Genomic DNA, 41,195 nt, shown 5'->3' on the forward strand with positions numbered 1-41,195 from the left:
CGCCGCCCGTGCCGGCGCCCTCGACCACGTACTTCTCGACGAGCTTGCCTTCGGCCGCGTACACCTGCTTCACGTCGGACAGGAAACGCGTGCCGATGTCCTTCGCGAGCGCCGGTTCGCCGTATCGGCGCAGCCCGTCGATCGCGATCCACTGCAGCGGCGCCCAGCCGTTCGGCGCATCCCACTGCTGGCCCGTGTTCTCGGTCGTCGTCGCGAGGCCGCCCGGCTGCAGCAGCGTCTTGCGCACTTCGCGCGCGGTCGCCTTCGCACGCTCCGGCCACGCGACGCCCGCGAACAGCGGATACAGCGCGGCCGCCGTCACGCCGTCGCGCGGCTTGCGCAACTGCCAGTCATAGTCGCCGTAATAGCCGCGACGGTTCCACAGGTAGTGATTGATCGCGGCCGCACGCCGTCCAGCCCGCGCCGAGAAATCGGCGACGCAGGCGATGTCGCGCGTGACCGCGCAGCCCTTCACGATCGTCGTCTCGAGATGGAACATCAGGCTGTTCAGGTCGACCGGCACGATCGAGGTCGTGCGGATCGTCGCGAGCGTCTTGCCGTCGCCGAACCAGCGCGAGCTGTAGTCCCAGCCGCTTTCGGCGCCCGCGCGCAGATCGCGGTACACCTCGTTCGCCGGACGGGACGGCACCGATTTCGCGGTCGTCACGTCCTCGAGATACGACTCGTCGCGCGGCGTGTCGCGCGCATCCCAGTAGCGGTTCAGCACGGCGCCGTCGGGCATCGCGACCACGTTGCGCGCCGCCTGCCCGCGCGGCGTCGTGGTTTCGCCCTGCATCCAGTACGCGTACTCCTTGCGCAGCGCCGGCAGGTATTTCTGGTAGACCTTGTCGCCTTCGACCTGCGCGGCGAGCGTGACCATGTACGCGAAGAACGGCGGCTGCGAACGGCTCACGTAGTACGTGCGGTTGCCGTTCGGGATGTGCCCGACCGTATCGATCAGGTATGCGAAGTTGTCGAGCATGTCGTCGACGAGATCCTCGCGCCCCGACACCTGCAGCCCGAGCATCGTGAAATAGGTGTCCCAGTAGTAGCCTTCGCGGAAGCGGCCTCCCGGCACGACGTACGGCTTCGGCAGCGGAATCAGCGAACTGTACGGGGGCGCCGTGGTGCTCGTGCGCGTGAGCTGCGGCCACAGCCAGTCGATGTGCTGGCGCAGCGTCTGATTCGGCGGCGGCGTCACGCCGCCTTCCGGGGGCGGCGTGAAATGCTGGTCGACGAACGCCTTCAGCGAGAAGCCCGGCTGCGATTTCTGTTGCTGATACAACTGCACGATCGTCGCGGGATCGGTATCGGGCGTGGCGTCGACGAAGGTCTTCTGGTCGGGATAGAGCTGCGCGGTCTGCACCGCGACGAACAGGTCGCCGTAGAGCTGGCTCGGCGGCGGCAGCAGCGTGCCGGATGCGGGAGCGGGCACGGCTGCGGATGTGGCCGGCAACGCGGACTGGCTGGCCGCTTGCGCGGCGCCCTGGTGCGCATTGTCGGCCTGCGCGGCGCAGCCGGCGACGGCGAGATAGGCGATGGCCAGTGCGGCGGCCCAGCGCGGACGCGGCGCGGGCGGTGACTGACGCGACGGGAAGCGAGATGCAAGCGGTGCGGCACGACGTGACGTCATGGCGTGTCCCCTCCTTTCGAATGGTGAGTGGATCGGCACGAGGTCTCGTTCGCGCGCGCGTTCGTCTCGATGGCCTTCGATCGATACGCGTCATGTGTTGTGGTGCGAATGGGCCTGACTGTCGCACGAAACATGCATGTCAAGCAAGTTTCGATTCGCGCGACTCCCGGAGATAACCGCGTACCGCCCGCCACGCACGCGCTTCGAGCGCATCCGCATCGGTCTCGCCGCGCGCGCCCGCCGCATCGACGATGCCTTTCACGATCGCGAGCAGATCGTGCGCGACGACGTCGGGCGCGGCGACGCGCGGCGCATCGCGCAGCTCCAGCGCATGCAGCAAGGTCGCGTGGATGCGGTCCGCGACGCGTGCGGCGCGCGCGCCGAGCGGCAACCGCGCCTCCTCGAAATCGATCAGCCGCGCGAGCACCGGCCGGCGCATCTGGTGCGCGACGGCGCCGCGCACCAGCGTGCGCAGCACGTCGTCGCAAGACGACAGCGCGGCCGCCCGGTCGACGTCGTCGAGCAGATGCGCGCTCTCGCGCTCGACGAGCGCGACCGTCAGCGCATCGCGGTTCGGGAAGTATTGATAGAGCGAGCCGATGCTCACGCCGGCCAGCGCGGCGACCGCGTTCGTCGTGTAACCGTCGAAACCGTCGCGCTCCAGAATGCGCGCGGCGGCCTCGACGATCGCATCGACCGTGGCCACCGAGCGGCGCTGGCGCGGCGCCTTGCGCGGCGAAAGCGGAATGCGCGACGACGATTCGGACATGGCGGGAAGGCAGCCTTGGAATGTGAGCAAGCGCTCATATTCTAGAAACGCACGGCCACGCCGTCAAAAGAAATCGACATGACCGGGCCAACGTCGATCCTTCTGCGCGCATTCCAGCTCGAACGCGCGGTCGACCTGCCGCGCGACACGCGGTTCGGAGATCGCCGCGTCGCCCTCCTGCCTCGCGTCGAAAACGCGTGCGCATCGCTACGACGATGCTGCGTTGTTCATCGCCCAGGCAGCGCATCGCTCGCACGTGCGCGGTCGTCCTTTCCGCGCCATCCGCCGGAAAAGACGACTGTTGCAACATGCGGAACAACTGTTGTCGTACGTGACGCAGCGGTCACATTGTGGGCATAATGGCGTCTTTACCGCGCGCCCTGCCCATGTCGCCCGTCTTTCTAGCACCGCTCATCGTTGCCTGTGCGTTGTTCATGGAAAGCGTCGACGCGAACATCATCGTCACCGCGCTGCCCGCGATGGCGAGGGACTTCGGGCACAACCCCGTCACGCTGAACATCGCGATCACGGCCTACGTGGTCGGTCTGGGCGTGTTCATCCCGATCTGCGGCTGGCTCGCCGACCGCTTCAGCGCGCGCGCCGTGTTCCGCACCGCGATCGGCATCTTCGTCGTCGGCTCGCTGATGTGCGCGGCGTCCAACTCCCTCGGCGTGCTCACGTTCGCGCGCTTCATCCAGGGCGTCGGCGGCGCGATGATGGTGCCGGTCGGCCGCATCATCATCTTCCGCGCGGTGCCGCGCGCCGATCTCGTGCGCGCGATGAACTACCTCGCGATCCCCGCGCTGTTCGGGCCCACGGTCGGGCCGCTTGTCGGCGGCTTCATCACGACCTATCTGCACTGGCGGATGATCTTCTTCATCAACGTGCCGATCGGCCTCTACGGGATCTACCTCGCGAGCAAGCACATCGCGAACACGCACGAGCCCGATCCCGGCCCGCTCGACTGGTTCGGCTTCCTGCTGTCGGCCAGCGGCGCCGCGCTGCTGCTGATGGGTCTCACACTGATCGACGGTTCGCTCACGTCGCGCTCGAACGCCGTCATCATGTGCGCGGCGGGCGCCGCGATGCTCGCGCTGTACGTGCCGTACGCACGCCGCAAGGAGCGGCCGGTGCTCGACCTCAGTTTCCTGAAGATCCCGACCTACCACGCGAGCGTCGTCGGCGGCTCGCTGTTCCGCATCGGGCTCGGCGCAGTGCCGTTCCTGCTGCCGCTCGCGCTGCAGGAAGGGCTCGGCATGAGCGCGTTCCACTCGGGGCTCATCACGTGCGCGTCCGCGCTCGGCGGCGCGGTGAGCCGCTCGACCGCCACGCATACGCTGCGCCGCTTCGGCTTTCGCACGGTGCTGATCTACAACGCGGCATTCGCGGGCCTCGCGATCGCCGCGTACGGCGTGTTCCATCCCGGCATGGCGACCTGGGCGATCTGGCTGATCGTGCTCGTCGGCGGCATCTTCCCCGCGCTGCAGTTCACGAGCCTGAATTCGATGATCTACGCGGACATCTCGCCGCGCGACGCAGGCCGCGCGACGAGCCTCGGCAGCGTCGTCCAGCAGATGTCGCTCGGCCTCGGCGTGACGGTGGCCGGCCTCGTGCTGCACGTGTCGCACTGGCTCCAGGGCCACCAGACGATGATGTGGTCGGATTTCTGGCCGGCGTTCCTCGTGGTCGGGCTGTGCTCGTTCGCGTCGATTCCGATCACACGGCGGCTGCCGCCCGGCGCCGGCGACGAAGTCGCGCGCGGCAAGCGGGCATAAGCGGCCGGCGCGGCGGCGTGGCCTGTCGTGCGGCAATGGACGAAACCGGAAAAACAAAAAAAATCAGCGGACATCCACACGGGGCCGGTGCACAGCCGCATGGATGTCCGCTCAGGGCTCCGGGTCTCCCGATGGGGGTTGGGAATCCCGGATTCGCTTCCTGCGTGCCATGGACATATGTGCGTCGGAAGCGGAATCGTTGCGCGCATTTGTCGTCGCGCCATGAACTGCACTATAGGGAAACTTGCAAAACGCATCTGTCAACCATTGTCAGACGCGTTGCAGTCGCACGTCGCACGCGCGCGCCGCTTTCGCGCTAAAGTAGTTCCCGATCGCCATCCTCGACCGTCCCGCCGATGCTCACGCTCTCGCCTGCCGCCGCCCGCGCCCTCCATCTCGCCGCACAGGGCCTGCTCACACCGCCGCGCCGCAAGGCGACCAAGTCCGACGTGCTCGACACGATCCGCCGGATGGCGCAGTTGCAGATCGACACCATCCACGTCGTCGCGCGCAGCCCGTATCTCGTGCTGTTCAGCCGCCTCGGCGATTTCCCGCCGCACTGGCTCGACGAACATCTCGCCGAGGCGCGCCTGTTCGAATACTGGTCGCACGAAGCGTGTTTCCTGCCGATCGAGCAGTTCGGGCTGATGCGCTACAAGATGCTCGATCCGTCGGGGATGGGCTGGAAATATGCGGCCGAATGGCACGAGCAGAATCGTCCGGAGATCGAACGGTTGCTCGCGCGGATTCGCGAGGAAGGCCCGGTGCGGTCGGCCGATTTCGCGCGCGAGGATGGCGTGAAAGGAAACGGCTGGTGGGATCGCAAGCCCGAGAAGCGCCACCTGGAAGTGCTGTTCACGACGGGCGACCTGATGGTGTCGGAGCGCCGCAATTTCCAGCGCGTGTACGACGTGCGCGAGCGCGTGCTGCCCGACTGGGACGATGTGCGCGACCTGCCGCCGCGCGATGCGGTGCTGCCGGCGCTGCTCGACTACACGTGCCGCGCGCTCGGCGTCGTGCGCGCGGACTGGGTGGCCGACTACTATCGGCTGCCGCGCCGTTCGTACCGCGCGGAGCTGGAGCGGCTCGCCGAGGCCGGCGACCTGATACCGGTGCAGATCGACGACTGGAAGGAGCCGGCCTACGTGCACCGCTCGCTCGACACGTTGCTGCCTGCCGCCGCGGCCGACACGCTGCGCTCGACGGTCACGACGCTGCTGTCGCCGTTCGACCCGGTCGTGTGGGACCGGCGGCGCGCGTCGACGCTGTTCGGTTTCGACTACACGATCGAGTGCTATACGCCCGAGCACAAGCGACGCTACGGCTATTTCTGCCTGCCCGTGCTGCATCGTGGCCGGCTGGTCGGCCGCGTCGATGCGAAAGCGCATCGCACGCTCGGCACGTTCGAACTGAAGGCCGTGCACGTCGAGCCCGGCGTGCGGTTCGGCACCGGGCTCGCGGCCGACGTCGCGAAGGCCGTGAAGAAACTCGCGGCGTGGCACGGCACGCCGGAGGTCACGGTCGGCCACGCGCCACCGGCCCTCGTGCAGGCATTCGCGCGGCCCTGAACACCGCGTGCCGCGGGCGCGTCAGAGCATGTGCATGCCGGCGTCGACATAGTGCGTGCCGCCCGTGATCGCCCGTGCGCCGTCGCTGGCGAGAAACGCGCAGAACGCGCCAACGTCGTCGATGTCGAGCGCGTGATGCAGCGGCGCCCGGCGCGCGGTGTCGTCGAGCAGCCGGCCGAAGTCCGGCAGGCCCGACGCCGCGCGCGTGGGCAGCACGCCCGGCGAAATCGCGTTGACGCGAATGCCCGCGCCGCCGAGTTCGGCCGCCAGATACCGCACGCTCGCCTCGAGCGCGGCCTTCACCGGTCCCATCACCCCGTAGTTCGCGACGACCTGCTCCGCGCCGAGATAGCTCATCGCCATCAGGCTGCCGCCGCGCGTCATCAGCGGCTCGGCGAGCCTCGCCATCCGGATGAACGAATGGCACGAGGTATCCATCGCCAGCGAGAAGCCCTCCGGCGAACTGTCGACCACGCGGCCCTGCAGATCGGCCTTCGGTGCATACGCAACCGAATGCAGCACGAAGTCGATCTCGCCCCACTGCGCCGCGATCGCGTCGAACACCGCCGCCATCTGGTCGGGCTGCCCGACGTCGAGCGGCATCCGGATCGGCGCGTCGAGTTGCGCGAACAGCGGCTCGACGTGCGGCAAGGTCTTGTCCGACTGCCAGGTCACCGCGAGCGTGGCGCCCGCCCGGCAAAACGCGCGCGCGCATCCCCACGCGATGCTCTGTGCGTTCGCGATGCCGACGACGAGCCCACGCTTGTGTCGCAACGTCATGTCGCCCCCGTGTCGATCTAGCGCTGCGCCGCGATCCACCGCGCGATGTCGGGCCACACCGTCGTCAGCGTGCGCGACCCCATGAACAGGCCGATATGGCCGCCGGGCACGAGCCGGCTCTCGATCCGCGACGCGGGCGTCCCGAGAAGATCGCGCGCGCCGAACACCTGCTCCGGCGTCGTGATGTCGTCGGCCTCGCCGGCGAGCAGATAGACCGGGCACGCGACGTCCTTCAGGTCGAGCGTGCGCCCGAGCGCGACGAACGTGCCCTTCGCGAGCCGGTTCTCCTTGAAGATCTGCACGATCGCCTGCAGGTACCAGCGCCCCGGCAGGTCGATCGGGCTTTCGTACCAGTTCGCGAACACCTCGCGCTTGCGCAGGTAGTCGGGATCGTCGAGATGCTCGTACAGGTCGACGTGCTCGACGAGATAGTGCTGGTCGGGATGCATGTTCTTCCAGCCGCGCAGCATGAAGCGCCCGCGCATCAGCCCGCCGCCCATCGTGACGAGTTCTTCGTAGAACGACGTCGGATACGTGTGCACCATCCGCTTGATCGGGCCGTCGCCCGCGTCGGCGTCGATCGGCGAGCCCGCCAGCACGAGGCTCGCGACCTTGTGCGGGAAACGCGCCGCATACATCGCCGACATCCAGCCGCCCTGACACAGGCCGACGAGATTCACGCGGCCGCCGAGCTCGTCGACGCACACGTTCAGCTCGGCCAGATACTGGTCGATCTCGAGGTCCTTCATGTCCTCGGTGGCCGAGCGCCAGTCGGTCAGGTACGGACGCGTCACGCCGTGCTCGCGCAGCGTCTGCATCAGGCTCTGCCCCGGCTGGTAGTCGGCGATCATCGCGCTGTGCCCCGCGTACGGCGCATCGACGATCGTCGGCAGCCCGTGCGCCGGCGCGGCCGAATAATCGCGAAACGTCATCGTCCGCAGCGCCAGCAACGGCCGGTTCGCCGACGCCAGCGCCGGATGCGCTTCGAAATGGAGCTTCTCCTCTTCCGCGAGGAAGCGGAGATTGCGCGCCGTGATCTCGGAGCCGGCCGCAAACAACGCCGTGGCGGCGGCCATCGGCCAGAAAATCGGCAGCGCGGGGGCGCTGACGGCAGGGGAAGGCGTGTCGCGTGCTGTCATCGGAGGTCTCAGCGGGTCGGATACGGCGTGGAAGGGATCGCGTCGTCCAGCACGCGGCGCGTGTGCCGCGCGATCATCAGGTTCTCGTCGGTCGGGATCACGCGCACCGTCACGCGCGACGCGTCGCTCGAAATCACCGGCAGGCCGGCGGCGTTCGCCGCGTCGTCGAGCACGATGCCGAGCCACGCGGCGCGGCGGCAGATCCGTTCGCGCACTTGCGGCGCGTGCTCGCCGATGCCCGCCGTGAACACGAGCGTATCGAGACCACCCAGCACGCCGGCCAACGCGGCAAGCTCGCGGGCCGCGCGATAGGCGAACAGCTCGACCGCATGCGCGGCCGACGGTGCGTCGCTCGCGAGCAGCGTGCGCATGTCGCTCGACACGCCGGACACGCCGAGCAAGCCCGATTCGGCATAGATCAGATGCTCGACCTCGTCGAGCGACCGGCCTGCGTGACGCTGCAGATACAGGATCACGCCCGGGTCCAGCGCGCCCGTGCGCGTGCCCATCGGCAGCCCGTCGACGGCCGTGAAGCCCATCGTCGTCGCGACGCTGCGGCCGTTCTCGAGCGCACACAGGCTCGCGCCGTTGCCGAGGTGCGCGACGACCGTGCGTTGCCGCCCCCACGACGGATCGAGGGCCGCGAGCGCCGTCGCGATGTACTCGTACGACAGCCCGTGAAACCCGTAGCGGACGATGCCCTGTTCGGTCAGCGCGCGCGGCAACGCGAACTCCCGTTCGAGCGCCGGCACTGTCGCATGGAACGCGGTGTCGAAACACGCGACCTGCGGCAGGTTCGGCGCAACCGCGGCAACCGCGCGAATCGCGTCGACGTGATGCGGCTGGTGCAGCGGCGCGAGCGGCGAAAGCGACGCGATCGCATCGAGCACGCGCGCGTCGATCCGCACCGGCGCGGTGAAATACGGGCCGCCATGCACGACCCGGTGCCCGACGCCGTCGAACGCGGCCTCCCGCCCGACGTGCGCGGCGAACCACGCGTGCAGCGCCTCGATCGCGCCTTGATGCCCCGGTCGCGCGACGGGGCTGTCGACGAGCGTCGCGCCGTGCGCGTCGGCCACGAACAGATGCGGCGTGTCATGCAGGTTCTCGACCTGCCCGTGCAGGCCCGCATCGAGCGAACGATCGTCGCGCGTGTCGTAGACCGAGAACTTGAGGCTCGACGAGCCGGCGTTGAGCACCAGGACGGGATGTCGCATCGCGGCCTCGTCAGTGTGCGTCGGCCGCAACCGCCGGCGCATCCACGGGCGTCGCCGTCTCGCGCGCCGCCGCCGCGACGAGCGCCGCGACCGCGCAGCTCGCGAGGCGCGTGCGTTCGCTGTCGGCGCGACTCGTCAGGATCACCGGCACGCGCGCGCCGAGCACGATGCCGGCCGCATCGGCATTCGCGAGGAACGTCAGCTCCTTCGCGAGCATGTTGCCGGCCTCGAGGTCCGGCACAAGCAGGATGTCCGCATCGCCCGCGACCGCGGAGCCGAGATGCTTGAGCCGCGCGGCCTCCGGGCTGATCGCGTTGTCGAACGCGAGCGGCCCGTCGAGCAGCGCGCCGGTGATCTGGCCGCGCTCGGCCATCTTGCACAGCGCGGCCGCGTCGAGCGTCGACGGCAGCTTCGAGCTGACCGTCTCGACCGCCGACAGGATCGCCACCTTCGGCCGGGCGATGCCGAGCGCATGCGCGAGATCGATCGCGTTCTGCGCGATGTCGGCCTTCTGCTCGAGCGTCGGACGGATATTGACGGCCGCGTCGGTGATGAACAGCGGCTTCGGGTAAGTCGGCACGTCCATGATGAACACGTGGCTCAGGCGCCGCCCGGTGCGCAGCCCCGTATCGGCGCGCACCACCTCCGCCAGCAACTCGTCGGTGTGCAGGCTGCCCTTCATCAGCGCCTGTGCGTCGCCCGCGCGCACCAGCTCGACGGCACGCGCCGCCGACGCATGACTGTGCGGCGCGTCCACGAGCCGATAGCCGGACAGGTCGACACCGAGCGTCGCGGCGAGCCTCGTGATCCGCGCCACCGGGCCGACCAGCACGGGCACGATGATGCCGGCCCGGGCCGCCTCGGCCGCCGCGTGCAGCGATACCTCGTCGCACGGATGCGCGACCGCGACCGTCACCGGGCGCAATGCGCGGCAGCGCGCAATCAGCGCGTCGTATTTCTGATGCGTGCGCAACTCGGTCATCGACTGCCCCTTCGCGAGGATCATGTGAACGGATTCTGGTGCGGGACCGGGCGAAATCGTTTGATTTCCGTCAATCGTTTCAGGTGAAGTCCCGATAGCATGAATCCGCACGATGACATCCGGACGGCCGCGAGCCCCCCTGACATGCACATACGCGAAATCCGCGCGAAGATCGCCAGTACCTCGTCCACGCGCAAGATCACCAAGGCGATGGAAATGATGGCGCGCACCAAGATGGCGAGCGCGCAGCGACGCGCGCGCGAATTCCGCCCGTACGCGGCGCGCATCGGCGCGATGGCGGAACGCGTGTTGCGCGACCGTCCCGACCACGTATCGGCGCTGATGGCGCGACGCGACACCGTGCGCCGCGTCGGCCTGATCGTCGTCAGCACCGATCGCGGGCTGTGCGGGCCGCTCAATGCGCGGCTGCTCGTCGAGTGCGTGGATGCGCTCGAACGCTGGGACCGGGCCGGCGTCGCGTGCGAACTGAGCGTGATCGGCGCGCGCGGCCTCGCGCCGCTGCTGCGCCACGGCGCGACCATTGCCGCACGCGCGAGCGGCCTGGCCGCCGAGCCGCACTTCGAGCAGTTGCTCGGTGCGCTGCTCGTGCCGCTGACCGCGTTCGTCAACGGCGAGCTCGACGAAGTGCACATTGCGTACAACCGGCTGACGAGCCCGCTCGCGTACGAGCCGCGCATCGATGCAATGCTGCCGATCGTGGGGCTCGACACCGCCGCGCCGACCGACGGCGCGCCCGCGTCCGACTATCTGTACGAGCCCGCGCCCAGACCGGTCGTCGACACGTTGCTGCTGCGCTACGTCGAGGCGATGCTCTATCAGGCCGTCGTCGAGAACCACGCATGCGAGCAATGCGCGCGGATGTTCAGCATGCAGACCGCGACGGACAACGCCGACCGCGTGTTGCGCGAACTGCGGCACCTGTACCAGAAAACGCGACAGGCGCAGATCACCACCGAGCTGTGCGAAATCGTCGCCGGCGCGGCGGCAGTCTGAAGGAGTACGCATGAAGACGTCGATGAAGCTCGACATCGTCAGCGTGGAAGCGGTGCTGTATGCCGGCGACGCGCATTTCGTCGTCGTTCCGGGGGAAAGCGGAGAACTGGGGATCTACCCGCACCACGCGCCGCTGCTCACGCGGATCCGGCCGGGCGTCGTGATGCTCGTCGATGCGCCGACCGGCGAACATCGCCGCCTGCTCGTCGCGGGCGGCGTGCTGGAAGTGAGCCGCGACGGCGTGACGCTGATCGCCGATCACGCGTTGCGCACGCCGGAGCTCGACGATCTGCGCGCGCGGGAAGCACGGCATGCGGCCGACGACTGGCGCCGGCGCTACGCGCACGAAAACCGGCGCGCGTTCGATTTCGCGTCGGCCCGGGTGGAATTGATGGATGAAATCCGGCGCTTCTTCGCGATGGCGCTGCGGCAACAGGCGCCGCACGACAAGCCGGGCGGCGCCGGCTAGACACCGGCTCCCGCGCCGGTGGCGCGCGCTCAGTCGCGCAGCTTGCGAAAACGCGGCGTGCCGTCTTCGAGATTGCCGTTGAACATCGCTTCCGGCCGCACCCACAGCCCGCGCGCATGCGGCCACAGATGCTCGTAGACGACCACCGATTCCTCGGTTTCGGAGTGGCGGGCAACGCCGATGTAGCGGTACAGGCCGCCCTTGTAGTGGCGGTGCGTCGCGAGTTGTTCGGCTTCCTGTTCGGTCATGGTGGGCATCTCTTCGGCAAAAACGGAAAGCGCGTATTGTATGCGCTGCGCCGCGCGTCAGCGTTTCGCGTAGATGTCGGGGCGGCGGATCTCCATCAGCCGCTCGGGGTTCGCGGGCGGACCGAAACCGACCGGCCGATAGAGTTCGTGCGCGTCGGTCGTGGCGAGCATGATGCGCCGCAGCCGCTGCACCATCTCCTGCGCGAATATATGGTCGATCAGTGCGCGGCCGTAGCCGTTGCCGCGCTCGGCCGGCAGCACGAACACGTCGCAGAGGTAGGCGAACGTCGCGTGATCGGTGACGAGCCGCGCAAACCCGACGAGCCGGTCGCCGACATACGCGCCGAAGCACAGCGAGCCCTCGATCGCCCGCTCGACCACGTCGCGCGGGATGCCCTGCGACCAATACGCGTCGCGATGCAGGAAGTCGAAGATCGCGTCGACGTCGAGTTCGCGCTTGTCGGTGGAAAATCTCAGCGTGGCGGGAGTGGCGGCGGGCACGTCTGTTCTCCGGTTCGGGGGCGGAAGGCGGAGCGTCGACGATACCGCGCCGTCGGGCGGGGGACAAGGGGCGCCACGATCCGCGGCGGCCACGTAGCCACATCGCCGGCCTCGATTCGGTGACAATGTCGTCCGCCCGATCAACCTGCCACGCCGCTTCATGACCTACCGCCTCGTCGCCTTCGACTTCGACGGCACGCTCGCCGATTCGCTCGACAGTTTTCTCGCCGCGCTGTCGGAAGCGTCGCGCCTGCACGGCTTTCGCGACGCCACGCCCGAACTGCGCCCGGCGCTGCGCGGGATGTCGGCGCGCGACATCATTCGCGCGCTCGACGTGCCGATGTGGAAAGTGCCGCGCGTGACGATCGACATGCGCCGCCTGATGCGGCCGCGCGTCGCGAACGTGCGGCTCTTTCCCGGCGTCGACGAAACGTTCGACGCGCTCGCCGCGCGCGGCATCCGCATCGCGATCGCCACGTCGAATACCGAGGAGATCGTGCGCGACCGGCTCGGCCCGCGCGCCGGCTCGCGCGTCGACCATTTCGCGTGCGGCATTCCACTGTTCGGCAAGGCGCGCCGTCTGCGCGCGCTCGTGCGCGAGGCCGGCGTGCGCGCCGACGAAGTGCTGTACGTCGGCGACGAAATCCGCGATGCCGACGCGGCACGCCGCGCACATATCGCGTTCCAGGGCGTCGCGTGGGGCTACACGGCGCCCGACGCGTTGCAGGCACATTGCGCGACGCCGTTGCTGCCGCGCCTCGATGCGCTGCTCGATCGCGTATAACGCTTCACGCACGCCACGCACACGCGCAGCCCACTCGCCTCCGCCACGCCGCCACGGCAATAGCCGCGACGACATCGCGCCGATGAAATGCCGATGACACGTCCGCGCATCTCATGCATTGCATGCGCCACACTCGCGCAAAAATTGCCGCCGCCGCATGCGCATCAGGTACGCGCTACCGGGCTGCACGCGGGCTGATCGATTCGTCTTACCAACCGTTACACAAGCCACAGCACGGTTGCACCTGCCTGCCGACCGCTCTCCTAGAATCAGTCGGGCCGGAAAACACTTCGAACGCCGCCGCGGCAGAGCGACAGTCGAACCCGGCCCGGGCGCGCCCGGTCTCTCGCACAGCGACGGATCGCACGATCCGTTTTTCAACCAGAGCCCCGATCGAAAGGAGGTCCCATGAACCGCTTTCCCCACATTTCGCGCCTTGCCTTGTCTGCCGCCGGCCTGCTTCTCGTCGCCGTGACGGCGACCGCGCAAACCGCACAACCGGCACCCGGCGCATCGGCTGCGCCGGCCGCGACCGCGACGCGCATCCACGAAGCCGACCAGACCTTCATCACCGACGGCACGAAGACCGTGTCGACCCAGCACGACGCCGCGCGCATCGCCGATTCGCGCACGTCGGACAGCCAGGTCAAGGCGTTCGCGCAACGCGTGTCGACCGACGATGCGAAGATCATCCAGGCGATGCGCGCGGCCAGCCCGCGCGGCGTCGACGTGCCGGCCAACGACCCCGACACGACCGTGCTGAACAGCATCAAGAGCCTGCGCGGCGCCGAGTTCGACAAGGCGTATATCGAACAGGTCGCGCTCGCCGGCCAGCAGAAGGCGATCTCGGCGTTCCAGGCCGAAATCGCATCGGGCCGCGACACCAAGCTGAAGGAAGTCGCCCGCCAGGCGCTGCCGATCCTGCAGGCGCACTACGCGGACGCGCAGAAGCTCGCGCAGCGTCATCACCTCGCATCGGCGCAGTAATTCATGCGATGCAGCGCCGCGCATCGTGCGCGGCGCACCGTTTCCCCGCCGTCGCGCCGCCTCCCCTGCCTGCGGAGCGACGCACTTCTCAAGCATCGAGCGCCCCGCCTCACACGTCGCACGTTACGTCGCCAGCTTCGCGTCGAGTCGCGCCCGCACTTCCGGCCATTCGTCGTCGATGATGCTGAAGCGCACCGAGTTGCGCTTGCGGCCATCCGGCATGATCCGTTCGTGACGCACGATGCCTTCCTGTTTCGCACCGAGCCGCAGGATCGCCGCGCGCGATTTCTCGTTCAGCTCGTCCGTCGTGAACTGCACGCGCACGCAGTGCAGCGTGTCGAACGCATAGCCCAACAGCAACCGCTTCGCTTCGGTATTCGCACGCGTACGCTGCGCCGATTCGCTCAGCCACGTATGGCCGATCTCGAGCTTGCGATTCTTGCGGTCGATCTTCCAGAAGCGCGTGCTGCCGATTACGCGGCCCGATGCGCGATCGACGATCACGAACGGCATCACGGTGCCGGCCGCCCGCCCTTGCAACGCCGCGTCGAGGTAGGCGTCGATCGTCTGCGCGCCCGGCACGACCGTGACCGTCAGGTTCCACAACTCGCCGTCGGCCGCGGCGTCCAGCAGCGCGTGCCGGTCGGATGCATCGAGCGGGCGCAGGACGATACGTGCGCCGGTGAGGGTCGGTTGTTCGACGGAAGACGATGCGTCGGTCATGACGGGATTCCGGAAAACGGCGGCGATGGCAACGATAGCAATGACGACAGCGAAACATCCATCATACGGCGGTGCCGCTAGCCGAGGTGGGCGGCCAGCCGGCGGCGAATCGCCTTCGCTTCGGCGCGCAGCGCATCGGCGAACGCATCGACGAGCAGGTTCTTCGGCCGGTGCTCGGGCACGATCATGCTGACCCGGTACGGAAACGACCGCGTCAGCGGCCGCACGTGCAGGTCGCGGCCGACGAAATCGAGCGCCGTGAGCGGGTTGACGATCGCGGCCCCGAGCCCCTGCCGCACGAACGCGCATACCGACACGGCCGACGGCGTGTCGACCACCGAGCGCGGCGCGACGCCGAGCTGCGCGAACGCCTCGTCGATCAGGATGCGGTACGGATCGTTCAGCGACAGGCTCACGAACGGGCGGTCGGCGAGATCCAGCAGGTCGACCGCATCCTGCGCGAGCAGCGGATGGCCGTCGGGCAGCACGCACACTTCATCGACTTCGAGCAGCGGCGTGAGCACGGTGCCGGCCGGCGCGACGTCGTGCTCGGTCAGCCCGAGGTCGTAGCGTTGGGCAGTGAGCCACTCCTCCAACACCGGCGATTCCTGCGTCGCGACCGACACGCTGACGCCCGCGTGCGCGTCGTGAAAGCGCCGGCACGCGCCGGGCAGGATCGCATGCGAGAACGCCGGCAGCGCGATCACCGACAGTTGCCCGTCGCGAAACTCGCGCAGGCGGGCGGCCGTCGCCGCGACGCGCTCGAGCCCCACATACGCGAGCCGCACGTCGTCGAACAACGTGAGCGCGGCCATCGTCGGCCGGAGCCGGCCGTGCGCGCGTTCGAACAGCGCAAAGCCGACGACCTGCTCCATCCGCGCCAGCTCGCGGCTGATCGTCGGCTGCGACGTGTACAGCATCTCGGCCGCGCGGGTCGTGCTGCCGGTAACCATCAGCGCGCGGAAAACCTCGATATGACGGTGCGTCAGCATGATCGTATATATCAGAAATGAATCGAATGATGATAAACGGGCATTTTACTGTATAGCCAATCGGGCGCATCATCCGGCTATCCGTTCATTCGATCCGATTCATCCGCCATGTCCCTCGATTCCCGCCAGCTCGCGACGCTCGCGCAGCAATACGGCACCCCGCTGTGGGTGTACGACGCCGACGTCATCCGCGACCGCATCGCCCAACTGCGCCAGTTCGACGTGATCCGCTACGCGCAGAAGGCGAATTCGAACGTCCATATCCTGAAGCTGATGCGCGACGAAGGCGCGTGCGTCGACGCCGTGTCGCTCGGCGAGATCGAGCGCAGCCTCGCGGCCGGGTTCAGTCCGGCAGGCGAGCCGGAAGGCGTCGTGTTCACGGCCGACCTGATCGACCGGCCGACGCTCGCGGCGGTGCTCGAGCACGGCGTGACCGTGAACGCCGGCTCGCTCGACATGCTCGCGCGCATCGGCGAGCACGCGCCCGGCCATCGCGTGTGGCTGCGCGTCAATCCCGGGTTCGGCCACGGCCACAGCAACAAGACCAACACCGGCGGCCCGCAGAGCAAGCACGGCATCTGGATCGACGACGTGCCGCGCGCGATCGAGATCGTGCGCCAGTACGGGCTGAAGCTGGTCGGCATCCACATGCATATCGGTTCGGGCGTCGACTACGGCCACCTGTCGCAGGTGTGCGACGCGATGGTCGATCTCGTCACGTCGCTCGGCCACGACATCGACGCGATCTCGGCCGGCGGCGGCCTGTCGATTCCGTATCGCGACGGCGAGCCGCGCGTCGACGTCGGCCACTACTTCAGCCAGTGGGACGCCGCGCGCAAGCGGATCGAACGGCATCTCGGCCACCCGGTGCGCATCGAGATCGAACCGGGGCGCTTTCTGGTCGCCGAGGCCGGTACGCTCGTCACCGAGGTGCAGGCCGTCAACCGTCGGCCGAAGCACGATTTCGTGCTGATCGACGCGGGCTTCAACGACTTGATGCGCCCGTCGATGTACGGCAGCTATCACGCGGTGTCGGTGCACGCGCACGATGGCGCGCTGCCCGCCGGCCGGCCGCTCGTCGACCTCGCGATCGCCGGGCCGCTGTGCGAATCGGGCGACGTGTTCACGCAGGACGCAGGCGGCGTGGTCACGCACCGCAAGCTCGCGCAGCCGCAGATCGGCGATCTGCTGTTCCTCCACGACGCGGGCGCGTACGGCGCGTCGATGTCCTCGAACTACAACAGCCGGCCGCTTGCGCCGGAAGTGCTGGTCGATCGCGGCACGCCGCGGCTGATCCGCCGCCGGCAGACGATCGGCGAATTGCTCGCGCTCGAAACGTTCGAGTAACGCGCGCCCGGCGTGACGAACGCCGACGGCCAGGCTTGCCGCTACCGGCAGCCTGGCCGTTTTGCTTGGGGGTTTCGCCGTCGGGATCACGATCGCGATCGTGCGCATCGACGGCAACCGGCTTGCCGCCAGCCGCGCAACGGGTAACGTCGGCCCGATGCGCGGCACGCCGCGGCGCCTGCCTTACCCCGCGCGCCGCGCGGGCGCCATCTTCGAGAAGTACTTCGCGCCCGCCACGCAGCCGACCACGACGACCGTCACGACGACCATCGACGGCGGCACCGTCTCGTGCAGCAGCCCGGCCGCGAGCAGGAGGCCGAAGAACGGCTGCAGCAGCTGCAACTGGCCAACGCCCGCGATTCCGCCGAGCGCCAGCCCGCGATACCAGAACACGAAGCCGATCAGCATGCTGAACAACGACACGTACGCGAGCCCCCACAGCGCGGCGGCATCGACGCCGTCGAACGACGCGGGCCAGGTCAGCCACGCGAGCGGCAGCATCAGCGGCAGCGACAGCACGAGCGCCCACGAGATCACCTGCCAGCCGCCGAGCTGGCGCGACAACCGCGCGCCTTCCGCATAACCGAGCCCGCACGCGACGATCGCCGCCAGCATCAGCGCATCGCCGACCACCGACGCCTGCCCGCCGTTGCGCAGCGCGAACGCGGCCACCGCGCCGCTGCCGACGATCGAGAAGATCCAGAACGGCAGCCGCGGCCGTTCGCCGCCGCGCCATACGCCGAACAGCGCGGTCGCGAGCGGCAGCAGCCCGACGAACACGATCGCATGCGCCGACGTCACGTGCTTCAGCGCAAGCGCCGTCAACAGCGGGAAACCGACCACGACGCCGAGCGCGACGACGCCCAGCGACACGGCCTCGGCGCGCGACGGCCGCGTCTGCTTCAGCACGATGAGCAGCAGCAGGCCGAGCGCGCCGGCGATCGTCGCGCGGGCAAACGTGAGAAACAGCGGATCGAGCCCTTGCACCGCGACACGTGTCGCGGGCAGCGAGCCACTGAAGATGATGACGCCCAGCATGCCGCTGAGCCATCCGTCGGTCGTCTTTTGCACGGTCAATCCTGAATGGAAAGTGGATGACCGATGATCCGCCGCCGGCGAAAACGGCGTAAGCTACAGCCCAATACAATTCAGACAAACTGTACTGGACAAACGACCGTACAGCTCATCGTTCGTCATGAGCCCTTCCGCCCCGATGCCCGCTCCGCCCGCGCCGTCGCGCACGCGCGTGGAAACCGTCATGGACACCCTGCGCGCGCGGATCGCGAGCCGCGCGCTGATGCCCGGTGCGCGTGTGCCGTCGATCCGGATGATGGCCGACGCGCTCGGCGTATCGAAATCGACCGTCGTCGATGCGTACGAGCGGCTCGCGAGCGAAGGCGTGCTCGTCGCCCGGCGCGGGTCGGGCTTCTACGTGTCGGGCCACGCGCCGCCGCTTGCGCTCGCCGAGCTGGGCCCGCGCCTCGATCGCGAGCTCGATCCGCTGTGGTTGTCGCGCCAGTCGCTCGAAGCGGCGCCGACGTCGGTGAAGCCCGGCTGCGGATGGTTGCCGTCGTCGTGGCTGCCCGACGAAAGCCTGCGCCGCGCGCTGCGCGCCGTGTCGCGCGACGAACCCGACGCGCTGACCGACTACGCGACACCGCTCGGCCTGCCGGCGCTACGCCAGCAGCTCGCGTGGCGGCTCGCGCAGCACGGCGTCCACGCGGAGCCCGCGCAGATCATGCTGACCGACGGCGGCACGCATGCGCTCGACCTCGTGTGCCGCCTGCTGCTGGAGCCCGGCGATACAGTCGTGCTCGACGATCCGTGCTACTTCAACTTCCAGGCGCTGCTGCGCGCGCACCGCGCCCGGATCGTCAGCGTGCCGTTCACGCCGAACGGCCCCGATCTCGTGCGCTTCGAGCAAGTCCTTGCCGAGCATCGACCGCGCCTGTACATCACCAACGCCGCGCTGCACAACCCGACCGGCGCGACGCTCGCGCCGCCCGTCGCGCACCGGCTGCTGACGCTCGCGGCCGAGCACGGCCTGCTGATCGTCGAGGACGACATCTTCGCGGATTTCGAAAGCACGCCCGCGCCGCGCCTCGCGGCATTCGACGGGCTGTCGCGTGTCGTGTCGATCGGCAGCTTCTCGAAGACGCTGTCGGCCGCGATCCGGTGCGGCTATGTCGCCGCGCGGCCGGAATGGATCGACGCGCTCGTCGACCTGAAGCTCGCGACGTCGTTCGGCAATGCGCAGATCGGCGCGAACGTCGTGCATCGGCTGCTGATCGACGGCACGTACCGGCGCCATCTCGACGGCCTGCGCGCGCGTCTCGCGGATGCGATGGGCGAGACGATCCGGCGCCTCGCGCGGGCCGGGCTCGGGATCTGGACGGAGCCGCGCGGCGGGTTGTTCGTATGGGCGCAATTGCCGGACGGGCTCGACGCGGCGCGCGTCGCGCGTCATGCGCTCGACCACGACGTGGTGCTCGCCCCCGGCGACGTGTTCAGCGCGTCGCGCAGCGCGACGTCGTACCTGCGCTTCAACGTGTCGCGATGCAAGGGCCCCGCCGTGTTCGATGCGCTCGCGCGAGCGATGGATGCGGCGCGGGGAGCGGAGCGCGACGGCGCGCCGGCGGATGCCGGCGGCCGTGTACTGGCCGGCAGGTGACGCGAGCCGGCCGTGCCGCGGCGGGTTGCCCCACCGCCTGCGTCACACCTCCCCCGCGTGCGCCCTCGCCCTGACCTCCGCGAACGACGTATCGACGAGCAGACGCCCGGTGTCGAACACCGTCTCGAGCGCCTCGTCCCATTCGCCTTCGAGCGCACGATCGTCCCACGCAACGGGCAGCGTCACCGTCCGATACTCGCCGGTGCGCCAATTGCGCAGCAACGTGAGTCGCCCCTGCTTCGAGCGCTTGCCCTGATCGGTGACCGGATCCTTGCGGACATCGTGCCACACGCCGCCGCGCCGGATCGCCGAACACTTCATCGCGAAGCGCTGCGTATCGCGATTCACGCGCTGCAACAACGCACCGCCCATGCCGAACACCACGTTGCCGGCCGCGTAGCCCGCATCGTCGAGCGCGGCGAGGATCGCTTCGATCGACTGTTCGTCGACGCCGTCGCCCTGGATCACGCGCACATGGTTCAGCACGCGCCGCCCCTTGCCGTTCACGGTCGACCCGAACGATGCGTCGAGCGCCCGCACCGTTTGCAGCACGATCGTCACCGGGTCGCCGGAATCGGGACGCACGACGAGCGTCGCGCCCGAATCGATCACCGCCTGCCGAAGTTCGCCGCCCCACAGATCGAGCGCGGCGAACAGGTCATAGGAGTCCGATACGACCGATACGATCGCGCCCGGCAAACCGAAGCGGCTGATCATGTTGCGATACGCATCGGCCTCGCCTTCGCGCCCCCACGACGTTATCGTGCTGTGCTCGGCCGCCGGCACCGAGTAGGCGGCCATCGGCTCGCGATAGAAGCGGTTCGCGGCCAGCACGCCGAGCACCGTGTCCGAACCCATGAAACTCACCAGGTGCGCGGCGCCGCCGATCGCGGCCGATTCCGCGCTCGACACACCACGCGCACCGAAGTCGTGCAGCTTGAACGGCAGTTGCGCGAGATCGTCGTCGGTCCTGTCGAGGAAGCGACGAATCGTTTGCCGCAGGTGCCAGCTGCGGGTCGCCACCGTCACCGGATACCAGATGCGCAACAGCATCGTCTCGAGATACGACGCGAGCCAGAACACCTGAGGATCGTCGCATTCGATCGTCATCAGCACGTTGTGCACCGGCACGATCGAACCTTCCGGCACCGCGCGGATCTTCACCGGCAGATAGCCGTCGTAGTGCTCGACGATATGACGCCATCCGGCTTCGTTGAACGGTTCGCCGTGCACGGTGAAGAAGTCGCGCGCGTCGTCGATCATCGCGTGCGTGACCGGCTTGCACAGGTACTCCTTCAGCAGCATCTGCAGCCCGAAGAACAGCGTGCGGTCGTAGCGGCCGCCGCGCGATTCGACGTACGAGAACATCGCCGATGCGTCCGGCGGATATTGCAGGAAGTGGGAGGCCTTGTACGAATCCGTGTTGAGAACCGGATTGGCGAGAACCGCGGCAAAGCCGCCGGGATCGTTTTGCATGGCTAGAGCTCCTCTAGGCCGTTGAAGTGCCGCCGCGTCTGTCGCGGCGGACCGAATGCGGGGAATCAGCGCGTCACAGCTTCCCCAGGAAGTGATACGCGATGTCGAAGTGATCCTCGAACATCACGTTGCGCATCTGCGCGAATTCGTTGAGCGGAACCCAGCGCGCCTTGTCGGCGTCGTCGCTGCCCTTCACGCGCGGCAGCTCGCCGGTCGGGAAGTTGAACAGGCACGCGTGCGTGATCGTGCGGCCGCGCAGCGAACGCGTCGGGTGATCGAACACCTGGCGATCCTTGATCGAACCGCGCAGCACGGGCTCCGGCAGCTTGAGGCCGGTTTCCTCGCGCAGCTCGCGAATGCACGCCGCATCGAGCCGTTCGTCCTGGTTCACGAAACCGCCCGGCAGCGCCCACAGGCCGCGGCCCGGTTCGCTGCGGCGGCGCACGAGCAGGATATGCCCCGAGTGCACGACCACCGCGTCGACCGTCACGAACGTGACGGGATACGGCGCGGCCGCCCAGGCCTTGCGATACGCGGCGATGAATTCGGCTTCCGACTTCAGTTGCGCGAATTCCGGCTGCGTGCGGAACCGCTCGAGCCAGCCGAACACGGGTTCCGGCACGGCCCACTGCACGAAGCTGTTGGTGCGTTCGGCGAAATACTGTTCGCGGATCTCGGTAGCGGAAATGTCTTCCGTCGCGTCGACGTCGACGAGCTCCCATTGCGGGAACATCCGCAGGTAATACGACGTGGCGTCCTTCTCGTGGCCGATCAGCCCGACCTTGCGCTGCGCGACGTCGCCGAGCGCGCCGGCCACCGCATCCTGCACCCAGCGCACCCAGTCGCCGTCGTTGTAGGTCGAATCCTGCAGCGGAGCGATCGTCACGCGGTCGCGCTCGGACGCGTCGAGCAGCGAAGCCAGCATCTGGCGGCGCTCGTCGAACGAGAACGGATCCTTGATGGTGCGGGGCTTGTCGGTCGATCCGATCAGCACGCACACGCGCTCCGCGCGGCTCAGCGCCGACTTCAGCACGTTCAGGTGACCACGATGCGGAGGCTGGAAACGACCAATGAAAACGAGCGCGTCGAAGCGCCGGTTCTGTTGCGTGCTCATGAGGCTCCCTCAAGAGATTGAAACGCTCCGGGTCTGTCCCGAAGGGTTGAGACAAATCCTAGGGGAATTCCCGAGGTGCGTCAATCGATCCCATTCGAGCGCACGCTCGACTTGACGAAGTCTGACGAAACACAGGTTATTGGCGCGGTACACTCGACTGCATCCCAATCCGAACCCTGGCACCCGCCCTCATGAGGATCTCAGTCAGCCGGACCGTCGGCGTCGATCGCAGACGCCTGTTCACGTGGTCGCAGGATTACGGCCGGCGACTCGTGTGGGACAGTTTTCTCATCGATGCCTATCTGCTCGACGGAACGACCGCCGATGTCGGCGTCGACGCGTTCTGCCGCAGCCAGTCGGGCGCGACGATGGTGTCGCGCTACATCTCGTACCGTCCGCCGCAGGTCGCCGCCGTCGAAATGGTCGAAGGGCCGAAAGTGCTCGAACGCTTCAGCGGCAGCTGGAACTTCACCGAGCGCACGCCCGGGTCGACCGAGGTGAAGTTCACGTACCACTTCCGTGCGCAGCCGTCCTGGCTGCGCTGGCTGCTCGAACCGCTGATCGGCGCGTTCTATCTCGTGCAGACGCGCCGGCGTCTCGATTCGTTCAAGCGCTGGGCCGAGGCGGAAGCGCTGCCGCGCTGATCGGCATGCGCCGGCGCTCGCGCCATCGGATATTTGCCAGATTCGCCGAAGCCGGGGAAACTACGGGCCACCGTCATCCCGACGGCATGCCCTGACCGAGAGAACAGGGCACGCTCCCTGTAACGGCATCGACACAAACATAATCCGATGAGCCTGATATCCCGATTCTTTGGCCGCAAGGAAACGCCCGAAAACCCCGTCGCGCTGGTCGCGGCACCCGACGTCGAGAATCCGCTGAGCGTGGCGGTCGTCTTCGACGGTCCGCTGCAGGTCGACATCGCCGCACTGACGGCTGCGCTGCGCGCGTACCACCCGAGCATGAAGCAGGCACGCGTCGAAACCGAGCCGACGCTGGAGCAGGTATTCGGGCTCGCCGGCTGGGGCAACCACGTCGTCCGGCTGGTCGGCTTCGATGCGCCCTATCCGTCCGACGCGCTGGAAACCTGCGTCGCGCCCGCCCACTACGGGCAGGACCTGAAGCAGCAGGTACGCGCGAGCCGCAGCCACGTGATCCTCTATTACGCCGGACATGAAGCAAATCCGCTCGACCAGTATGTCGCGCTGGCGGCCGTCGCCGGCGCGCTGGCCGAACAGAACGGCGTCGCGGTGCTGAACGAGCACGCGCACACGTCGTTGCCGGCCGGCGTCTTCAACGCGAAGGAGCTCGGCGAAGAAAGCCTCGACGTGCTGCGCGACATCCCGCTGAACCTGTTCTTCTGCGGCTTCGTGAAATACGAGGTCGAAGGCGTCGAAGGCGTGTGGATGCGCACCTACGGCGCCGACGTGTTCGGCCTGCCCGATTTCGCCGCGCTCGCGGCGGGCCATCACGAAGGCGAACGCTACTCCGGCATCTTCAACAATGTGATGCACTACCTGCTGGACAGCGGCGCGCGGATGCATGCGGGCGAAACGATGCAGGTCGGCACGGAAACGTTCATGAAGCTGCGCGAGCCGCTCGAGAGCGAGTACTACCTGCAAGGGCCCGCACAAGTGCTGGTGGCCGAGCTGATCTCGGCGAGCGAAATCAATCGCTGAGACGCACATTGACGCACGGCGTGCGGGGTCGAATGCTCTCTAACCGATCCGCGCGCCGCCACGGCAAATGACGGCTGCGTGACAGTCGCTCGCTCCCCCGATAAGGAGATGCCCATGTTCGGCATTCGCGTTGCGCTCACGTTGGCCGTGATCGGCCTGTCGTTGTCGACGTTCCGGTTCGAACGCTAGCGCGTCACGAACGTTTCCGCGCCCGCTTCGCGGCGCAACATCGCTGCCGCGTTGACGACCCAGGTGCGAAATGCGTATTCAAGCCGGCAAGCCGCCGCGCGCCACCTGCTGCCGAACCTGCGCGTGCGTGCCGAGCGCCGTGGCGATCGCATCGACCGCATCGGCCGCGCGCGCCGCGCCGCACATGAACGCGTCGACGGCCGCGAAGCGATGCTCGGGCCACGTATGGATCGTGATGTGCGACTCCGCCAGCAGCACGACGCCCGTCACGCCATGCTCGCCGCCGAAGTGATGGAAGTGCGCGCCGATCACGCGCGCGCCGGCCCGTTGCGCCGCGTCGGTGAGGATCGCCTCGAGCCGCGCGGCGTCGCGCAGCAGCGCCGCGTCGATGCCGGCGAGGTCGGCCAGCACGTGCGAGCCGAGTGTCGCGCACGGCGGCGCGATCCCGTCGCGCGCGGTCATTTGTGCGACCCGTACGACGAGTAGCCGCTGCGCGCCGACGAACTGCCCCACCCGCCGCCGCCCGAACCGCCGCCGCCGAGCGACGCGCAACTGAATAGCGTGACGACGATCAGCCCGTAGATGCCATAGAGGATGTAGCGGATCACGCGTTGCCCCCGTCCGACGCAAACCGCGCCCACAGCCATTCCGGCAGCCACAGCACCAGCAGGCCGACCAGCACGTAGACGGAGCGTCCGGTGAACGAGAACAGCGAGCCCAGGTTGAAGATCACGAGCAACGCGCTGAACATGAACGGCAGCGGCGCGAAACTGTGCGGCCCCTTCCTGCCGAACAGGCCCATCGATCCGGTGGCGCCGCTGGCGCCCGCGGCAGCCGCGGTGGCCGTTGCCAGCGCCGGCGTGCCGAAACGCTCGGCGAGCGCGCTGCCCGACAGCGGCCGCGCACGCGACCAGACGATCTCCGCGTCACTGCGCTCGCGCGTCAGCTTGTCCTTCTGCCAGCCGTAGTCGACGATCGCCGTGCGGTCGCCCGCCTGCACGCGCCAGTTGAATGCCCCGACCACGTAGACGACCTCCGATTCGTATTCCTCGCGCAAACGGTAGGTCTTGCCGCCATCGGTCACGCTGGATTCGCTGCCGATCGTCGGCCAGTGGTCGAGCACCTGCACGCGCTCCCAGCGCCCTTCGCTTTGCACGAGCCACAGGAAGCCGCGCTTCGGGTTCAGCAGCAGGTATTCGTCCCAGGTCTCGGCATCGTCCGGCACGCGACAGCGCATCATGCCGATCACCGTGTACTTCACGCCGTCGAACGTGCCGATCGCGCCGAGTTCGAGCGCGCCCTTCACCGATTCGAGCTTGCGCTGCGCCGCGAACACGGTTTGCTGCTCGGCCGTGCACTGCACGCCCGCATGGCAACTGCCGCACACGACGTAGTCGGCCACGTTCGGCGCATAGGCAAGCGGCGCACCGCAGCTCGGGCACTCAAACGGCACCATCTCGGCGCCGCGTTTCTCGCGCGTATCGTTTTCGGTATCGCGCAATCCCGTGAACGCGAGCGCATCGAATTCCAGCGCCTCGCCCGAATAGACGGCCGGGATGCCGCCGTTCGACTCGGCGTCGGAATAGTCGTAGGTCGCGAAGGCATTGCCGGTGCGCAGGTCGACGACGCGCGCCTCCCAGCCGGCATCGACACGGAACGGCAACTCGCCGTCGCCGCCCGTGCAGCGTGCGGTACGCACGTCGGATACCAGATACGCACGGCCGCCGTGGTCGATCCGCATGCCCGGGTCGAGCGTGCCGAATGCGGGCCATGCGCCGCCTGCCGCATCGTCGGGTTCGCGCACCGTGATCGCATACTGGCCCGACGCATCCGACAGCCAGCCGAACGCGCCGTCGTCGAACACGACGTACCATTCGCTCCACGCACCGGCGTCGTACGTCATCTGGATGCGGCCGAGCACCGTGAACGCGCGGTTGCCGTAGCGCCCGGCCGTGCCGATCTGGATCGGCGATGCATCGTCGAGCACCGTGGCCAGTTCGCCGATGCGCTCGACGTCGGCGCCGCGCTTGAGCAGCGTGCTGCGGCAGAACGCGCAGACGGCCATCACCGCCGCGGCCGAGCGAAACTCGACCGGCGCGCCGCATTGGGGGCACGAGGTACGGAACATGCGTGACGCTTACCGCGTGAGCTTCGCGAGGATCTCGGCCTTCGCGCGCGAATAGTCGTCTTCGGTCACGAGGCCCTTGTCGAGCAGCGCCTTCAACTGCTCGAGCCGCTGCACGTAATCGGTGCCCTCGGCCGTTGCCGCGGCCACCGGCGCCGCAACGGGCGCGGGCGGCACAGCTTGCGCCGGTTGCGCGGCGCCCGCGATCTGGCCGGCCATCGCCTGCCCGATCGCCGCACCGGCGGCCAGCCCCGCGCCGACCCCGGCGATGCCGCCCGGGTTCTGCGCGGCGAGCGGAATCGCCTGCGCGGTCTGGTATTGGGTGGCGCGCGCGAGATCGCCGGCCATCCCCGCTCCGATCCGCAAGTCGAGCGCCTTTTGCAGCTCGGCCGGCAGCGATACGCTCTCGACCGCGAACGCGTCGAGCGCAAGCCCGTAGCGCGTGAACACCGGCACCAGCGCGTCGGCGACGCGCTGCGACAGCAGCGACTGGTTCGCGGCCATGTCGACGAACGGCACGTCGGCGGAGCCGAACGTCGTGCTCATCGCGGTGACGACCAGATTGCGCAGTTGTTGCTCGAGATCGTCGACCGTATACACCGCGCGCGTGCCGCTGACCTCGCGATGGAACGCGGCCGCATCGACGATCCGGTACGAGTAGATGCCGAACGCGCGCAGTTGCACGAAGCCGAATTCGCGATCGCGGATCGTCACCGGCTGCGCGGTGCCCCAGCGCCGGCCCAGTTGCAGCCGCGTGCTGAAAAAGTAGACGTCCGACTTGAAAGGCGACTGAAAGAATTTGTCCCAGTTCTTCAGGTTCGTGAGCACCGGCAGCGTGCGCGTTTCCAGCGTATAGAGGCCCGGCTGGAACACGTCGGCGACCTTGCCTTCGTTGACGAAGATCGCGACCTGCGTTTCGCGCACGGTCAGCTTGCCGCCGTACTGGATTTCCTGGTCTTCCATCGGATAGCGCCAGGCCAGCACGCCGTCGGTGTCTTCCGTCCATTGCAGGACGTCGATGAACTGCTTGCGGATGAATGAACCCAGACTCATGTCGGTCTCCTCGAAACGCGTGGCGCGTCAGGTCAGGCAGGCGGCATTGATGATGCCGACGACGAGCGACGCGGTGCCCATCAGGCCGCCCATCGCGACGTTGCGATCCTCGATCGCATGATTCATGCCGGGCATCACGCGCGTCAGCACCGCGTAGGTGATCAGTTGCACGATCATCGCGCCGACGGCCCAGATCACGACTTCGCCGAGCGTCGAATTGTGCGCGATGCTGGACGCGAGCGTCAGGCAGAAACCGATCAGCGCGCCGCCGAACGACAGCGTCGCGGCCGCGTTGCCGTCGCGGATCAGCGCGAGTTCGTCGAACGGGGTGACCTTCAGGTACACTGCCGCGAACACAAGCAGCAGCACGAACGCCGACAGTAAATGAACCGCATAAAGATAGGCACTATTCATTCTTTTCCTCGGATTTTGTGCTCGGTTCGCCGCCCCGTCGCCGGTCGGCCCGCGCGGGGCCGCCAGACGAAAATCCGCGCCAGTATATCCAGATTGCCGAACACTGCACAACGGATGCGCGATGCTGCATAAGCGTGCGCTCGTCCTGTCGATTCTCGTGCTCGCGTCGTGCGGGCTCGGCTATGAACTGATCAGCAGCGCGCTGTCGAGCTACCTGCTCGGCGATTCGATCCTGCAGTTCTCGTCGGTGATCGGCTGCTACCTGTTCGCGATGGGGATCGGCTCGTGGCTCGCGAAGTTCATCGAGGACGACGACGTGCTCGACCGCTTCGTCGACATCGAACTGCTCGTCGGCCTGCTCGGCGGCGTATCGGCCGCGCTGCTGTTCGTCGTGTTCGCCTGGCTCGCCGCGCCGTTTCGCGCGGCGCTTTACGCACTGGTGCTCGCGCTCGGCCTGCTGATCGGAATGGAAATCCCGCTCGTCATGCGCGCGTTCCAGCAGCGGCGCCAGGCGTTCCGCCATACCGTCAGCGAGGTGCTGACCTTCGACTATCTCGGCTCGCTCGCCGTGTCGCTGATCTTCCCGCTCGTGCTCGCGCCGCGTCTCGGCCTGCTGCGCACGAGTTTCCTGTTCGGTCTCCTGAACGCCTTCGTCGCGTTGTGGACGACGCACCTGTTCCGCGACGAAATCCGCAACGTGCGCGGCAAGCTGATGCGCGCGTCGCTCGTGATCGGGCTGCTGATCGCCGGGTTCGTGCTGTCGGAGCGCATCACGCATTGGGCCGAACACGGCGTGTACGGCGACGAGACGATCTATTCGGAAACGACGCCGTACCAGCGCATCGTGCTCACGCAGTGGCACGACGACATGCGGCTGTACCTGAACGGCAACCTGCAATTCTCGTCGCGCGACGAGCACCGCTATCACGAAGCGCTGATCCATCCGGCCATCGAAGCGCTGCCGTGGGCGAAGCGCGTGCTCGTGCTGGGCGGCGGCGACGGCCTCGCGGTGCGCGAACTGCTCAAGCATCGCCATCTCGAACGGATCACGCTCGTCGATCTCGATCCGGCGATGACGAAGCTGTTCTCGACGTCGGCACCACTCGTCAAGCTGAACCAGGGCGCGCTGAAGGACCCGCGCGTGCAGGTGATCAACGACGACGCGGTGCGCTGGCTCGAATCGAATGCCGACGTGTACGACGCGATCGTCGTCGACTTCCCCGATCCGACCAACTTCGGGCTCGGCCGCCTGTATTCGGTGCCCGTATTCCGGCTGCTGGCGCGGCACCTGTCGGAGAACGGCTACACGGTGATCCAGTCGACGTCGCCGTATTTCGCGCCGCACGCGTACTGGACCATCATAGCGACGCTGCGCGAAGCCGGGCTCAACACGTGGCCGTACCACTGCTACGTGCCGTCGTTCGGCGACTGGGGCTTCGTGATCGCCGGCAAGCGCCGCGATTTCACGGTGCCGACGCACTACTCGGTGCCGACGCGCTGGCTCGATGCGCAAACGGCCGCCGAGATGTTCCACTTTCCGGCCGACATGCCGGCGCTGCCGATGTCGCCGAACGAACTCAACGACCAGCCGCTCGTGCGCCGCTTCGACGACGACTGGAAGCACGTGCTGCGCTGATGGACCGTCGCACGTTCCTCGTCGCGTCGGCTGCCGCGTCGCTCGCTGCCTGCGGGCGCAGCGGCTGGATCGAGACGACGCCGCAGGTCGGCTATCCCGGCATGCGCGAAGGCCACGCGTTGCGCGACCATGCCACGCTGCCGCCGCCGTCCGCCACGATCGAGACGGATGTCGCGATCCTCGGCGCCGGCGCGGCCGGGCTGTCGTGCGCATGGCAGCTCGCGCGCGCGGGACACAAGCGCTTCACGGTGCTCGCCGGCCCCGAATTCGGCGGCAACGCGGCCGGCGGGCGCTTCGGCGGGCTCGGCTATCCGAAGGGCGCGCACTATCTGCCGCTGCCGTCGCTCGAATCCGCGCATCTGCGCGACATGCTCGCCGATCTCGGCGTGATCGAATTCGCGCCGTTCTCCGCGCGGCCCGTGTACGACGAGCGGGCCCTCGTCCATGCCCCCGACGAACGGCTGTTCATCGGCGGGCAGTGGCAGGACGGCATCGTGCCGACTGCCGGCCTCGACGCCGACGCACTCGCGCAGCAGGCGCGCTTCTTCGCGTACACGGACGGGCTGCGCACCGCGCGCGGCGCCGACGGCCGCAAGGTGTTCTGCATCCCGATCGCGGAATCGTCGCGTGACCCGCGCTGGCGCGCACTCGACCGGCGCTCGTTTCGCCAGTGGCTGCGCGACGAGGGCTACACCGCGAAGGCGCTGCACTGGTATCTGAACTACTGCTGCCGCGACGATTACGGCGCCGGATACGAGCACGTGTCCGCGTGGGCCGGCCTGCACTATTTTTCGTCGCGCGGCGGCCATGCGGGCGATGCGGGCGACGGCGCGGTGCTGACCTGGCCCGACGGGCTGCACACGATGGTGACGAAGCTGAGCGATTCGATCGCCGCGCGCACCGGCTCGAACGCATGGTCGCGGGACGGCTTCGCGGTGCGCGCGACCGAACGCGCGGGCGGCGTCGACGTGCTGTGCGCCCGCGTCGGCCACGACGGCGCGCTGTCGACGTTCACGCTCAAGGCCCGCCGGGTCGTATGCGCGATGCCGCTGTTCGTCGCGGCGCGCGTGTTTCCGCAGCTTGCCGCGTACGGCTTCGAACCCGCGCGCGACCTGCCGCCGCGCGCGCCGTGGCTCGTGTCCAACTTCCTGCTCGACGGCATGCCGGCCGAGGAAGCCGGCGTGCCGCTCGCGTGGGACAACGTCGTCTACGACGGCGCGGGTCTCGGCTATGTCGTGTCGACGCACCAGTTGATCCGGATGTCGCCGCCGACGCGCTCCGTGTTCTCCGCCTATCAGGCATTGAGCACGCAAACGCCGGACGACACGCGCCGCTGGCTCGCGCAGGCGAAGCCCGACGCGTTGCGCGAGCAGGCGGCAACCGACCTGCAGGCCGTGTACGGCCGCGAGCTGTGGAAGCACGCGAGCGCGCTCGAGATCACCGTGCGCGGCCATGCGATGGCCACGCCCGACGTCGGCTTCCTGAGCCGGCCGGGGCTGCTCGCGCTGCGCGATGCCGACGGCCCCGTCGTGTTCGCGCATGCCGACCTCTCCGGGCTGTCGCTGTTCGAGGAAGCGTCGTACTGGGGCATGCTGGCGGCCCGGCGCGTGCTGGTCTGACGACCGCCGTTCGTCATTGCGGCGTCGCCGCCACCGGCTATAATCGCGCGACATTCCGACTGCATTGAGCAGGCCGACGGTGGCGCGCCGTTCGACGCGCCGCACGCCCTTCTCGACAACAACAATGACGAACCGAACCTTCCGACGCCTTCACCCGCTCGTGCGCGCCGCCGCGCGCGTGCTCGCGTGCGCCCCGCTGTTCGGCGCACCGCTGGCGCTGCACGCGGCCGACACCGCCGATATTCGCGGTGCTGCCGGCGCTTCCGTCACAGAACCCGCGAGCGGGCGCTACATCGTCGTCGACACCGGCCATACGCCAGCGCACCCGGGCTCCACCGGCGCGAGCGGCCGCGTCGAATATCTGTACAACCTCGACCTGTCCGGCGCGGTCGCGGCCCAACTCGCCGCGCACGGCGACCGCGTGCTGCGCACGTCGGCCGACGGCCGCGAGATCAAGCTCGATCAGCGCTCGACACAGGCGCCCGATGCGAACCTGTTCGTGTCGATCCATCACGACTCGATGCAGCAGCAGTTCATCGACGCGGGCCGGCAGCGCGAATTCCGCGGCTTCTCGGTGTTCGTGTCGGAACGCAATCCGCACTATGCGGAAAGCCTGCGTTGCGCGAAGGCGATCGCCGAACGGCTGGTGGCGGCCGGCGAACGGCCGTCGCTGTATCACGCGCAGCCGATCAAGGGCGAGAACCGTCCGCTGATCGACCCGCCACTCGGCATCCATCGCTTCGACGATCTCGTCGTGCTGCGCACCGCGCCGATTCCGGCCGTGCTCGTCGAAGCCGGCGTGATCGTCAATCCGGACGAAGAAGCGCGGCTCGCGCGGCGCGAGACGATCCAGCGCCTGTCCGCCGCGATCGCGGGCGGCATCGACGCGTGTACGACACCCAGATAAACGACGGTATCGCCCGTCGGATCCACCGGTTTTCACCCAGTCAGGAGACTCACCATGAAGAAGAATCTGCTCGCATCCTGTGCGTTGCTCGCGCTTGCCGTTCCGTTCGCCGCGCACGCGGCCGGCTGCGGGAAGCCGCGCAGCGCGTTCGACCAGGTGTATTGCACCAGCACGCAGTTCTCGCAATCCGACCGCGATCTCAACGACGAATACGGCCGGCTGCGCAAGCAACTGAGCGGCGACCAGCAGGCAACGCTGAAGGCCGGCCAGCTCGCGTGGCTGAAACAACGCGACGCGCAGTGCAGCGAGACGCGCGGCAGCAGCTATCTCGTCGATATCCAGTGCGCGAACGACATGACGCAGTCGCGGCTGTCGTTCCTGCGCGAGCGTGAGCGCGAATGCTCGAGCACCGGGTGCGTGACGTCGAAGCTCGGGGAGTAAGGTCGCCACGCGTGCCGCGCCGCGAAGCATGTCACGGCACGGCACACCGCTCGAAAGGAACGACGATGCGGCATGAATTCTCTGAAGTCCTCAACGATCTGATCGACTACTTTCTCGTCGGCGATCTTCTGCTGCTGAAGCGCTACAAGGACGAACACGGGCTGCCGGACGACGTCGCGTCGGCGTTCACGACCGGCGACAGCGGCGACCACGCGGTGCTGGAAGGCATCGTCATTCCGCTGGCCGGCATCGAGAATCATCCATATACGATCATCTTCACGCTGGACGACGACCCGCCCGAATTGCTGAAAGCAGGCAGCCGCCTGCAGCATCGGCGCGGCGGTTACGTATTGCGCGTCGAGCATCGTGCGGTGATGCTCTACACGTGGCGCATTCTCGAACGTTTCACCGACGAGACGGTGAATGCGCTGCTTGCGCGCTATCGCGAACCGGGCCGGCCCGTCATTGAAATCGACAACGGCTGGTACGACGTCGAGATCCTCGGCGGAGAAATCGCGCGCGACGGCTGGTTCGAACCCGCGTTCGAGTTCGTGTTGAAGAAAACCGATGCCCCGGGCGACGCATCGCACGTGGACATCCACTACCGTTTCGCCATCGACGGCAGTCTCGATCCGGCGGCATGAATCCGGCGGGCAGCCACGCGGCAGACGGCAACCGATCACGGAGCACGCATGACACCGAACACGGCGACGATCGACATCCGCACGGCCACCGTCGCCGATGCATCGGCCATCGCCGACATCCACGTCGCGTCGTGGCAAGCCACTTACACGGACATCATGCCGGCGCCGTTCCTCGCCGGCCTGTCGGTCGAAAAGCGCACAGCCGCGTGGCGCCAGGCATTCGACGCAGGACGGCCGCGCGTCGCGCTCGCGTTCACGAACCACGCACCGGCCGGCTGGATCGCATATGGTCCGACGCGCGACACCGACAAGGATCGCGCCTGGGGCGAAATCGAAGCGATTTATCTGCATCCGTCGCATTGCGGGCAAGGTATCGGCGCGTTGCTGGTCGACCATGCATGCCGAGCGCTGCACGACACGGGTCATGCGTGGGTGTCGCTGTGGGTGCTGGTCAGAAACCGTCGGGCACGGGCGTTCTACGAACGCGAAGGTTTCGTCGCCGAACGCGACATCAAGACGTTCGAGATCGACGGTATGTCGATCGAGGAAGTGCACTACTGGCGCGCACTTCCCTAGCCGGCTGCTTCGACGCGCACGGCCATCACAGAAACCATCGATACTCCCGCGCGCCGATCTCGTTGCGAAAATCCACTTCCTCCTGCCGCTTGTTCTCGCAATACACCATCACGAATTCGCTGCCGAGTCCTTCGCGCACGGCCGGATGATCCTGCATCGCCGCGACCGCCGACAGCATCTCCTTCCGAAAATCGATGCCGCTGCCGCGATCGTCGTTGAGCGGCGCGATCGGCTCGAGCCGCGCATCGAGCCCGTGCTCCATCCCGCTCAGGATCGCCGCCAGCACCAGGTACGGGTTTGCATCCGCGCTCGCGAGCCGGTGCTCGATCCGCAGGTTGCGTGCATCCGATTCCGGAATCCGGATGCACGCGTCGCGATCCTCGAAGCCCCAGCTCGCGCGGCTCGCGGCATTCACCATCGACCCGTAACGGCGAAACGCATTGTGATTCGGCGCGAACACCGGCATGCAATGCGGCAGCAACGCGAGACAGCCGGCCACCGCGTGCCGCAGCGGCCGCTGCCCGTCCGCGGCAAGCACGTTGCGCCCCGCGTCGTCATACAGGCTCACGTGCACGTGCATCCCGCTGCCCGGTGCATGCAGATACGGCTTGCCCATGAAGCTCGCACGATAGCCATGCCGCAACGCGACGCCGCGTGTGCTGCGGCAGAACAGCGCCGACCAGTCGGCCGCGCGCAGCGCGTCATCGGTATGCCCGAAGTTGATCTCGAACTGGCCTGGCCCGAGCTCGGCGGTGATCACCGTCGCATCGACGCCCTGTTCGCACGCGGCGTCGACCATCTCGTGCAGCACGTCGGAGAAGCGCGACAGGCGCTCGATATGCATGTTGGGCTGGTCGTCGCGGTCGTCGCTCAGGCGGTCGCGCGGATACTGCGGCATCCCGTCTTCGAGCTGCGCGGCGAACAGGTAGAACTCGAGCTCGAATGCGACGACCGGCCGGATGCCGCGTGCCGCGAACCGACGCAGCACGCGCGCGAGCACCTCCCGCGGCTCGAATTCGATCGGCGAATCGGTGCCGTCGGAGCTGATCAGCATCTGCGCGAGCGGCTGCCGCTCCCAGCGCACGGGCTTCAGCGTGCCGGGAATCAGGCGGCGCGGCGCGTCGGGATCGCCGTCGTTGAAACAGTAATCGCCGATCTTGTAGAGGCCGCCCTGCGTGCCGAGCAGCACGCAGTTCTGCGGCTGCTTCAACAGCGAGCCGGACGCGACTTTTTCGAGTGCATCGATCGGATAGCGCTTTCCGTAGAAATGCCCGGGCAGGTCGAGGCAGATCAGGTCGACATAACGGATCTCGGGGTGCGCCTGCCGGAATGCGCGGACTTCACTGACCAGCGCGGGAACGACGTCAGCCATGTCTCATCCTTTCCATGTCTTGTAGAGCGGTGCCGCAACGCGGCGAACCGGATTCATGTGGCGCACGGCGCGACGGCTGGCGACGCCGCCCGCCCCGTCGAGCGCTCAACTCACGTGAATACCCAGATCACGCGCGTCGGCGCGTCGGTCAGGTTCGCATACCGGAAGCGCTTGTGCGCGGGAAGCTGAAATGCATCGTTCGGGCCGAGCGTGACAGGCGTGTCGTCGCCGTCGATCCAGATCGTCAGTTCTCCTTCGAGCACGAAGCCGCCCTGCTCGTCGCTGTCGTCGACCGGGCGATCGCCGCTGCTCGCGCCTGGCCCAAGATGGCTTTCGAGGATCGAGAAGCGCGAACGCATGTTCGGCGACACGAGAATGTCGGTAATGCCGGCCGCGTAATGCACGGTACGGCGTTCGTCGGGCCGCGTGACCCACGGCACGCTGCGCGGCTTGCTCAGGCTGTAGAAATACGTGGTCGGCACGCCGAGCGCTTCGCCGATCGCGGTGAGATCCGCGACCGTCGGACGCGACAGCCCGCGCTCGACCTGCGACAGAAAGCCGACCGAGCGGCCGATCCGCTCGGCGAGATCGCTCAGCGTGACCTTGCGATGCTTGCGCAGGTCGCGGATCAGGATCGCCAGACTTTCTATCTCTTCCTGTTCGTTCATGATGGATTCCGGTGCAATCAAACGGTATCGCGCAAGCGGTACCAGGCCTTGCCGATCGCCTCCAGCGGCGCGGCCAGCCGGTCGCCGCCGGGAAAGCGCGGGTTGCGGATGCGCTGGTACTGCGCGAGCAGGTGTGGGTCGCCGAGCACGGCGTCGGCCACCGCGCGCGCACCAGCGAGCGTCGGCAGCACGCCGTGCCCCGAAAAACCCTGCAGCCAGAAGCGCTGCCCGCGGCGGCCGATGTCCGGCGTGCGGCGCATGCTGATGTCGATGTGACCGCCCCACGCGTAGTCGAGCGACACGCCGGCCAGTTGCGGAAACACGCGTTCGAGATGCGGGCGCGTCGCCGCCGCGATATCGGCCGGGATGCCGCCGAGATACGTGCAGCCGCCGCCGAACAGCAGCCGGTTGTCGGGGCTCAGGCGGAAATAGTCGGGCACGAACTGGTTGTCGATCACGCAGCTGTTGCGCGGCAGCAGCGCATGCGCGACGTCGGGCGCGAGCGGCGCCGTTGCGATCTGGTACGTGCCGACCGGCAGCAGCCGGCGCGCGAGGTCGCGATCGAGCCGGTCGACGTACGCATTGCAGGCGAGCACCAGCACGTCCGCCCGCACTTCGCCGCGCGCCGTGCGGGCGACGTGGCCGCCGGCCGTCTCGTGGCAGTCGAGCACGCGGCTCTGCTCGAAGATGCGGCCGCCCGCGCACTCGATCGTCTGCGCGAGGCCAAGCGCGAGCTTCAGCGGGTTCAGGTGGCCGGCCTCCGGATCGTGGAGTGCGGCGAGATAGCGCGTGCCGCCGATCCATTCGGGCATCTCGTCGCGGCCGATCAAGCGCAGCCGGTCGTAGCCCCACCGCTCGGCGGCCTCGTCGCGGGTCTGCGCGAGCATCGCCACGCGCCGCGGCCGCACCGCGGCCCACAGGCTGCCGGGCCGGTAATCGATGTCGAAACCGTGCCGCGCCGGCAGTTCGCGCACCTCGGCCGCCGCCCAGCGCATGCTGTCCCACAGCAGGCGCGCGCCGTCGCGGCCGAGCGCCTCCTCGAGCGGCTGCATGTCGCACGACCAGCCGAGCAGCGCCTGTCCGCCGTTGCGGCCCGATGCGGCCCACGCGACGCGGCTCGCTTCGAGCATAACGACGCGCTTGCCGGCAAGCGCGAGCCGCAGCGCCGTATGCAGCCCGCTGAAGCCCGCACCGACGACCAGCACGTCGGCGTCGACGCGTTCGTCCAGCGCCGGCCGATGCGGGATCGGCGCCGGGTAGGTGCCGGCGTAGTAGCTTGCGACGTGACGGTCGGACTGCACGAACATGCGGACTCCCGTGAAAATTCCACCGAGAAATTTCATGAAAAACTAGCATGACAATTTCACACGAGCAAGCGGGGGATCGACTGTCGAGATGCATTCAACTTGGAATCTTTTTCGTTCAAGTTGAAACCAACCCTAACCTGAGTCCACAAGACTGTCCCATTTGGAAGTGGAAAATTCCGGCATGACGTTGTCACCAAGACCAGGAGGTCATGTCGTGAAGAAGAGAAAGTTCAGCGAAGAACAAATCGCTTATGCGTTGCAGCATGCCGAGCTGGCATGCCAGCACTCTCGCAAGAGCCCGAAAACCGCCGCACGGGCCAGCGCCGGATCGCCGACCGAGAACTCGCGCTCAATCTCGAGCAAGATATGCGGTATCGTCGCGAAAATTTCGACTGCGCGTAGGAGCGAAGTCGAGACCAACCCGCGCGCCGCGACCAGACAGGGCAATATGTGCCGCCAGTTGTCGAGCCAGACGCGCGCGGCCGCGAGGTCGGCTGATGTCACCAAACGAATCGGTATGCCCTTGAGTTCGTCATTAGGGCGCGCAGCTGGCTGCGGCATTTCCGCGAGCGAATCTAAAAGGATGACTAACTCTTCGCGGTTGGCATAGCGGACCCAAAAGTCGGCGAGGTAGCACCGTCCGCTGAGCTGCGCGTAACCCGGCCGCTCACAAAACGATTGGACCGCCGGATCCGCTTCGATGAGCAGCCACAGTTCGGGGGCGCCGCGTTGGAACAGCGTCAGTCGGCGCTTGAATTTGAGGCGAGTTGACGACATTATTTTGGTGACATCGTCAATAAAGTCGTCAACTCGGGTGCCACATGCCTTGAACAGTGGGGATTCTGGAGTGACAGAATTAATTTGCTCTACGACTGGCGGCCGCGGGCCGTTACCGCGGGCGCCGTGCTCCCCGCCGCGCTTGCGGCGCGTGGCTGCTGCGGTCGCCGTTGATGCTGATCCGCGCGATGGCCGCGCCCGAACCCACGCTCGCGGCTGGCGCCGCATGCCTGGTGATCGCGTTTCTCACACTCGTCACTGAACGCCGTTACGGAGTGGCCGCTCGCCCGTGTCCGCATCGCTCACGCGGATGCTGCGCGTGGCGCTCGCCACCGCGCTCACTAGCGTGCTGGCCGCGACGTGGTTCGCGTTCCGGCATCGCACGGGCCGACTGGCTCGTGCAGGCGGCCGCGCGATGCCGCCGTGGCGGCCGAACTGGCCATTCGCGGCGTACTGCCGTGGTTTGAGGTACCGCGCGGCGCCGTCGTGCCGACGAGTGCGATTGCCGGCCTGCTGAGCCGGCGCCCGTCGCTGCCCATCCTGTTCGTCAATATCTCGAAAACCTGGCGCAAAGGGGGCGTTCATGTAGACAGAATTAATTTGCTCTACGGCGGCAGACTGACCGACAACGTCGACCGGCCACCGGTGGATCAATGTGCGTACCGAGCACCACCAATTGCCGTCGCGGCTATTGCCATAGGTACCCGACGTGTTCGGGTTTACGCCTGAATGAGCCCGCGTCAGCCATTACATTTTGGCATGCCGGCTCAAACAATTTCGATGTTGTAGCCATCAATTTTGCTCACTATATTCGACACATGAGGTGCCGATTTGCGGCGCACATCCGCACCGACAGGGCAGGCAAGACTACGAACGATGTTTTCGCTCAACTGCGTCGAGGAAGATCCGTGAAAAAACTGATGAAGCTGCGTCCGGTTGCCATAACACTTACGCTCGGTTGTGCGACCAGCGTTTCCGCGCTTGCCGCCGGGCAAATCACGTTCGTATCGCAAGGCGGCGCCTATCAGGAAGCGCAGACAAAAGCGATATTGGATCCGGCCGCAAAAGAGCTGGGTATCACGATCAAGCAGGACAGCATTCCGGATGCGTGGCCGCAAATCAAAGCACAGGGCGCGACGGGCAAGCCGATCTGGGATGTCGTCGACACGCCCACTTCGAATTGCCTGCGCGGCGGCCGTGAAGGACTGCTCGAGAAACTCGATTTTTCGAAGATGCCGAATGCCGCGTCGGTCCCGGAAAAATATCGAACGCCCTATTCGGTCGCATACGAGTTCTATTCGACGGTCATCGGCTACAACAAGAAAGCCCTGAAGAAGCCGCCCCAAAGCTGGGCAGACTTTTGGAACGTGAAGGATTTTCCCGGAACGCGCGCGCTGCGCAACGACCCGCAGACGGTGCTCGAAGCCGCGCTGCTCGCCGACGGCGTGCCGCGCGACAAGCTCTATCCGCTCGATGTCGATCGCGCATTCAAGAAGCTCGCCCAGATCAAGCCCAGTATCGCAGTGTGGTGGACCTCGGGTGGCCAGTCCGCACAACTGCTCCATGACGGCGAAGTGGATATGGAGATGATCTGGAATGGACGTGCGAGCTCGATCGCAAAAGACAATCCCGACATCGGGTTCACCTACAACGACGGCATTTTGCAGAATACGCAGCTGTGCATCCTCAAGAACGCGCCGAACCTCGCGAATGCGGTGCGTTTCGTCGACGCTGCGGTATCGCCGAACCTGCAGGCCAACCTTCCGACCTATATCGACTACGGCCCCGGCAATCCGGCTGCCTACAAGACCGGCAAGATTTCGGCCAAACGCGCAAGCGAGTTGCCGAGCTCGCCCGAGAATGCGAGCAAGCAGGCGTTGATGTCAGAGGATTGGTGGGCGTCCGATCAGGGCGTCCAGGCAAAGGCGCGCTGGCTGAAGTTCATGCAGCAATAAACCAGTCGACACGTGGCGACGGTGGGCGTGCCCTGCCGCGCGCCGTGCGATGACCGCCGCGCCGGGGCGCGGCCGCTTTGCCCCTTTTCGAGCGTCACGATGTACGACTATCTGATACTCGGCGGCGGCTCGGCCGGCTGCGTCCTTGCGGCTCGACTCACCGAGGACGCAAACCGAACAGTATGTCTGGTCGAGGCCGGCCGGGACCTCACACACGCGTCGATGCCCACCGCTATCCGAAGCCGCTATCCCGGCCGCGCATACCTGGACCCTCGCAACATCTGGCGGCATCTGCACGCGAGCATGAGCCGGCCCGCCGCGCCGCGCCGCTACGAGCAGGGACGGTTGCTCGGCGGTGGATCGGCGATCAACGCTTTGATGGCCAATCGCGGGGCACCCGGCGATTATGACGAGTGGGAATCGCTCGGTGCATCGGGCTGGAACTGGGCGAGCTGCCTGCCCTACTTCGTCAAACTCGAGACCGACTGCGATCTCGCCGGCCCGCTACACGGCATGAACGGGCCAATACGGATTCGGCGCGCGCGCGACGATCGGCTCTCGCCGTTCGTACGGGGTGCGATCGGCGCGTTGGAGCGGCGCGGTTTTCCGCTGCGCGCCGATCAGAATGGCGCTTGGGAGGACGGCACGTTCGTCGGCGCGATCGCTGTCAGCGACGCCGGCGAGCGCATCCCGACCTCGGTCTGCTACCTCGATGCAGCCGCCCGCGCTCGTTCCAACCTGACCGTCCTCACGGATTCGTTCGTTGAGCGCGTCCGGTTCGAAGGACGCCGCGCGACGGGTGCCGAGCTGCGCGGCGCCGACGGCACACACATTACGTTGAGCGCACAACGAGTCATCGTCTGCTCCGGTGCGCTGCACAGTCCGGCGCTCCTGATGCGCAGCGGCATCGGTCCCGCGGAGAATCTCGCCGCGTTAGGCATCGATATAGTCGCGGCACGCGACGGCGTGGGCCGCAATCTGATGGAGCATCCGTCCATTGCCGTGTCGGCATTCTTGCCGCGCGCGATGCGCACGCCGTTTCCCGACGAGCATCACGAACAAGCGATCGTTCGGTACTCGTCTGGACTACCCGGCACGCCTGCGGGCGATATGCACGGCGCGATTCTGTCCCGCTCAGGCTGGCACTCGGTCGGCTATCGGCTCGGCACGATGTTCTTCTGGGTGAACAAGTCGTATTCGCGGGGCCGCGTGACGCTTGCGTCGCGGCATGCGAAGGACGAGCCGACGGTCGACTTCTCGATGCTTTCGGATTCCCGCGACCTCGAACGGCTGAAGGGTGCCGTACGCTTCGGGGCTGCCACCCTGGCGGACGCGAATTTTTCCGCAGCCCTCGGGCCACACTTTCCTTCGAGCTACTCGACGCGGGTTGCATCCGTAGCGCGCCCGGGCGCATGGAACGCAATACAGCGCGGGACACTGAGCGCACTACTCGACTTCGCCGGACCGCTGCGGGCAACGCTCATCGAACGTGTCGTCACGGCGCGCATTTCACTCGACACACTGCTGATGGACGACGCCGCAATGACGGAATTCGTCGTGCGATCGGTCGGCGGAACATGGCATCCGTCGGGTACGTGCCGGATGGGAGCGGCCGACGATCCGCTCGCCGTCACGGCATCGGAC

Annotated in this window: 41 protein-coding genes; 19 read left to right on the forward strand and 22 right to left on the reverse strand. The window is 67.5% G+C overall.

The features are described 5' to 3' along the window. Together treA and AC3IFE_RS34570 are read right to left on the reverse strand one after the other, a co-directional pair. On the reverse strand, positions 1-1,633 hold a 1,633-nt coding region (gene treA / locus AC3IFE_RS34565), incomplete at its 3' end, for an alpha,alpha-trehalase TreA (protein WP_489194943.1). Positions 1,634-1,772: 139 nt separating this feature from the next. Further along, complete coding sequence (locus AC3IFE_RS34570; protein WP_089470229.1) at positions 1,773-2,402, reverse strand: TetR/AcrR family transcriptional regulator; 630 nt, start codon at positions 2,400-2,402, stop codon at positions 1,773-1,775. Positions 2,403-2,788: 386 nt separating this feature from the next. Here AC3IFE_RS34570 and AC3IFE_RS34575 point away from each other — a divergent pair, with 386 nt between their 5' ends. Both AC3IFE_RS34575 and AC3IFE_RS34580 read left to right on the forward strand, forming a co-directional pair. Continuing rightward, the gene (locus tag AC3IFE_RS34575; RefSeq protein ID WP_089470231.1) at positions 2,789-4,177 is read left to right on the forward strand and encodes an MFS transporter; all 1,389 of its coding nucleotides are present in this window, start codon (positions 2,789-2,791) and stop codon (positions 4,175-4,177) included. 356 nt (positions 4,178-4,533) lie between these two features. After that, entirely contained in the window at positions 4,534-5,745 is a 1,212-nt protein-coding gene (locus AC3IFE_RS34580; RefSeq protein WP_489194946.1) for a winged helix-turn-helix domain-containing protein, read from the forward strand. A 21-nt stretch (positions 5,746-5,766) separates the two neighbouring features. Here AC3IFE_RS34580 and fabI read toward each other — a convergent pair whose 3' ends face one another. The 4 genes from fabI to AC3IFE_RS34600 are packed head-to-tail and all read right to left on the reverse strand — an operon-like array spanning position 5,767 to position 10,013. Beyond that, entirely contained in the window at positions 5,767-6,525 is a 759-nt protein-coding gene (gene fabI, locus AC3IFE_RS34585; protein WP_089470233.1) for an enoyl-ACP reductase FabI, read from the reverse strand. Positions 6,526-6,542: 17 nt separating this feature from the next. Then, the gene (locus tag AC3IFE_RS34590; RefSeq protein WP_089470234.1) at positions 6,543-7,664 is read right to left on the reverse strand and encodes an alpha/beta fold hydrolase; all 1,122 of its coding nucleotides are present in this window, start codon (positions 7,662-7,664) and stop codon (positions 6,543-6,545) included. A gap of 8 nt (positions 7,665-7,672) precedes the next feature. After that, positions 7,673-8,881, reverse strand: a complete 1,209-nt coding sequence (locus AC3IFE_RS34595) for an acetate/propionate family kinase (protein ID WP_089470619.1) — start codon at positions 8,879-8,881, stop codon at positions 7,673-7,675. 10 nt (positions 8,882-8,891) lie between these two features. Further along, entirely contained in the window at positions 8,892-10,013 is a 1,122-nt protein-coding gene (locus AC3IFE_RS34600) for a phosphate acetyltransferase (RefSeq protein WP_489194949.1), read from the reverse strand. Between AC3IFE_RS34600 and atpG the strand changes: the two genes are divergently transcribed. Both atpG and atpC read left to right on the forward strand, forming a co-directional pair. After that, entirely contained in the window at positions 10,008-10,877 is an 870-nt protein-coding gene (gene atpG / locus AC3IFE_RS34605; RefSeq protein WP_301738192.1) for an ATP synthase F1 subunit gamma, read from the forward strand. The two genes, AC3IFE_RS34600 and atpG, sit on opposite strands and share 6 nt — an antisense overlap. 10 nt (positions 10,878-10,887) lie before the next feature. Then, positions 10,888-11,346: an ATP synthase F1 subunit epsilon gene (gene atpC, locus AC3IFE_RS34610; RefSeq protein ID WP_089470237.1), complete on the forward strand. Its 459-nt coding sequence runs from the start codon at positions 10,888-10,890 to the stop codon at positions 11,344-11,346. 29 nt (positions 11,347-11,375) lie between these two features. On the opposite strand, the gene AC3IFE_RS34615 is transcribed toward atpC, so the two are convergent. Beyond that, complete coding sequence (locus tag AC3IFE_RS34615; RefSeq protein ID WP_006480837.1) at positions 11,376-11,594, reverse strand: DUF1653 domain-containing protein; 219 nt, start codon at positions 11,592-11,594, stop codon at positions 11,376-11,378. Between the two features lie 57 nt (positions 11,595-11,651). Further along, on the reverse strand, positions 11,652-12,095 hold the full coding sequence (locus AC3IFE_RS34620) for a GNAT family N-acetyltransferase (protein ID WP_489194953.1): 444 nt from the start codon (positions 12,093-12,095) through the stop codon (positions 11,652-11,654). Between the two features lie 160 nt (positions 12,096-12,255). On the opposite strand from AC3IFE_RS34620, the gene AC3IFE_RS34625 reads away from it, so the two are divergent. Together AC3IFE_RS34625 and AC3IFE_RS34630 are read left to right on the forward strand one after the other, a co-directional pair. After that, entirely contained in the window at positions 12,256-12,879 is a 624-nt protein-coding gene (locus AC3IFE_RS34625; RefSeq protein ID WP_301738195.1) for an HAD hydrolase-like protein, read from the forward strand. 408 nt (positions 12,880-13,287) lie between these two features. Then, complete coding sequence (locus AC3IFE_RS34630) at positions 13,288-13,866, forward strand: DUF4142 domain-containing protein (RefSeq protein WP_089470240.1); 579 nt, start codon at positions 13,288-13,290, stop codon at positions 13,864-13,866. 123 nt (positions 13,867-13,989) lie between these two features. Here the strand turns inward: AC3IFE_RS34630 and AC3IFE_RS34635 are convergent, their stop codons facing one another. Together AC3IFE_RS34635 and AC3IFE_RS34640 are read right to left on the reverse strand one after the other, a co-directional pair. Continuing rightward, positions 13,990-14,589, reverse strand: coding sequence for a GNAT family N-acetyltransferase (locus tag AC3IFE_RS34635; RefSeq protein ID WP_489194956.1), 600 nt, complete (start codon positions 14,587-14,589; stop codon positions 13,990-13,992). 77 nt (positions 14,590-14,666) lie between these two features. Continuing rightward, positions 14,667-15,581: a LysR family transcriptional regulator gene (locus AC3IFE_RS34640; protein ID WP_489194958.1), complete on the reverse strand. Its 915-nt coding sequence runs from the start codon at positions 15,579-15,581 to the stop codon at positions 14,667-14,669. 108 nt (positions 15,582-15,689) lie between these two features. On the opposite strand from AC3IFE_RS34640, the gene lysA reads away from it, so the two are divergent. Further along, positions 15,690-16,928 (forward strand): diaminopimelate decarboxylase, encoded by a 1,239-nt coding sequence (gene lysA, locus AC3IFE_RS34645; protein WP_301738199.1) that lies wholly within the window; start codon positions 15,690-15,692, stop codon positions 16,926-16,928. 183 nt (positions 16,929-17,111) lie between these two features. Here the strand turns inward: lysA and AC3IFE_RS34650 are convergent, their stop codons facing one another. Beyond that, positions 17,112-17,999: a DMT family transporter gene (locus tag AC3IFE_RS34650; protein ID WP_489194960.1), complete on the reverse strand. Its 888-nt coding sequence runs from the start codon at positions 17,997-17,999 to the stop codon at positions 17,112-17,114. 124 nt (positions 18,000-18,123) lie between these two features. Here AC3IFE_RS34650 and AC3IFE_RS34655 point away from each other — a divergent pair, with 124 nt between their 5' ends. Then, positions 18,124-19,599 carry an aminotransferase-like domain-containing protein gene (locus tag AC3IFE_RS34655; RefSeq protein ID WP_489194962.1) on the forward strand — a complete coding sequence of 492 codons (1,476 nt, stop codon included), beginning with the start codon at positions 18,124-18,126 and terminating at the stop codon, positions 19,597-19,599. 42 nt (positions 19,600-19,641) lie between these two features. Here AC3IFE_RS34655 and AC3IFE_RS34660 read toward each other — a convergent pair whose 3' ends face one another. Continuing rightward, entirely contained in the window at positions 19,642-21,075 is a 1,434-nt protein-coding gene (locus AC3IFE_RS34660) for a nicotinate phosphoribosyltransferase (protein ID WP_089470245.1), read from the reverse strand. Positions 21,076-21,148: 73 nt separating this feature from the next. Then, the gene (locus AC3IFE_RS34665) at positions 21,149-22,189 is read right to left on the reverse strand and encodes a bifunctional nicotinamide-nucleotide adenylyltransferase/Nudix hydroxylase (protein WP_489194965.1); all 1,041 of its coding nucleotides are present in this window, start codon (positions 22,187-22,189) and stop codon (positions 21,149-21,151) included. Positions 22,190-22,380: 191 nt separating this feature from the next. Here AC3IFE_RS34665 and AC3IFE_RS34670 point away from each other — a divergent pair, with 191 nt between their 5' ends. Both AC3IFE_RS34670 and AC3IFE_RS34675 read left to right on the forward strand, forming a co-directional pair. Continuing rightward, positions 22,381-22,833, forward strand: a complete 453-nt coding sequence (locus tag AC3IFE_RS34670; protein ID WP_089470246.1) for a type II toxin-antitoxin system RatA family toxin — start codon at positions 22,381-22,383, stop codon at positions 22,831-22,833. 147 nt (positions 22,834-22,980) lie between these two features. Further along, on the forward strand, positions 22,981-23,868 hold the full coding sequence (locus tag AC3IFE_RS34675) for a DUF4261 domain-containing protein (protein WP_489194966.1): 888 nt from the start codon (positions 22,981-22,983) through the stop codon (positions 23,866-23,868). Positions 23,869-24,135: 267 nt separating this feature from the next. On the opposite strand, the gene speD is transcribed toward AC3IFE_RS34675, so the two are convergent. The 5 genes from speD to AC3IFE_RS34700 are packed head-to-tail and all read right to left on the reverse strand — an operon-like array spanning position 24,136 to position 27,649. Beyond that, a complete protein-coding gene (speD, locus tag AC3IFE_RS34680; protein WP_489194968.1) occupies positions 24,136-24,519 on the reverse strand; it encodes an adenosylmethionine decarboxylase in 384 nt (127 codons plus the stop codon). Continuing rightward, positions 24,516-24,665, reverse strand: coding sequence for a hypothetical protein (locus tag AC3IFE_RS34685; protein WP_179233498.1), 150 nt, complete (start codon positions 24,663-24,665; stop codon positions 24,516-24,518). Before AC3IFE_RS34685 ends, speD begins: the two co-directional genes overlap by 4 nt. Then, a complete protein-coding gene (locus AC3IFE_RS34690; RefSeq protein WP_489194970.1) occupies positions 24,662-26,185 on the reverse strand; it encodes a DUF4178 domain-containing protein in 1,524 nt (507 codons plus the stop codon). Before AC3IFE_RS34690 ends, AC3IFE_RS34685 begins: the two co-directional genes overlap by 4 nt. A 9-nt stretch (positions 26,186-26,194) precedes the next feature. Continuing rightward, positions 26,195-27,235 (reverse strand): SPFH domain-containing protein, encoded by a 1,041-nt coding sequence (locus AC3IFE_RS34695; protein WP_489194972.1) that lies wholly within the window; start codon positions 27,233-27,235, stop codon positions 26,195-26,197. 27 nt (positions 27,236-27,262) lie between these two features. Further along, entirely contained in the window at positions 27,263-27,649 is a 387-nt protein-coding gene (locus tag AC3IFE_RS34700) for a DUF350 domain-containing protein (RefSeq protein WP_006480820.1), read from the reverse strand. A 121-nt stretch (positions 27,650-27,770) separates the two neighbouring features. Between AC3IFE_RS34700 and AC3IFE_RS34705 the strand changes: the two genes are divergently transcribed. The 6 genes from AC3IFE_RS34705 (at position 27,771) to AC3IFE_RS34730 (ending at position 33,472) form a co-directional block, all read left to right on the forward strand. Continuing rightward, positions 27,771-29,285: a polyamine aminopropyltransferase gene (locus AC3IFE_RS34705; protein WP_489194974.1), complete on the forward strand. Its 1,515-nt coding sequence runs from the start codon at positions 27,771-27,773 to the stop codon at positions 29,283-29,285. Then, positions 29,285-30,904 carry an FAD-dependent oxidoreductase gene (locus AC3IFE_RS34710; protein ID WP_489194976.1) on the forward strand — a complete coding sequence of 540 codons (1,620 nt, stop codon included), beginning with the start codon at positions 29,285-29,287 and terminating at the stop codon, positions 30,902-30,904. The genes AC3IFE_RS34705 and AC3IFE_RS34710 overlap by 1 nt, the downstream gene beginning before the upstream one ends. A 124-nt stretch (positions 30,905-31,028) precedes the next feature. Further along, positions 31,029-31,811: an N-acetylmuramoyl-L-alanine amidase family protein gene (locus AC3IFE_RS34715; protein WP_489194977.1), complete on the forward strand. Its 783-nt coding sequence runs from the start codon at positions 31,029-31,031 to the stop codon at positions 31,809-31,811. Between the two features lie 54 nt (positions 31,812-31,865). Beyond that, positions 31,866-32,252 (forward strand): lysozyme inhibitor LprI family protein, encoded by a 387-nt coding sequence (locus AC3IFE_RS34720; protein ID WP_089470254.1) that lies wholly within the window; start codon positions 31,866-31,868, stop codon positions 32,250-32,252. A 65-nt stretch (positions 32,253-32,317) separates the two neighbouring features. After that, entirely contained in the window at positions 32,318-32,896 is a 579-nt protein-coding gene (locus tag AC3IFE_RS34725) for a hypothetical protein (RefSeq protein ID WP_489194980.1), read from the forward strand. A gap of 48 nt (positions 32,897-32,944) precedes the next feature. After that, positions 32,945-33,472, forward strand: coding sequence for a GNAT family N-acetyltransferase (locus AC3IFE_RS34730; RefSeq protein ID WP_489194982.1), 528 nt, complete (start codon positions 32,945-32,947; stop codon positions 33,470-33,472). 25 nt (positions 33,473-33,497) lie between these two features. Here the strand turns inward: AC3IFE_RS34730 and AC3IFE_RS34735 are convergent, their stop codons facing one another. The 4 genes from AC3IFE_RS34735 to AC3IFE_RS34750 all read right to left on the reverse strand — a co-directional run bounded on the left by AC3IFE_RS34735 (position 33,498) and on the right by AC3IFE_RS34750 (position 37,596). Further along, entirely contained in the window at positions 33,498-34,844 is a 1,347-nt protein-coding gene (locus tag AC3IFE_RS34735) for a glutamine synthetase family protein (protein WP_489194984.1), read from the reverse strand. 110 nt (positions 34,845-34,954) lie between these two features. Then, positions 34,955-35,512, reverse strand: coding sequence for a helix-turn-helix domain-containing protein (locus AC3IFE_RS34740; protein WP_089470257.1), 558 nt, complete (start codon positions 35,510-35,512; stop codon positions 34,955-34,957). A gap of 17 nt (positions 35,513-35,529) precedes the next feature. Beyond that, complete coding sequence (locus tag AC3IFE_RS34745) at positions 35,530-36,819, reverse strand: NAD(P)/FAD-dependent oxidoreductase (RefSeq protein ID WP_489194986.1); 1,290 nt, start codon at positions 36,817-36,819, stop codon at positions 35,530-35,532. A gap of 249 nt (positions 36,820-37,068) precedes the next feature. Beyond that, on the reverse strand, positions 37,069-37,596 hold the full coding sequence (locus AC3IFE_RS34750; protein WP_489194988.1) for a hypothetical protein: 528 nt from the start codon (positions 37,594-37,596) through the stop codon (positions 37,069-37,071). Positions 37,597-38,019: 423 nt separating this feature from the next. Here AC3IFE_RS34750 and AC3IFE_RS34755 point away from each other — a divergent pair, with 423 nt between their 5' ends. From AC3IFE_RS34755 to AC3IFE_RS34765, 3 genes are all read left to right on the forward strand, one after another. Next, positions 38,020-38,325, forward strand: coding sequence for a hypothetical protein (locus AC3IFE_RS34755; protein ID WP_489194990.1), 306 nt, complete (start codon positions 38,020-38,022; stop codon positions 38,323-38,325). Between the two features lie 191 nt (positions 38,326-38,516). Next, a complete protein-coding gene (locus AC3IFE_RS34760; protein ID WP_089470262.1) occupies positions 38,517-39,551 on the forward strand; it encodes an ABC transporter substrate-binding protein in 1,035 nt (344 codons plus the stop codon). A gap of 99 nt (positions 39,552-39,650) precedes the next feature. Continuing rightward, a partial coding sequence (locus tag AC3IFE_RS34765) for a GMC family oxidoreductase (RefSeq protein ID WP_489194992.1) occupies positions 39,651-41,195 on the forward strand: 1,545 nt, incomplete at its 3' end.

It is taken from the genome of Burkholderia sp. APQ4-4ca, assembly GCF_057837105.1.

Coding starts and splice junctions, on each gene's coding strand:
- AC3IFE_RS34730 (WP_489194982.1), top strand. CDS start 32,945: ATGACACCGAACACGGCGACGATCGACATCCGCACGGCCACCGTCGCC.
- atpC (WP_089470237.1), top strand. CDS start 10,888: ATGAAGACGTCGATGAAGCTCGACATCGTCAGCGTGGAAGCGGTGCTG.
- AC3IFE_RS34575 (WP_089470231.1), top strand. CDS start 2,789: ATGTCGCCCGTCTTTCTAGCACCGCTCATCGTTGCCTGTGCGTTGTTC.
- AC3IFE_RS34725 (WP_489194980.1), top strand. CDS start 32,318: ATGCGGCATGAATTCTCTGAAGTCCTCAACGATCTGATCGACTACTTT.
- AC3IFE_RS34580 (WP_489194946.1), top strand. CDS start 4,534: ATGCTCACGCTCTCGCCTGCCGCCGCCCGCGCCCTCCATCTCGCCGCA.
- AC3IFE_RS34625 (WP_301738195.1), top strand. CDS start 12,256: ATGACCTACCGCCTCGTCGCCTTCGACTTCGACGGCACGCTCGCCGAT.
- AC3IFE_RS34710 (WP_489194976.1), top strand. CDS start 29,285: ATGGACCGTCGCACGTTCCTCGTCGCGTCGGCTGCCGCGTCGCTCGCT.
- AC3IFE_RS34670 (WP_089470246.1), top strand. CDS start 22,381: ATGAGGATCTCAGTCAGCCGGACCGTCGGCGTCGATCGCAGACGCCTG.
- AC3IFE_RS34635 (WP_489194956.1), bottom strand. CDS start 14,589: ATGACCGACGCATCGTCTTCCGTCGAACAACCGACCCTCACCGGCGCA.
- AC3IFE_RS34655 (WP_489194962.1), top strand. CDS start 18,124: ATGAGCCCTTCCGCCCCGATGCCCGCTCCGCCCGCGCCGTCGCGCACG.
- AC3IFE_RS34595 (WP_089470619.1), bottom strand. CDS start 8,881: ATGCGACATCCCGTCCTGGTGCTCAACGCCGGCTCGTCGAGCCTCAAG.
- AC3IFE_RS34745 (WP_489194986.1), bottom strand. CDS start 36,819: ATGTTCGTGCAGTCCGACCGTCACGTCGCAAGCTACTACGCCGGCACC.
- AC3IFE_RS34750 (WP_489194988.1), bottom strand. CDS start 37,596: ATGTCGTCAACTCGCCTCAAATTCAAGCGCCGACTGACGCTGTTCCAA.
- AC3IFE_RS34590 (WP_089470234.1), bottom strand. CDS start 7,664: ATGACAGCACGCGACACGCCTTCCCCTGCCGTCAGCGCCCCCGCGCTG.
- AC3IFE_RS34760 (WP_089470262.1), top strand. CDS start 38,517: ATGAAGCTGCGTCCGGTTGCCATAACACTTACGCTCGGTTGTGCGACC.
- AC3IFE_RS34695 (WP_489194972.1), bottom strand. CDS start 27,235: ATGAGTCTGGGTTCATTCATCCGCAAGCAGTTCATCGACGTCCTGCAA.
- AC3IFE_RS34735 (WP_489194984.1), bottom strand. CDS start 34,844: ATGGCTGACGTCGTTCCCGCGCTGGTCAGTGAAGTCCGCGCATTCCGG.
- AC3IFE_RS34740 (WP_089470257.1), bottom strand. CDS start 35,512: ATGAACGAACAGGAAGAGATAGAAAGTCTGGCGATCCTGATCCGCGAC.
- AC3IFE_RS34570 (WP_089470229.1), bottom strand. CDS start 2,402: ATGTCCGAATCGTCGTCGCGCATTCCGCTTTCGCCGCGCAAGGCGCCG.
- AC3IFE_RS34720 (WP_089470254.1), top strand. CDS start 31,866: ATGAAGAAGAATCTGCTCGCATCCTGTGCGTTGCTCGCGCTTGCCGTT.
- AC3IFE_RS34700 (WP_006480820.1), bottom strand. CDS start 27,649: ATGAATAGTGCCTATCTTTATGCGGTTCATTTACTGTCGGCGTTCGTG.
- AC3IFE_RS34690 (WP_489194970.1), bottom strand. CDS start 26,185: ATGTTCCGTACCTCGTGCCCCCAATGCGGCGCGCCGGTCGAGTTTCGC.
- speD (WP_489194968.1), bottom strand. CDS start 24,519: ATGACCGCGCGCGACGGGATCGCGCCGCCGTGCGCGACACTCGGCTCG.
- lysA (WP_301738199.1), top strand. CDS start 15,690: ATGTCCCTCGATTCCCGCCAGCTCGCGACGCTCGCGCAGCAATACGGC.
- AC3IFE_RS34615 (WP_006480837.1), bottom strand. CDS start 11,594: ATGACCGAACAGGAAGCCGAACAACTCGCGACGCACCGCCACTACAAG.
- atpG (WP_301738192.1), top strand. CDS start 10,008: ATGCACATACGCGAAATCCGCGCGAAGATCGCCAGTACCTCGTCCACG.
- fabI (WP_089470233.1), bottom strand. CDS start 6,525: ATGACGTTGCGACACAAGCGTGGGCTCGTCGTCGGCATCGCGAACGCA.
- AC3IFE_RS34665 (WP_489194965.1), bottom strand. CDS start 22,189: ATGAGCACGCAACAGAACCGGCGCTTCGACGCGCTCGTTTTCATTGGT.
- AC3IFE_RS34630 (WP_089470240.1), top strand. CDS start 13,288: ATGAACCGCTTTCCCCACATTTCGCGCCTTGCCTTGTCTGCCGCCGGC.
- AC3IFE_RS34640 (WP_489194958.1), bottom strand. CDS start 15,581: ATGCTGACGCACCGTCATATCGAGGTTTTCCGCGCGCTGATGGTTACC.
- AC3IFE_RS34715 (WP_489194977.1), top strand. CDS start 31,029: ATGACGAACCGAACCTTCCGACGCCTTCACCCGCTCGTGCGCGCCGCC.
- AC3IFE_RS34705 (WP_489194974.1), top strand. CDS start 27,771: ATGCTGCATAAGCGTGCGCTCGTCCTGTCGATTCTCGTGCTCGCGTCG.
- AC3IFE_RS34660 (WP_089470245.1), bottom strand. CDS start 21,075: ATGCAAAACGATCCCGGCGGCTTTGCCGCGGTTCTCGCCAATCCGGTT.
- AC3IFE_RS34675 (WP_489194966.1), top strand. CDS start 22,981: ATGAGCCTGATATCCCGATTCTTTGGCCGCAAGGAAACGCCCGAAAAC.